The following is a 56,925-nucleotide window of genomic DNA, read 5'->3' as shown; positions in this document are numbered from 1 at the left end:
CTGGCGTAGCTGTTGACGTAGGCGGCACTGGCCGGGGTGTGATCGGTGTCGATGATCACCGTCGACACGTTCTTCACGTCGAAGCTGATCGCGTAGGCGAACAGGATCATCTGCAGCATCGGCAGCGCCAGCACCACCGCCAGGGTGCGGCGGTCGCGGCCCAGGTGGGTGAACTCCTTGGCGATCAGCGCCCGGATGCGGTGCAGCGAGGTCATCCGCGCCCCGATCCGCTGGTCGAGCGTGCCGAGCCCCCGCGACCACCGGTTTCGACAGGCTCAACCGGCGAATCCGCCCCCCGACCCAACTCGGCCAAGAACGCGAACGCCGTCTCCATGTCGACCGGAGTGCGCCGCACGTCGGCCTGCAGCCCGTTTGCCTGCACGGCCGCACCGACGACATCGGGGTCGTCGGCCTTCGCCAGCACCCGAACGACATCGCCGTACAGGTGCACCGCCAGCAGCCCCGGCAACGCCTGCAGGGCAGCCAGCGCCGCCCGCGGGTCGGGCGCCCGCACCTCGAACAGCACCCCTGGCACCAGCGCCTTGATCTGGGCCGGCGTGCCGCGGTGCCGCACCCGTCCACGCTCCAGAAAGGCGACGTCGGTGCAGCGTTCCGCCTCGTCCATGTAGGGGGTGGCGACCAGCACGGTGGTGCCCTGGCGGTGCAGGCCGGCCAGAATCCGCCAGAACTCGCGCCGCGACACCGGGTCGACGCCGGTGGTGGGTTCGTCGAGCAGCAGCACGTCGGGTTCGTGCATCAACGTGGTGGCCAAAAACAGCTTCTGCTTCATGCCGCCCGAGAGCCGTCCGGCCTGCCGGTGCAGAAAGTCTGCCAGCCCCATGCCGTGCAGCAACTCGAGCATCCGCTCGCGGCGTCCGGCGGCCGGCACACCGCGCAAGGTGGCGAAGAACTCGATGTTCTCCGCAACGCTCAGGTCGGGGTAGAGGGCGAACTTCTGCGACATGTAGCCGATCCGCGGGGTCACCCGGCCGGGCTGCCGGGTGACCGAGAGGCCGTGCACCGAGGCGTCCCCGGCGCTGGGCCGCAGCACGGTGGCGAGCATCCGAATCAGCGTCGACTTGCCGGCCCCGTCGGGGCCGAGCAGGCCGAACACCGCGCCCGGTTCGATACGCACCTCGACGCCGTCGACGGCGAGCACATCACCGAAGCGGCGACTCAGCCCGACGGCCTCGATCGCGGCGGGGGCGGTCATGGCAGGGTCACGTCCACGGGCATGCCCGACTTCAGCGTGCCGGAGGTGTCGTCGATGCGCACCCGCACGGCGAACACCAGCTTGGTGCGCTGCTCGGCGGTGTCGATGTTGTTCGGGGTGAATTCGGCCTGGTCGGCCACGAAGCTGACCGTGCCGGCGAACGTGCTGGTGCTCGAATCGGTGGTCACGTTCACCTGCTGCCCGACGGCGACCTGCCCGATCCGGGTCTGCGGCACGAACACCCGCACGAACAGGTCGGCCGGGTCGGTCATGGTCAGGATGGTCCGCCCGGGCGCGGCGTTCTGGCCGGCGTTGCCGACCACGTTCACCACGGTGCCGTCGGCGGGCGCGGTCACGGTGGCGTAGGTCAATTGCACCCGCGCCAGCTTCACCGCCGCCTCCGCCTGCGCCTGCCGCGCCTTGGCGGCTTTCACGTCGGCCTTGGTGCCGTCGTCCTTGGCGTTGGTGACCGCCGCCTTGGCCGCAGTCACGCCCTGCTTGGCCTGGCTGAGCTGTAGCTTCAGCGCCGCAGTGTCAAGCTCGGCCAGCACGTCGCCCTTGACGACCTGGTCACCCTCGGCCACCGCCACCTGGGTGATCCGGCCGGCCATCGCGGGCGCGATGCTCAGCTCGGTGGTCTCGACCTGGCCGGTCAGGCTCTGCTCACTGGTCGTGCTGCGGGTGGCGCTGTACCACCACCACCAGGCCCCCAGCCCGATCACCAGCAGCCCGACCAGCACGATCACGGGCAACGGCGGACGCTTGTGCTTCATTTCTTCACCTCGTTGGTTCGGCAGGGCGAGAGCTGGACGTCGACGGGCACGCCCGGCGACAAGGCCTGGTCGAAGGTCGCCTCGACGGGCACGGCCCGGGTCAGGTGCACGTCGTCGGTGACCTGGTAGCTGGGCGGGTACTGGGCCAGTGGCAGAATGCGGCTCACTGTGCCGGACGGGTTCGTCCCCCAGGCCACCGTGGCCGGGTCGCCGACGCAGACCAGGCCGGCCTGGGCCGGCGGCAGCCACAGTGCGACGACGTGGGCCGGGCTGCTGATCGCGGCGACGGTGGCACCCGGAGCGATCACGTCGCCCACGCTCACCACGCTGGTGATCGTGCCGTCGCGCGGTGCGGTCACCAGCGCCTGGCGGCGGGCGGTGACGGCCTGATCGAGCGCGCTGCGGTCGTCGGCGGCGATGGCGGCCAGGGTGCGGGCGCGCTTGAGGTCGGCTCGGGCGTCCCGCAGCTTCTTCATACCCTTGTCGAGCTGCTTGAGTCCGTCGTTGGCCTTGGCCAGGTTGGCAGCAATGGTCGCGATCACCGTGCGCAGTTTCGGAATGCCCGCGTTGAGCTGTCGCAGCGCCGCCTTGAGCTGTTGGCGGCCCACATTCACCTGGGCGATGGCCGCGCGCACCTGCGTGCGGGCCGCGGTGAGCGTGCCGACCGCCGTGTCGAGTTGAGCCAGGGCGGCGGTCAGTTGCCGCTGCGCGGCGAGCAGCGCCTCCCGCTGCACTGCGGGTGCGTCCGGCGGCAGGGCGGCAAGCTGGGCCTCGACCTGCGCCAGTTGCTGGGCGACAGCGGCGCGTTTGGCAGTGACCTCGGCCAGGTGCTGCTCGACGCTGGCCAGCTTCTTGGGCAGCGTCTTGGCGACTCGGTTGACCTCGACGAGCTTGCCGGTGACGGTGGTCTTCGCCTTGCTGGCCGCGGCGAGCTTCTGGGCCAGCTCGTAACGGGCCTTGGTGGCCTTGGCGATGCCCTTGGTTATCTCTTTGCGCTTGTCGGCGAGGTCTGCCTCGTTGTCGTGGGTGGTCGCGATGGCCTGCTCGATCACCGCTACCTGCGCCCGCGCGACCGACCGGTCGGCCCGGGCCGCAGTGACGTCAGCAGCCAGTGCGGTGTCGTCGAACCTAACCAGCACGTCGCCGGCCTTCACCTGTTCACCGAGCCGCACCTCGACGCTGCTGACCCGCTGCGCCGAGCCGAAACCCAGCAGGGCCGGCACTCCGGAGAGGTTGGCGGCGGCGCCGGGCGTCACGACGAAGCCGGCGTTCAGGTTGACCCGCGGCACGCTCAGCGCCGGTGCCTGCACGGTGATCGTGTCGGTCTGCACCCGTCCGGTCGCGGCGATCGTGGCCGACGGCGCGGCGCAGCCCGCGGCAACCAGTCCCACAGTCAGGGCGGCTGCGACGAATGCGTACCGCAGGCGACCGTTCATCGGTCGTCGGTGAAGTCGAGGGTGCGCAGGTAGGCGTCGACCAGCCACTGCAGGCTCTCGGGCTTGGGCCGCACCGGAGGTTCGTTCGACAACAAGCCACCGAACATCACGTAGCTCATCACCCCGCCGACGAAAAGCCGGACGCTGATCTCGGGGTGGTCGAGGGTGAGCACGCCGTTGCCTGCCGCAGCGCGCAACAGGGCAGCCGTCCGGTTCAGCAGCGCTATCGGCAGCGCCTCGACCAGCATGGAACGCACCTCCGGCAGGCGCACCGCCTCGCCCACCACGAGTCGCAGTACGGCGATCATCTGCGACTGCAGCAAGGTGCCCGTGACGCTCTCGGCAAAGACCAGCAGCGCCGTGCGCAACTCAGCCCGGGTGGTCGGCGCCACCAATTCGGGCGGGTCGGGAAGGGTGCCCTCGACCTCGGCCAGAATCGCGATCAGCAGATCGATCTTGCTCGGAAAGTACGCATACAGGGTCTGCTTGCTGACGCCGGCCTCGGCGGTGATGGCGTCCATCGTGGTGCGGCTGAACCCCTGGGCAAGAAACAGCGTGCGGGCGGCATCGGTGATCTGCCGCCGCTTCGCCTTTGCCCGCGGGCTCAACTCCTCCACGACTCAAACTGTACGGTTTGGTTTGATCGCGCGCAAGGGGTCGGAGTCCGGGGCCGGCGGGCTCCCTGCCCTCCCGATCAGCGACGCCGCGCGGCTGCTCGAACCCAACGAGATCGGCTGGCGCCACATCCGGCAGGCGGCAACGCCAACCACCCCGACCCGCGGGCCCCTCGGGTTAAGGTGCGGACGTGATCAAGTACCTCGGCTCCAAACGCGCGCTGACCGGCGTGCTGGGCGCGTTGGCCGAAGGGTCGGGGGCCCGCACGGCGGTCGACCTGTTCACCGGCACCACCCGGGTCGCACAGGAATTCAAGCGCCGTGGGCTGATCGTCACCGCCGCCGATCTGGCCAGCTACAGCGAGGTGCTGGCCCGCTGCTACATCGCCACCGACGGCACCACCGTCGACCTCGACCGGTTGGACGCCCTGCTCGCCGAACTCGACGCCCTGCCCGGCGTGCGCGGCTACGTCACCGAGACCTTCTGCGAGCGGGCCCGCTACTTTCAGCCGCACAACGGCATGCGCATCGACGCCATTCGCGACCGATTGGTCGGCCTGGCCGACGACCCGCTCTACCCGGTGCTGCTGACCGCCCTGATGGAGGCCGCCGACCGGGTCGATTCGACCACTGGGCAGCACATGGCCTACCTCAAGAGCTGGGCGGCGCGTTCGTTCAAACCGCTGCACCTGCAGCGTCCTCGACTGCTGGCCGGCCCGGGTAGCGCCGTTCGCGGCGACGCGCGCGAGGTGGTGCGCGCCCTGCCGCCGTGCGACCTGATCTACCTCGACCCGCCCTACAACCAGCACCGCTATTTCGGTTATTACCACATCTGGGAGACGCTGGTGCGCTGGGACGCCCCCGAGCACTACGGGGTGGCCTGCAAGCGGGCGGATGCCCGCGAGGCCGTCAATTCCAGCCCCTTCAACTCCCGGCGGCACATCGCGTCCGCGCTGGTCGAGGTGATCGGCCAGGCGCGGGCCGAGGTGGTTGTGGTGTCGTACAACGACGAGTCGTGGATCGCCCCCGAGCAGATCGTGAGCTGGCTGCGCGATGCCGGGCACGCGTCGGTCGAGCAACTCGCCTTCGACTCCCGCCGCTACATCGGCGCCCAGATCGGCATTCACAGCCCGTCCGGCACCAAGGTGGGCACGGTGTCGCACACCCGCAACACCGAATACGTGTTCGTCGCCGGGTCGCGAGACCGGGTCGAGGGGGCTCTCGCGCAGGTGGAGCGTGCGCGGGCGAGCACCGGGAGCTCTGCCTAAGAGCTCCCGCCAGTAGGCCATGCGTCGCTCGCGACGGCGGCGCCTACTGGCGGAATCTCTCAAACCTCGGTCCACCGATCTGCCGCTTCTTGGAGCCCGCGAAGAAACGGGCGTATTGAGTTGCGGCCCCGCGGCAGTTCATTCCCGCCGCGCAGATATGAGCCTTATGGCCTGCCTCGATGACTGGCATAACGATCGTCTCGCCGCACGGGGCTGCGCGGGCGCTGCCGGCCGGGGCCATAACGCACGAATCGCCGCGCACACCCTTTCGCACAACCAGGCCGCCCTTGCGCGCACCGCCGGAGCCGGTCGCCACCCCGCCCATCGGTGAATCGAGGCCTCAGCAAGCGCTGATTGTCGCTGGCCGAGGGTGTCGGGGCCTCAGACTGTCGTCGTCACTCAGACTTAAGTGAGCCGACGTCCGGATGCTCCGCAGAAATACTCCTGTCAGCAGCAGTGTTACAACGATCAACAGTTGATCAGACCCTCGGCCCACGGCGTGGGCCGCTGCTAGATTGGCGACCATGCACACGATCGTGACTTCGCTCACCGCGCGACCCGTCCGCGCGCTGATGTGCATGTGTTGCTGTTGTCGACTCGGCTGAAGCCCCTCTCGTGCCCCCGCGCACAACCGACCAGCAACCACCCGAAACCGTGAAAGGCCAGCCATGCCGCACGATGAAATCTGGCGCCGCATTCGCACCGAAGCCACCGAATCTGCTGAGGCCGAGCCCGCCCTGGCCAGCTACCTGCACACCGTGGTGCTCGCCCACGACCGGCTCGAGGACGCGCTGAGCTACATTCTGGCGTCCAAGCTGGGCAGCCTCACGATCACTTCGCTCACGCTGCGCTCGCTGATCGACGAAGCATTCAACGGCGACCGCAGCATCGGGCTGGCCTTTCGCGAAGACCTGCGCGCCGTGCTGAGCCGCGACCCCGCCACCCGCGGCTATTCGGTGCCGCTGCTGTACTTCAAGGGCTTTCACGCCCTGCAGGCCTACCGGGTCGCGCATTACTACTGGGAGAAGGGACGCGCCCCGCTCGCCCTCTACCTGCAGAGCCAGATCTCTGAGATCTTCGCCGTCGACATTCACCCCGGTGCCCGCATCGGCAAGGGCATTCTGTTCGACCACGCCACCTCGATCGTGATCGGCGAGACCGCCGTGGTCGATGACGACTTCTCGATGCTGCACGAGGTCACGCTGGGCGGCACCGGCAAGGTCGGGGGCGACCGGCACCCCAAGATTCGCCGCGGCGTGATGATCGGCGCCGGCGCCAAGGTGCTGGGCAACATCGAGGTGGGCGAAGGTGCCAAGATCGGCGCCGGCTCGGTGGTGCTCGAAGACGTGCCGGCCTTCACCACCGTGGCAGGCGTGCCGGCTCGGCCGGTCAGCTACCCGGCGCACGTCTTTCCCGAAGAACTGCTCAACCCAGACCTCGCCCTGGACGAGTCGGCCTGAGCCCGGGTCGCGCGGCACAGCCAGGCGGGCTGGCCGAGGCGCCCGGGGCGGCATTACCGTGATCAGGCCCCGGGCCTCATCGAACACTCAGCGGTTCAGGGCCACCAGTTCACCGATGGGCAACTCCCGGCTCGCGGTGCGGGTGACCGGCAGCACGCCCGACCTGCCGGCGACCGACCAGGTGACGTCCCACTGGGCGGTGGCGGTCACGGTGTAGCTACCCTGCGGCAGCGAGGGCTTCGAATAGACGTAGCCGCAATCCGGTGAGGGGGCCCCGGCCTTCACCGCGTCGCTGTAGCGACTCATCGTGGTGCAGGTCACCGACTGGCCATCACCCATCGCGAACGTCGTCGAACGCAACCGGGCGGCCAGCCTGAAGGTCAACCCGTCGGCGCTGTCAGTGTCGGCCACGGTGCGCACGCCGTCGGTCCACAGCCAGATTGGAAAACCGACGGTGAGCATGTTCCACTCGTTGACACTCGGGTCGGGCCCGAAGGTGGGCGTAGGCACCGGCAGCCGCAACTGGGTCGCGAGCCGGACTGCGGTCGCCTGCAGGTCTGCCTCGCGGATTCTGTAGACGTCGCTGACGGCACAGTCCGTGCGACCCGACCGCTGACACGCATCGAGTAATGCACGCGCGCGATCCCAAGACATCCATGCGCCCTGGTACAACACCATGCCCTTGTGCGAGATCGTCTTCTTGCGACTGCCGCCGCGGAACACCGAGATGGCGCCTTTGACAGTGTCACCGTCATCCTCGACAGGATCCGCGTGTGCCTGGATCGGTAGACTCGGGGCAAGCAGGATCATCGCCACGCCAGCCACGATTCGCCTCAGCATTTGGCAACTTTCTGTGACTCGAAAATCGAGATTCGAAGCACGCCTTCGGAGTAGCGAAAATACGATTCTTCGCGAACCGTGACACTTCGATGGATGTTCACCCCGTCCACCGAGAATGCGACGTCCTTGGCGCGCCAGCAGACGGTCAGCGAGGTGACTGAACCCTCCTTGGTGCGAGTGGGTTTCGGCGTGATCGTCAGAATGTCGAAGGTTCCGCCGACCGCTCGCGTCTTGTTCGTCTTGAGATCTTGGAGATTCTCAACAACCGACTTGAGCGCAGAACCCTCGAGTGTGTTCAGCAACACCTCCGTCGCCTTTCGGGTACCGCCTGCTCGCTGCAATCTGACGTTCTCATCCCAGTACGTGCGGTACGTGGCCTCGGCCTGCGCGATCAACTCGTTCTGTTGCTGGGTCTTGCCGTAGTCCTCGGCACTGCACGGGTGCGGCGTCGCGTTGTACGGCGTGCAGGTCGGGCTGGGGCTCGGCGTCGGCGACGCACTCGTCGAAGCGCCTGGCCCGGCCGTCGGCGTCGTCGGCCCGCAGCCAGTGACGGCAACGGCAAGCGCGCACATTGCGGCGAGCCAACTCCACCGTGTCACCATGTTGAACCTCCTGAGCAGGTTCGGACAGTCTGGCACGAGACCGTGGGTTCGCCCCGAGGTTTCGTCCAGGCTGTGGATAACTCCAGATCCTTCAGGGCTTGACCACCCGATCGATCATCAACGCGACCCCACGGTTCGCCCCGGTGACCATCAACGTCACTTCAGGGTGCGCGGACTGCCACACTCGGAAGAGTTCATCGGCGAATCCCTGGCCGACCAGTTCGACACCGGTGAAGTCGAGCACCACCTGCTCGAATTGTTCGAGCCCGAGCGCAAACCGCTTGGCCTGCGAGCGGCTGAGAAACTCCGACCCGTGCTGCACTAATTGCACGCGCGGAATCGTCCGCACGAAGTCGCCACCCTCGGTGAACCGGACGAACACATCGACCAGGTCTCGGGAAGTGTGCAGGTCGAGCGTGAACGTCACGGTCGTGCCCACACCGGCACCTTCTCCGAGCGCAACATCGCCTTCGCTGGTATCGACAGTGAACCGGTAGCCGTTCGCGTCCAGGCTGAACAGATCAACCGCCTTCGAGGTGAAGAAGATCCCCTCGCCGGAATGACGCTGCGGCGCACTTGTCCGCCGCCCCTTGGTCAGGTCGACGACCGCATCGGCGACATCTGAGTAGCCGAACGTGTCGGCGAGGCTGCGGAAAGCCCCGATGCCGTCGTCGGCGACGCGGACTCGCACGGTCGTCCGGTTCTGAAACGCCAGGCTGACCTCCACCGCGCTGCCGTGCGAGTGGTCGATGGCGTTGTTCACCATCTCAGTGACCGCGTAGCCCAGAATGTTGCGAGCCCGCCCGGAAAGTTCACCCCCGGTGTGCCGTTCGAGTTCTGCCCGCAGCTTGTGCCACACCTGGTCTTCGGCCAGCCCCGGCAGGCTGTAACCCTTGCGCCACAACACGGGCGGTTCAGCCGATTGCCGCAGCGCCGACCACTCCTGGCGCAGCAGATCGGGACGAAATCGCCGATGCCCACCCGGCGTCAACTCCGCACTCAACGCACCCAGTTCGACCAGTTGTCGCACTCGACTGGTCGACAGGCCGAGCACTCTGCTCGCCTCGCCGATGCCGATGAGCCTCTTGTCCACAACACAAAATCTACACTTCTGTAGATTTAGCTCTCAAGAATCTACAGCCCCCTGTGAGTGGCTGCACCCGCGAGCGGCGAGGATTTTCGAGGTGGCTGTCGGGCCACCCGCCCGCGCTGACGGGTGCGGTCAACCCGCACACCCGATGCGAGCCGCCTTGGGGAGTCGAACCCCAGACCTATTCATTACGAGTGAATCGCTCTGCCAACTGAGCTAAGGCGGCCTGCCGAGTGCCCCCGGCGACGACCAACTATAGGTCAGCGGCACCGCGGCACGCGAAACGAGAGCGATGAGCCGCAGCTTGTGCGCCCCACCGCGAGCCGCCCGCTACTGGCACTTGACCCCGTCACTGGGCACGGTGCCCTTGGTCAGATAGGCGATCACCAGCCGGTCGACGCACTCCGACTTGCCGCCGAAGGTGCCATGCCCCTCGCCCTCGTAGGTGACCAGCACCCCCGACTCGAGTTGCTCGGCCATGGTGACGGCCTGCTGGTAGGGGGTGGCCGGGTCGCCCGTCGCACCGACCACGACGATCGGGGCCGCACCCGAGCCGGTGGGCTTGAACTGGATCGTGCTGCGCACCGGCCACAGCGGGCAGGTGTAGCCCGGGCCGAAGTACTTGCCGAAGATCGGCGCCTTCTGCTGGTCGGTCGTCCATCGTTGCTCCGCCTCGACCACGCCCTTGTCGTACCCGTCGGCGCAGCCGATGGCCGGGAACGAGTAGAACATCGAGCCGAACGTACCGTCGTCGTTGCGGTCGTTGAGCTGATCGGAGGCTTTCAGCAGCGCGGCACCGTCGCCGGCCAAAGCCGCCTTCAGGTCGGCGGCCAGTACCTTCCAGGCCGGGATGCCGCCGTACAGGTACGACGCCACGCCGGTGGCCGCCAGCGTCTGGGTGAGCGGACGATCACCCACCTGCAGCGGGGTCGCGTCGAGGGTGTCGAACAGATCGGTGATGGTCTGCAGCACCGCGTCCTTCGACGACCCCAGGCTGCAGTTCTGCCGGGCGCACCAGGCCGCGAAGTTGCCCAGCGCCAGGTCGAAACCCATGGCCTGAATCACGGTGTCGTCGTCGGTGATGTCGACGGCGGCGTCGAGCACCAGCCGTCCGACCCGTTGTGGGAACAGGTCGGCGTAATAGGCGCCGACCTGGGTGCCGTAGGAGTACCCGAGATAGTTCAGCTTCTGGTCACCGACCAGTTCGCGCAGCAGATCGAGATCGCGCACCGTGTCGACGGTCGAGATGTGTTGCAGCAACTCACCGCTGTGCTGCCAGCACGACTGCGCGAATTGCCAGGTGCCCACGATCAGCGCCGCTGTCTCGGCCGCGTCGTCGGGGGACGAGTCGAGCTCGGTGAACGCCTGCGTCTGCTCGTCGTCGAAACACTGCACCGGTGTCGAGGCGTTGGTACCGCGCGGATCCCAGCCCACGATGTCGTACTGCTCCAGGCCGGCCGAGGCGAAGTAGGTGACCAGGTTGCGGCCGGACGCCCCCGGGCCGCCCGGGTTGACGAAGAGCGTGCCCAGCTTGGGCGATTTGGTGGCCGGCTTCTTGGCCAAGGCCAAGGTGATCGCCTGGTCACCCGGGTTGGCGTAGTCGAGCGGCACCAGAATCTCGGCGCACTTGTAGACCTGACCGCAGGTGCTCCAGCCCAGCTTTTGCTCGCGATAGCCCGCGAGCCCTTCGCCCGGCGGCGCAGTCTCGAAACCCTTGGGTTTGGCGTTCGAATCGGACCGACGGGGCCGGTCGACCTCAAGACCCTGCACCAGCGACACCTCGATCACCGCACCCGTCGGAGCCGGGGCGGCCGATGGCGTCGACGAACCCGGAGCGGACGGGCTGGGCACTTGGCCCGGCGTGCAGGCGCTCAGCAGCAGCAACGCGACGAAGCCGACAGCCCAGCGAAGAGAAATACGCACGCGTTCAATCTAGTGCCGGGCCACCAAGCCCCACCCCGGGGTCGCTCACGCCCCCGGGTCGAGCAGGCGGTCCTTCTCGCGGCTCTTGCGAAAACTGCGGTCGAGGCTGAAGCCGCCGCCACCGATGCACAGCAGCACCAGGCCGACGGCGGCCAAAACCAGTTCGAGCTCGCCGATGAAGCCGGAGCGGCCCGCCACGAACGGGCTCCAGGCGCCCCACTGCACGAACGCCAGGGCGCCCCCGGTGATCAGCAGCACACCCAACCCGGCCACCCGGGTGAGCAGTCCGAACACCAGCGCGACGGCGATGGCCAGCGATGCGAACCCGGTGACCATCGCCATGATTCGCGGTTCGGGAATCACCGTGCCGGCGAACAACGCCTCGGCCGCCGGCAGGTTGGTGACGATCTCGAGGCCGCGAACGGCCATGATGGCCGCCACCACGAGCCGCAGCACGAACAGCGCGAAGGCACCCAGAAAGCCGTCGGTGGTGCGCCGGGCGACCACCACGGGTTCGGGCGCGGCGGACGTGCGGACGTCCGGTTGCGCCAGCGCCTGCGCCCGGGCCTCGCGGCGGGCGGCCCGTTCGGCGTCCAGCTTCTGCTGCTCGGCCGACAACGTCTCGGCAGGCGCGACGACGGCGGAATCGCGGAAGATGGACGCGCTGGGCACGGCGCTGTGCTGCTGCGTGGGCGGGTCGGCCTCGTCGGCCGACGGCACGAACCCCTCGACGATCGACTGCACCCGGGTGGCCTCGGCCTCCGTGAGCGCGGCGAAGCTCGGCGGCTCGGGCAGCCTCGGCTCGCGGCCCTCGATTGCGGATTCGGGCGCGAACTGCGTGGTCTGCTCGTCTTCAACGGTGTGAGTCATGATTCTCCTCCGCACAACAGTGACTTCCATCGTGCCCTCGGCGGAGGGCCCCGGCGCCCACCGACACACACGCGGCGCGGATTAGAGGCTCGATCCGTTCACAGCGAGACGGCGATGCCGATCATCAGCGACTCCATGGCCAACAGCGGCGCGACGTTGCCCTCCAGCGCGGTGCGGCACTCCAGAATCGCGTCGATCCGGCGCAGGGTGCGCTCGGGCGAGTCGCGCCGGGCCATCGCCTCGATCTCGGGACGCAGCTCGGCGTTGATCAGCTCAGCCGTGGCGCCCGACTGCACGCAGAGCACGTCGCGAAAGTACGTCGTGAGTTCGGTGAGCACCCGGTCGAGCGCGTCGCGCTGCAGTCGTTTGGCCCGCGCCTTCTGCTGCTCGTCGAGCTCGCGCAGCGCCGCCTGGGCGTTGCGCGGCCGGGCACCTTTGGCGCCGAAGCCGAGCGCCTGCGACAGCTCCGCCTTCTCGCGGGCGTCGAGTTCGGTTGTGCTGCCGGACGCCTCTTCACCGGCCGCCTCGACCAGGTTGGCGGCGGCGGTGAGACAGTCGGGCAGGCTGATCAGCCGGCTGGGCAGTTTGAGCAATTCGACGCGGCGAATGCGGGCCGGCTCGTGCCGGGCCAGCATGCGGGCACGGCCGATATGGCCTTGGGCCACCCTGGCCGCGTACGCCGCCAGCTCGGACGGCACGCCGTCGCGCCGCACCAGCAGCTCGGCCACCGCGGCCGTGCTGGGCGTCGCCAGGTGCACACCCCGGCAGCGGGAACGGATGGTGACCACCACGTCGTCGGGCGTCGGGGCGCACAACAGCCACACCGTGCGAGCGGCCGGCTCTTCGATGCTCTTCAGCAGTGCGTCGGCGCCGCGCTCGGTGACCCGGTCGGCGTCTTCGACGACCAGCACCTGATAGCGGCCGGTGGTGGGCGACATGGCCGCCCGGCGCACCAGGTCGCGCACCTCGTCGACGCCGATCGACAACTGTTCGGTGCGCACCAGGGTGACGTCAGGATGAGCCCCCGACAAGGCGGTTCGGCAGACCGGGCAGACCCCGCAGCCCCCCTCGGGACACTGCAGCGCGGCCGCGAACGAGCGGGCCGCGTTGGAACGCCCCGAACCCGGCGGGCCGGTGATCAGCCAGGCGTGCGACATGGCGTGCGACCCGCCGGCCACGGCCCGGCGCAGCACGTCGACCACCCGCTGTTGCCCCACCAGGTCGGCCCACACGCTCACGGGTCGATCCTGCCAGCTTGCTGTGACAGCTCCCGCACCCGGCCGCGCACCTGCTGGGCGATCCAGCCCCGCGGTTCGCGGGCCGGCAGCACCAGGTAGCGCGACGGGTCTGCCGCCGCCAGCTCAAGAAAGAACTGCCGGGCCCGCTGGTGAAAATCGGCACCAGCCTGTTCGAGCCGGTCGGGTTCGGCGATGGTACCCACGGCACGCTCGGGCTCCAGGTCGAGCAGCACGGTGAGGTCGGGCACCAGGCCGTCGGTGGCCCAGCCGGCGATGCCGGCCACTTCGGTGAGGTCGAGCACCCGTCCGGCGCCCTGGTAGGCGAGCATCGAATCGACGTAGCGGTCGCAGATCACCAACTCGCCGCGGGCCAGCGCCGGCCGTACCACCTGGAACAGGTGATGAGCCTTGTCAGCGGCGTACAACAGGGCCTCGGCACGCGGGTCGAGCTCGCCGGTGGCCGGGTCGAGCACGATCCGCCGAATCAGTTGCCCGGCCGCGGTGTCGCCCGGTTCGAAGGTAACCCGCGCCGCCAGGCCCTGCGCCCTCGCCCAGTCGGCCAGCAGCCGGGTCTGGGTCGATTTGCCGACGCCGTCGCCACCCTCGAATACGACGAACAGCCCGCTCACGGTTGCCCCTGCGGCGCCTGGGCCGAGTGCGGTACCCGCGGCCGGATGATCCGGCCACGCAGCCCGTCCCAGTGGCCCGGCCATTCACGCACGAAGGTCTCGCGCGCATAGTCGACCGACAGCATGGTGCGCTCATAGGCTCGGCCCGCCTCGAAAACCTCCGCGGTGCTCAGGTTGTGCAGGTCACGGCTCAACGCGGCCGAGTCGGGACGCAGCGTCGACTCGAGCGCCTGCGCCACCGGTTCGAGGTGTCTGCGCAACTGCTTGGCGGGCTTGCCGAAGACGTCCCGCGCCAGCGTGCTGAGCGCGACGGCCCGGTTCGCCACCTGCAGGGCCCGGGCCCAGCGCGCGTCCGACGAGTAGGGCTCGAGGGTGCGGCACTGATCGAACAGGGTCTGCATCACCGCCTCGAGTTCTTGGGCCAGCACCGGTCCGGTGACGCGTCCAGCGACCGTGAGCGGCGGCGCGCTGCTGGCTTGGGCCAGCACGTCGAGCAGGCGCAGCCAGCGCTCGGTGTGCTGCAGCGGCCGGGCCGACTCGGCCGCGATGGCCGCCAGTTGTTCGGTGGCCTGCGCCCAGTTGGGTTCGAGCAGCCCCTCCAGGCCGGACAACTCCACCCGCAGTGCCAGCACCCCCTCGCGCAACGCGGCGTCGTCGCCCAACCCCGTGCGCGCGTACAGGTCGGCCAGCAACAGACGCCGCCAGCGCGACTCGAACTGGGCGGCGACGAAGTCTTCGATCGAGGCCCGGGCCGACAGTGCGCTGCGCCGGTGCCCATGGCCGGCGAGGCCGAGCCGGGTGGCCAAGGTGGCGAACTCATCCACCGCTGCCGCATCGCCGGCGGTAAACGCAGCGGCGATCGCCTGCGCCTGACCGGGGTTCGGGGTGAGCACGCGCACGGTGACGTCGCGGTACGAGACCACCTGACCGGAGTGGTTCGAGACCCGGTGCCGCTGGTCGGTCAGGTCACCGATCGGTGCGTCGTCGGCCGCCAGCAGCGAGAAGCTCCGGCTCAAGGTCTCGACCCGCAGCTTGGGCCCCAGAATGCCGCCCCGGCGAAACGGCACCAGCACGTCTGCCAGTTCGGGCGGTAGGTCGTCCTCGGCCTGGGGCGACACCGTTTCCGCGGCCAGCGGCGGCGACCAGCGCGGTGCGCGCAGCACCCACGTGCCGGTCTCGACCACCCGCGACAACTCGACGCCCCAGTCGAGCAACCGGTGATCGGCGGTGTCGATGACGGTGGCTGACGACTCCACCGGCGGGCGGGCCACCAGGCGGTGGAATCCGGTGGCCGGGCCGGTCAGGTTGGCGACCGCTGCCGTCGGGGGCAGGTCGAATCGCAGCACCTCACCGGGTTCGGCCACCGTCATCACGCCCGTTTGGCCGGCGCTCGCTTGGCGCTGCTGCTGCGTGCGGACTTGCTCGCGCTGGACGTGCGCCGTGTGGCGCGCTTCGGCGCCGGGCCCTTGGCCCGCTTCTCGGCGAGCAGTTCGGCCGCCCGCTCGGCGGTCATCGCCTCGACCGAATCGCTGCGGCGCAAGGTGGCGTTGACCTCGCCGTCGGTGACGTAGGCACCGAACCGTCCGTCCTTGATCACCATCGGCTTGCCGGTGGCCGGATCGTTGCCGAGTTCTTTCAGCGGGCCGGCCGCGGCCCGGGCGCCGCCGCGGGTCTTTGGCTGGGCGTAGATCGCCTCGGCCTCAGCCAGGGTGATGCTGAAGATCTGCTCCTCGGCGGTCAGCGACCGCGAATCGGTGCCCTTCTTCAGGTACGGGCCGTACCGGCCGTTCTGGGCGGTGATCTCGACGCCGTCGGCGGCGGTGCCCACCACCCGGGGCAGGCTCAGCAGGGTGAGCGCGTCGGCCAGGGTCACCGTGTCGAGGCTCATCGACGCGAACAGCGAGCCGGTGCGCGGCTTGGCACCCTTGGCCGCGTCGGCGGGCAGCACCTCGGTGACGTAAGGCCCGTAGCGTCCGTTCTTGGCCACCACCGGCAGCCCGGTCTCGGGGGCTGTGCCCAGTTCACGCTCTTCACCCAACGGCTGCTGCAGCAACTCGTTGGCAACCTCTGCGGTCAGTTCGTCGGGCGCGAGATCGTCGGGCACGTTCGCCCGGCGGCCCTCGGCGTCTTCGACGTAGGTGCCGTAGCGCCCCACCCGCACGGCGACGCCCGAATCGCCCAGCGGATGGGTCGACAGCTCGCGGGCGTCGATCTCGCCCAGCTCGTTGACCAGCGCGTGCAGGCCCTGGTGCGTCGAACCGTCCGGGCCGAAGTAGAAGTCGCTGAGCACCTGCAGCCGGGCGGCCTGGCCGTTGGCGATGTCGTCGAGGGTGTCTTCGAGGGCGGCGGTGAAGGTGTAGTCGACCAACTTGGGGAAGTGCTCTTCGAGCAGCCGGGTGACGGCGAACGCCAGCCAGGTGGGCACCAGCGCCGAACCCTTCTTGAACACATAATCACGGCTGGTGATGGTGCGAATGATCGAGGCGTAGGTCGAGGGCCGTCCGATCTCGAGCTCTTCGAGCTTGGCCACCAGCGACGGCTCGGTGTACCGGGCCGGCGGACGGGTGTCGTGCACCACCGCCTTCACCTCGTCGGCACGCAGCGGGGCGCCGGCCACCAGTTGCGGCAGCCGAGCCTGGGCGTCGTCGGAGGTCTCGTCGTCGTCGACGCCCACCACGTAGGCCTTGAGAAAGCCGGGGAAGGTGATGGTGCGGCCCGAGGCGCTGAACGTGCAGCGTCCGGTCTCGACCAGCTCACCGGTGGTGGCGTCGCTGATCGCCATGCGCTGCGGCAGGGTGGCGCCGATGCGCACGGTGACCGTCTCGCCGACGGCGTCCTTCATCTGCGAGGCCAGGGTGCGCTTCCAGATCAGCTCGTAGAGCCGCAGCCCGTCACCACCCAACCCGGTTTCGGCCGGGGTGGCGAAATGCTCGCCGGCGGGGCGAATCGCCTCGTGCGCCTCTTGGGCGTTCTTCACCTTCGAGGTGTAGAGGCGCGGCGCCTCGGGCAGGTACTGGCCGCCGAACAACTGCTTCACCTGGGCCCGGGCGGCGCTGATGGCCGTGGCCGACAGGGTGACCGAGTCGGTGCGCATGTAGGTGATGAAACCGCGCTCATACAGGTCTTGCGCCACCCGCATGGTGCGTTCGGCGGTGAAGCCGAGCTTGCGGCCGGCGTCCTGCTGCAGCGTGGTGGTGCGAAACGGAGCGTACGGACGGCGGGTGTACGGCTTGGCCTCGACCGAGGCCACCGCGTAACTGGCGGCTTCGAGGGCGGTTGCCAGGCTCTGCGCCTGCTCGGCCGACAGGTGCAGCAGCGACTTGCCGGTGAGTCGTCCCTGGGCGTCGAAATCGCGGCCGGTGGCGACCCGCAGGTCGCTGACCTGGTGCAGCGTGGCGGCGAAGGTGGGCGGCTCGACCGCTTCGCCGGCGTTCAGCACGGCCTCGATGCCGGCGAAGCTGGCGGCGCGAAAGGCCATCCGCTCCCGCTCGCGGTCGACCACCAGCCGGGTGGCCACCGACTGCACCCGGCCCGCCGACAGCTTGGGCATGACTTTCTTCCACAGCACCGGGCTGACCTCGTAGCCGTAGAGCCGGTCGAGAATCCGCCGGGTCTCTTGCGCGTCGACCAGGTCGGTGTCGAGCTCGCGCGGGTTGGCCACCGCCTCGGCGATCGCCTGCGGGGTGATCTCGTGAAACACCATGCGGCGCACCGGCACCTTGGGCTTCAGTTGCTGCAGCAAATGCCAGGCGATCGCCTCGCCTTCGCGGTCTTCGTCGGTGGCGAGCAGCAGTTCGTCGACCGAGGCCAGTTTCGCCTTGAGCTCGCGAATGGTGGCCTTCTTGTCGGGCTGCACCACATAGAGCGGCTCGAAGTTGTTGTCGACGTTGACCCCGGTGCGGGCCCACTTCTCACCCTTGTACTTGGCCGGCACCTCGGACGCGCCCGTGGGCAGGTCGGCGACGTGACCGCGGCTCGACTCGACGACGTAACCAGAGCCGAGAAAACTTGCGATCTTGGTCGCCTTGGCCGGTGACTCGACGATCACCAGCGCCTTGAAGCCTGCTGTTGCCACGTGGATCCTCTGCTGCGGGGTCTGGGGCCGGAGGGCCTCAGGTGGGAATGGTAGCCACAAAGAACGACGGCTCGGCCACACCGGAGCAAATCACAGCGGACCTGCTGCGGTCACATAGCCGTCAGAAATCAGTGAGCGCAGCCGCGGCAGCAGGTCAGCGGTGAGACCTGCGGCGTCCACCTCGAGCAGGTCGGCAACGGCGTCGATCAGCACCCCGAGCGGCAGTTCGCCGTCACAGGCACCGACCACCGCGGCGAGCGCGGTGTCCACCTCGGCGGCGCGTCCGAAACCCGCGGCACGGCGCAGCACCACGTGTTCGGGGTCGGCCGCGCCGGGTCGTCCGATGGTCTCTTGGGTGAGGTCGGGCGTGACGGTGAAGGTGGCGGCGAGCAGGTCGTGCCGCGGCGCTCGCGCGGTGCGGGCGGCCTGCGGAAACTCGGCGAAGGCGGCGCCGACGCCGCTGTGGGTGCGGTGTGGCCAGTCATCGAAGCGCAACACCGGGTCGGCGGCATCGTTGCGGTACAGGGTGAGCCAGCCCAGGCCGACCCCGACGATGCCCAGGCTGTCGAAGTAGTCGACCCATTCGGCGTAGCGCCGACGGTATTCGGGGGTGCCGGTCAGGGCGGCATCGGCCAGCCACAGCTCGATGTACTCATAGGGGTCGAGTTGTTCGCGCTGCAAGACCAGGGCGTCGCAGCCGGTCGGCGCGATCCACTCCGCGAGCCGCTCCTGCCAGGGCTGGTCGGCGGCGATCGCCCAGTTGCCGAGCACCTGCAGCGCCCCGCCGGGGTTGAGCCGGGCCGGAGCGCCGGTGACGACTGCGCGCACCAGGGTGTCGGCGCTGAACGTGCCCTCGCGATAGACCAGCCGGGAGGCCGTCGGCGGCGACATCACGTAGGGCGGGTTGCTCACGATCAGGTCGAAACTGTCGCCCGCCACCGGTTGGTACAGCGATCCCTGGCGCACGTCGACGTCGATGCCGCTGAGCGCTGCGCTGAACCGGGTCATGGCGCAGGCCCGGGGGTTGAGGTCGGTGGCGACCACGGCGTCGGCGTGGGTGGACAGGTGCACCGACTGCACGCCCCCGCCGCAGCCCAGGTCGAGGGCCCGGCCGACCCGCCCCGGCATGGTGAGCTGCGCCAGTGTCACCGAGGCCGGTGACAGCCCGAGCACGAAGTCGTCGCGCACCTCGCCGAGACGTCCGTCGAGGTTCGGTGTGCGATCGGAGGCGAGCCAGGCATCGTGCTCGCCGGTGTCGTCGCTGAACGCGTAGGGCCGAATCTCGATCGCGGCGCGCACCGTGCCGGGGTCGGCGCCGGCCTCCAGCAGGGGGTGCAGCGGCTCAAGGTCGCCGAGGGCGGCCTCAAGCGCCGGCCTGGGCACGCTCTGCTGCAAGGCGAAGACCCGGATCACCGTGGCCTGCGGGTCGTCGGCACCGGCCAGCGCCCGATCGCCCGGAATGGTGGCGTTGCGGGCCAGTCCGTCCAGCCCGGCCGGGCCGAGCCGTTCGGCCACCGGGTCGAAGCGATAGCCGGCGTCGTCGAGCCGGCGGGCGAGGGCACGGGCGTTTGCGAGGTCGAGCACGGCACTACGCTTCCACGAATGAGTCGTTCTCTGCTGCTGCGGCGGGTTCGGCGGGTCGATCTGGACGGCTCCGGCGGCACCGCGCCACCGGTCGACCTGCTGATCATCGACGGGGCGATCACCGAGATCGGGCCGGAGCTGAGCCGGCCGTCCGGCGTCGACGAGGTGGACGGCGAGGCGCGCTGGGCCGTTCCGGGGCTGTGGGACGCCCATGTGCACGTCGCGCAGTGGGTGCGCACCGAGCGGATGCTGCCGCTGGGCACGGCGCGCCGGGCCGAGGACGTGCTGGCGGCCGTGGCCGGCGCGGTGGGTAAACAGCCGTCCGGGCGCACCCTGCTCGGCTTCGGCTACCGGCCCGCCGGCTGGCCCCGGGCTACGACGGTGGCCGAGCTGGACGCGGTGAGCCGGGGCCGTCCGGTAGTGCTGGTGTCGGGCGACGCCCACACCGGCTGGGTCAACTCCGCCGCCTTCGACCTGCTGGCCGCGCCGCGGCGAACCGGCCCGGTCAGCGAGAACGAGTGGTTCGACCTGTTGCGCCGGCTGGACGAGCTGCCGGGTGCGGCGCCCGAGCCGTCCGATTTCGTGGCACCGCTGGCCCGGCTGGCCGCCCTGGGGGTCACCGGGCTGGTCGATTTCGAGTTCGAGAACTCGTTCGTGGACTGGCCGCAGCGGTTCGCGGCCGGGGCCGACTCGGTGCGGGTGCGTGCCTCGACCTACCCGCATCAGCTCGACCAGGTGATCGAACGGGGCCTGCGCACCGGCGATGCGCTGGACGGCTGCGCCGGGATGGTGACCATGGGCCCGTTGAAGATCATCTCCGACGGCTCGCTGGGCAGCCGCACAGCATGGACCACCGAACCGTACGCCGATCGTCCGGCCGGCCCCGAACCGTGCTGCGGCCAGGCCAACTACTCCCCCGGCGAACTGCGCGAGCTGCTGCAGCGGGCCACCGGCGCCGGGCTGCAAGTGGCGCTGCACGCCATCGGCGACCGGGCCAACACGGTGGCGATCGACGCGTTCGAGGCGACCGGGGCGTGCGGATCGATCGAGCACGCTCAACTGATCGCCGCGCACGACGTCCGGCGGCTCGGCCGGCTGGGGCTGCGGGCGAGCGTGCAGCCGGCACACCTGATCGACGACCGCGACCTCACCGACCGGTTGTGGGGTGAGCGTGCCGCGAGCGCCTTTCCGCTGCGCACCATGGTGGCGGAGGGCGTCGACGTACGGTTCGGTTCGGACGCGCCGGTCGCCGCCCTCGACCCCTGGCTGGCCATCGCGACGGCCGTCCATCGCAGCGGCGACGAGCGGCCGGGGTGGCACCCCGAGCAATCGCTGAACCCTCGCGAGGCGCTAGCTGCCTCGGTGGACTCCCGGCGGCTGGTGCCCGGCTCGGTGGGCGACGTGGTACTGCTCGACCGTGACCCACTGGCCGAAGGCGACAACCCGGCCGACACCGCCGCGGCACTGCGCACGATGCGGGCGGCCCTCACCGTCTGCGCCGGCCGGATCACTCATCACGGCTGATCCGGCGACGGTGGACACGTGACCGGCAGCGGAGCCTTCGCTGCCCGCACCTCGCGCTTGTGCCGGCCGATCGTGGCACTCTGAGTGGCATGACCGTGCCCGCCTGGATCACGAACGCGCCGCAGGTGCGTCACGTGCACCAGCGCCCGGCGCGCCCCGGCCTCACCGCCGAATTGCCCCGGTGGGTGTCGTCGGCGGCCGGGCGGGCTCTGGCCGGCCAGGGCATCACCGCACTGTGGCAGCACCAGCGAGTCGCCGCCGACGCGGCCTTCGCGGGTCGTCACGTCGCGATCAGCACCTCGACCGCGTCCGGCAAGTCGCTGGCCTATCTGCTGCCGGTGTACGCCGCTACGGCCGAGGGGGTGATCGGGCACGACGCCGCCGTGCACCGATGGGCCCAGCCGGCCCGGGCACACACCGCCTTGTACCTGGCGCCCACGAAGGCGCTGGCCCACGATCAGGCCCGGCGTGCCCGCGAATTCGGCGGGTCGGCCTGGCGCCTCACCACGCTCGACGGCGATTCCACGACCGAGGAGCGTCGCTTCGCTCGTGACTTCGCCACCTTCGTGCTGACCAACCCCGACATGCTGCATCGGTCGCTGCTGCCCAACCATGACCGTTGGCAGGGGTTGCTGCGCTCGCTGCGCTACGTGGTGATCGACGAGGCGCACCGCTACCGCGGGGTGTTCGGCGCGCACGTCGCTTCGGTGCTGCGCCGGTTGCGCCGGTTGTGCCGCCACTACGGCGCCGACCCGGTCTTCATCAGCGCCTCGGGCACGATCGCCGAGCCCGCACAGCACCTGCGCCGGCTGACCGGGGTGAGCGAGGCCGTCGCCGTCGAGAAAGACACGTGCACGCGCCCGGCCCTCGACTTCGTGGTGTGGCAGGGCGATGCCGACCCGCACCGCGAGGCCGCCTCGATGCTGACCCGGCTGGTCGACAATGGCTACCAGGTGCTCGCGTTCACCACCTCGCGCATTCAGGCCGAACTCGTGGCCGACCAGGCCCGGCGAGGCAGCATGGACCCCGACGGCATCGCCTCGTATCGCGCCGGCTATCTGGCCAGCGACCGCCGCGAGCTCGAGGCGGCATTGTCGAGCGGACGGCTGCGCGGCGTCTCTTGTACCAACGCCCTCGAACTGGGCGTCGACATCACCGGCATGGACGCGGTGCTGACGATCGGCTTTCCGGGGTCGCTGGCCGCCCTGTGGCAGCAGGCGGGCCGGGCCGGGCGTGATGGCCGCGACGCCTTCGCCATGCTGATCGCACGCCCCGACCCACTGGACAGTTGGCTGTGCGACCACCCCGAGGCGCTGTTCGACGCACCGGTCGAGGCCACTGTGCTGCACCCCGAGCAGCCAGCCGTACTTTCGGTGCATCTCGCAGCCGCCGCCCAGGAACTCGCGGTGAGCGCCGACGACGAGCGCTTCTTCGGCCCCACCATGCCGCAGCTGCTCGAATGGCTGGCCGCCCGCGGTGTGCTGCGTCGGCGCGGGGCGGCCTGGTACTGGACCTCGCAGCGCCGTGCGGTCGATGGCATCGACCTGCGCTCGATCGGCGGCGGCGGGGTCGAGATCGTGCAGACCAGCACCGGGCGGGTGATCGGCCAGGTGGATGCCGCTGCCGCCGACCGTACTGTGCACGAGGGAGCGGTGTACCTGCATCAGGGCGAGCAGTGGCTGGTTGAACAGTACGACCGAGAGGCTGGCCTGGCATTGTGCCGGCAGCAGCGGGCCGAGTGGTTCACCCAGGCGCAGGGCACCACCCAGGTTCGCATCATCGGCACCGACCGACAACGGGCTCTGGGCGCCGCCACGCTCTTCAACGGCATCGTCGAACTGACCTCGCAGGTGACCGGCTACCTGCGTCGCGACAGCGTCACCGGTGCGGTGTGGGATTCCACCCCGCTCGATCTGCCCAGCCGCACCTATCGCACCCGAGCCACCTGGTGGACCCTTCCCGTCCCTGCCCGCGGGAGCGCCGGCCCGGCCGTGGCCGTCCGAGACCTGGCGGCCGGCCTGCACGCCGCCGAGCACGCCGCGATCGGCCTGCTGCCCGGCTTCGCACCCTGTGACAAGGGCGACGTCGGCGGGCTGTCTACCGTGCAGCACCCCGACACCGCCGCCCCGACTGTGTTCGTGCACGACGGGCTGCCCGGCGGTTCGGGCTTCGCCGACGAGGGGTTTCGGGTCGCCGAGCGCTGGCTGGCCGCAACCCTGGACCTGCTTCAGGCCTGCCCCTGCGATCACGGCTGCCCCCGCTGCGTCGTCTCGCCGGCCTGCGGCTCGGGCAACCATCCGCTCGACCGGCCGGCCGCCATCGCCGTGTTGCGGGCGCTGGTGGCCGAGACGCTGCCGGGTGGTCACGGCACCCCCGTGACGCTGCCGGCGTAGGCCACCGCGCTCACCTGCTGCGGCAGGCCCGGCAACCGCCAGCCCACCGCCCGGCGAACAGTCACCTCGACCACGAAGTCGATCAGGTCGCCGGCGACCTCGCACTCGGCCACCTCCACGTCGTTCAGCGCGGCGATGCGACGGGTCTCGGCACAGGCGTCCGCGCCTCTGGCCTGCGCCTGTGCGCCCGAAAGTGCCACCAGATCGGCGGCGGCACGCACCGAGCGGGCGGTAGCTGCGTAGGTCAGGCCGAGCAGCCCGGCTGCAGCAACGGTCACCAACCCCATCACCGTGGCTACTACGAGCACCGTGGCCACCCCACGCTCGGTGCGCGCCATCTCAGCTCCCCTCGCGCGCAACCACGGCACGAGCGCTGAGCTGCATGGACGGAATCCATGCCCCCCACGGCTGCGCGCGCAACTCGGCGACCACGACCACGTCGACACCGTCGAGACGGACCCGAACCCGGGAGCCGGCGGGCGCGTTGGCTTCGGCCCGGGCAGCAGCGGCGGTGTCGTCGCGGGCACGCTGCCGAGCCACCTCACCGGCGACGGCCTGCAACTGGCCGAACTGCACCACGATGGCCAGCAGGTAGCACAACCCCAGCGCTACCACGGCCGACAACATCACACCGAACGCCACTTCGACGCTCGCCATGCCCCGTTCGGTTCGCACCCTGCCCTCCTCTCGGCTTCCGGGTCGGGCGGCCCCGGAAGGGGCCACCCGCACCGTCACTTCTTGATGAAGCTCTGAATCCAGTCGATGATCTGGTTCGCGAGCGTGTTGATGTGCTCGCTGAATGCGCCGTTGGTCAGCACACCGATCACGACTGCCAGCACGGCCACCACCGCGATCGTGCCGAGGGCGTATTCGGCCGTTGTCATACCCCGCTCACTGCGCGGCAGCGCCACCACTTGGTTCGACATTGCTTTCTCCTTTCGCCCCGACCGCCGGGGTCACCCTCAGCTTGGGCAGTTACTCCGGCAAGCGCTCACGATTGCCCCCACCCTGTGCACAGCCGCGCCCAACCGCCGAAACCTGTGGACAAGCCAGTTCCCCCACCCGCCCCGACTCTCTCCCGCTCTCTCTCCCCCCCCCCGGGCACCCCGGCACGCCAGCACGCCACGCCTCCGTGCTTGAGCGTCCTTTCCGGGGTTTGAACCACTGAAACGACGCTCAAGCACGGAAACCTGGGCGGGCCGGCGGGCCGGCGGGTGGGCGGGTGGGTGGGTGACGGGCGGTCACGACAGCAGTTGCAGGGCGGCGCCGCCGACGATCGGCACCACCCCGGTGAGCAGAAAGGCCGGCAGAAAGCAGACCATCAGCGGCACCACGCTGTTCACCCCCGCACGCCTGGCCCGGGCCTGCGCCGCGGCGTGCAGCGTCCGTTGTGCCTCGCGTGCGTGCTGCCGCAGCAGCGGAGCGAGCGCCAACCCGTTACCTGCCGCGTGACCCAGTTCGCGAGCCAGCGTTTCGAATGCGGGGTGCACACGGCCCAGTTCTCGCCACGCGTCCGGCTCGGGCGTTCCCAGCCGCACGGCCGCATCGAGGCGTAACAGCACCTGCCCCATGCTTCCGGCCAAGCCTTCGGCCAACGCCGCCACCGCGTTACGCAAGGGCAGACCGGCCTCCAGGCACACCGCCAGCAACGTGCAAACGGTCGGCAGCGCCGCCTGCAGTTCGAGTTCACCGCGCCGCACGGCACCAGGTCGGTAGCGGCCCAGGGCAACGAAGACCACCACCCCGACCAGACCGGCCAGCGGCGCAGCCAGGGCAGACCCGGCGCCCGAACCGATCACGAAGCAGCCGGCGATCACCGCCACCGCAGCTCGAACGATCGCGCTGGGCGCCCCGTCGACCGCCGCGAACGCTGCGCGCCAGCCCGGCGCCCGACCGGCCGACGCGGGGGCGCCCGACCCGCTCAGCACCTGGGGCCGACAACGAAACGGCCCGACGATCAGGCACACCGCGAGGGCCGCGCTCAGCGCGGCCAGCAGCACCAACTGCCCTGCCCCCAAGGCGGCCGTGTTCATCGCAACCGCCCGGCGCGCTCGGCGAGCTTCTCGCTCCAGACCACGCCGGCAACCGCCAGCCCGACCCCGGCCGTCAAGCACCACAGTCCCGGGTCGGACGAGAGCAGAAAGGCGACCGGGTCGCCGCCCACCGCATAGCCCAAAACGATGCCGACCAGGGGCAGAAACCCGAGCAGGCGTCCGGTCAATCGGGCCGCGGCCAGTTCGGTGGCCACGCTGCGTCCGAGTTCGCGTTCGGCTGCCAGTTGAGCGCTCAGCTCGTCCAGAAATGAGGTCATCGATGCCCCGGTGCGTTGCGCCGTCCGCCAGGCAGCGGCCAGCCCGCGCAGGCCCTCGTAGCCCGGCCGGTCGGCACCGCGGCGCAGCGCGTCGGTGACGTCGCCACCGATGGCGAAGTGAGCGGCGGGCTCGCCGAAACAGGGCGCGGCCCGCGCCACCACCTGCAGGGCCCGCCCCGGCGCGTGCCCCGCCCGCAGCAACGCAGCCAGTTCGCTCGCACCCTGGGCCACCTCGTCGCGCGCCCGAGCCTGCCGCCGTCCACGGCGGGCATTCGCCAGGGTCCACACCGCCGCGGACAAGCACGCTCCGGCCAGTGTCGCCAGCACCGCCGCACGCACCGACCCGATCACCCAGCCTGCGCCGGCCAGTGTCGCCACACCCACCACCAGCACCGGCACCAGTCGTGGCGCCGGGTCGACCCGACGCTGCTTCGTCCGTGCACGCACCCGCCGCCAGGGATGAGCCGACCCCCACGCCAGCACCGCCGCAACCAACAGCAGGCCGCTCAGCAGGCCCATCGCAGCACCTTCGCAAGGTCGGCTGCGCCAGGGTGCGCGACCGGCTCGCCCCCCGGTGGGAACGTCCAGGCCGGCACTGGACGGCACAACCCCGAGGATTCGTGCCACTGCAGCAAATACACCTGCTGCACCCAGCGGAGCCCATCGGGCAACCGGCCGATGTGCAACAGCACGTCGAGTGCGGCCGCGGCTTGGGCGTGCAGCGCGGCGCGTGGCACCCCGCCCAGGGCGGCGAGCGCTTCGAGCCGAGCTGGCACATCGTCGGCCGAATTGGCATGCACAGTGCCACAACCCCCGTCGTGACCGGTGTTCAGCGCGGCCAGCAGATCAGCCAGTTCGGCCCCGCGCACCTCGCCCACCACCAGCCGGTCGGGCCTCATCCGCAGAGCCTGCCGCACCAGCGTCGACAGGTCGACGGCTCCGGCGCCCTCGGCATTGGCCGGACGCGCCTCGAGCCGCAGCACGTGCGGATGGTCGGGTGCCAGTTCCCGCGAGTCCTCGACCACCACGATGCGTTGAGTCGGCGGCACCCGGCCCAGCAGCGTTGCCAGCAGCGTGGTCTTACCCGAACCGGTACCGCCTGAGATCAGAAACGCCGCGCGGGCGGCAACCAGCGCGTCGAGCAACTGCGCCGCGTGCTGGTGCATGGTGCCGTTGCCCACCCAGTCGGCCAGCGTGAGACTCGTGCGCGCGGGAACCCGCAAAGACAAGCAAGTTCCAACATCGGTCAGCACCCCCAATAGGGCGTGCACCCGGGTCCCATCAGGCAGCCGGGCGTCGACGAAGGGGGTGCCCTCGTCGAGCCGACGACCCACCACTGCAGCCAAGCGCACCGCCAGCCGGCGCACGTCGTCGTCGCAATCGAACGGGCTCTCGACGCACTCCAGCCCTGCGCCCCGGTCGACGTAGACGTGCCGATGGCCGTTGACCAGCACATCGGTCACGCCGCGCAGGGCCAGCAGCGGTTGCAGTGGTCCGGCGCCGGCACTCTCGCGCCGTAACTCCTCGACGGTCTCGCGCACCGTGCCCTCCGAGACCAGCAAGCCGAGACCACGCAGGGCATCGGCCACCGAGCCGGGTGTGAGCTCTGCCCCCGTCCGGCCAAGCACCGAACGCACGTCGTCGAGCCGGGTGTCGGTCATGCGACCAGCAACCGCTCGCACAACGCCCCCAAGCCGCCCCGCCGGCGGACCAGCGGTGGCCGCTCCCCCCGCTCGGCGGCTGCGGCGAGCCGCGGCTCGTGACGCAGCCGGCCGGCCACGGGCAGGCCCAGCACGTCTTCGGCCACCTGTTCAGGCATGCTGGCGGGTGGCAACTGCCGCAGCACCAGCTCGGCAGCAGCGGGCTCGAAGGCTCGCAGCGCCTGGCCCGCAGCAGCCAGCCCCCGCACACTGCCGCCGACCACCACCAGCGAGCGGGAGGCCAGCCGCACCGCCTCACGGACAGCTGCCCCCACCGCACGTCCGGGGTCGATCACCACGTGGTCGAAGCTGCGCTGCAACGAGCCGAGCACCGCGCTCAGCGGCTCACGAGCGAGATCGAAGTCGGGCCCGCGAGCCATCGACACCACCGCGACCCCGTCGATCACGGGCAGAAACTCACGCAGATCGCCCAGCACTCCCTCGGCAGCCACAAAGCGGGGCCAACGCCAGCCAGTGACCTGCTCGGCGCCGAGCAGCAGATCGATGCCGCCGCCCAGCCGGTCGGCGTCCACCAGTGCTGCGGACGAACCCGCCCGTGCCGCGCTCCACGCCAGCGCGGCGGCCAGCGTGGATGCCCCCACACCCCCCGACCCGCCCAGCACCACCGTGATCCGTCCCGCGCCCTCTGCCCGCGAGCCGGCCAGCACCGACGACAACCACGCCCGCCCTTCGGGCAGCACGATCACCTCCGCACCCAGCGGCATCGACCACAACGCGGCGCCGGCGACATCGCGGCCCACCAAGAACACCCGGTCTCGACGCGGCAGCCCCAACCCGGCCACGACAGCGGCAACGTCCACGCCCACGAAGACCGTCGCCGCCGCAACCCACCGGCCGGCCAGCTCGCCGGGCTCGCACAGCACGGCTGGCTGCCCCAGTGCCACCGATGCGGTTGCCACCAGATCACGTACCTCGTCGTCATTCGACACCACTAGAACTTCGCTCACGCCGTCAGTTTGAACACCTACCCCGCCCCGGTGTTCAAACTGATGGACGTGAACTCCTTCTTCGCCATCCGGCCATCTGCGACCCCAACCCGCCGTCGGCCCGTACGATGCGGTGATGAGCGCGACAGGCCTGCAGAACACCCTCGACTGGCTGGTCGAGGGTTCGGAGGGCCCGAACCTGGTGATCGGACGCTCCGCGTCCGCTTTCGCCGCTGCCCTACGGGCCAGCCGGGGGCTGACCGTGATCGATCGGGACCGCGAGGCTGTTTCGGCGCTGCTGCGGCAAGCACCCTCCGCGGTGCCGCTGGTGGCAGCGGCCGAGGCGTTGCCGCTGGCACCGTGCTCCTTCGGCCGGGTGCTGCTGGCCCAGAGTTTTCACCGGTACGCGCCCGGGCTGGCGCTGTCGGAGTTCGCCCGCGTGCTCCGCCCCGGCGGACGGCTCGGCATCAGCTACACGGTGCGCGACGACTCCGTGCCATGGGTGAAACGGCTGGTCGCGCTGGTGCGTGACGTCGATCCGACGGCGATGAGCGGCGACTACGGCACCGACTCCCTCCAGGCCCTGACCGACAGCGCATACTTTCCGACGATCGAGACCCGTGCCTTTCGCCGTTGGGTGCCGATCGATCTGCCCGGCCTGCTGGCCATGGTCGAGCGCACACCGGTGGCCCAGCGGCTGGACGACGACGGACGGCACTCGCTGCTCGCCGACGTCGCGGCGTTGTACGACAACGCCGCGCGCGCGCCGGAGCCGCTGCTGTTGCCGTACCGGGTGCAGTGCTGGCGGGCCGAGGTCGACCACACCGAGCTCACCGCTCCGCTCGACCTGCCTGATGACGGCCTGCAGATTCTGCTGTGAGGAATCCGCTCCCGCGCCCGCCGAGGCGCGAACACCGCGACCCGCGCGGGCGGTTCGCACCTGTCGCGAGCCTGCCCGGCGCAGATCCACCTTCCCGGGAGCCAGACAGCCCGCGCCCCTGCCACTAGGCTGGCGGCACAGCGGCGAAAGGGCAGCTCCACCATGGCGAACCAGTCAGAGATCGCGGACGCGATCAAGGCCATTCAGGCTGATGTCACCACCATCGTCCGCGGCGAGATCGAACTCGCCAAGGCCGAATTGGTGCCTCAGGCGAAGTCTGCGGGCATCGGGGCGGGCTTGCTGGGTGCTGCCGGCTATCTCGCCGTCAACGGGCTCGGCCTGGTGTTCCTGGGGCTCTCGGCCCTGGTGGCGCACTGGTTCGCCACCGGACTGGGCTGGGCGCCGTTCCTGGCCGCCGGCCTGGGCCTGGTGATCGTAGCGGTGGGGCTGTTCGTGATCGCCGGCGTGCTGGCGCTGATCGCCAAGAACAAGCTGGCCGCAGCCAAAGGCCCCCAGGCCACCGTCAAGCAGGCTCAGGATTCGATGCAGGCGGTGAAGAGCGCCGTCGAGCGCGGGCTGGTCGAGGCTGAGGCTGAGGCACAGGCCCGCAAGACGGCCCGGCAGAGCGCCCCGAGCATCACCTCCGGCAATCAAGGACCGACGTTCGCGCGCCCCGGCGCCTAACCGCTGCGGCCGGGTCAGCCACGCCGCCGACCGCGCACGAAGCGCTCCGGAATCTCGGCCACCCGCGCCTGGTCCCACGCAACGGTCCAGCCCGCCAGGTCGAACAGCCCGTCGAGCAGGTAGGCGGTGAATCCCCAGACGAACAGTTCACCCACCACGAATCCGGGGCCGTCGAAGCCGGCCGGGTGGGTCCAGGTGACCCGGTTGGCCGGGTCGAGCAGCACGTCGAGGGCGATGCTGTGCACCGCGGCGATCTCAACCGTGTCGACCGGCGCTAGCGGACGCGGCTGCGGCCACCGGGCCACCACGGCTGTGACCGCGAAGTCGCTGCTCCGCACATAGGTGGGCGGCAGCACGCCCAACACCTCGACCTCACCGGGCTCAATGCCGACCTCTTCGTGAGCCTCACGCAAGGCACCCGCAACCGGCGAAGGGTCCGACGGCTCCAGCGAGCCACCGGGGAAGGCCACCTGGCCGGCGTGGCTGCGCAGCCGGGCATCTTTCTCGACCAGCACCACGTGCAGCCCCGCGGAGTGCTCGGCAAGGGCGATCAGCACCGCCGCCGGACGCCCCCCGCTCGCGGCCCGGGCCGCCACCTTTGCCGACGCCTCGGGCCCGGCCAGCAGGGTGCGCAGCAGGTTCGCCTCGGCCGGCGTCACAGCTTCACGCCGAGCTCGTCGCGGGTGAGTTGGACGAGCTCGTCATAGGAGTGCAGCCCCCCGACGAAGGTTCGCACCAGGCGTCCGTCGGCGGCGACGAACAGCGTGATCGGAATGGCCGGCAGGTTGAGCCGGGTGCCCAGGTTGCGGTCCGGGTCAGCGAGCTGCGGGTACTTCCAGCGCACCAGCGACGCGAACTCGACCGCCAGGTCGGGCCGCGGGTCGCCGTAGTTCAGCCCGAGCAGCAACACCTTGCCCTTGCCGGCCTGCGCGAACTGCCGAAAGTACGGCGACTCGGCGCGACAGGGTGGGCACCACTGCGCCCACAGGTTGATCACCATCGGCTTTCCCCGCAAGCCCGCCAGCCGCACCGTCGAATCGCCGCCCAGGCAGTCCACGGTGAGGTCGGGCAGCCCGTCGGCGCGCGCCGGCACGTCGGAGTCAGACTTCGGGCAGTCCGCTATGCCCGCGGCCTTCCGGGCCGCCAGCACCTCAGCCTCGGTGGCCGGCGTATAGGAGGGGTCGGTGGGCTCATCGTCCAGCCGGGTGATCGTGCACCCGGTCACCAGCAACCCCAGAGCGGCGAGCAAAACTCCTAGTCGGGCTGGCAACCCTCGCCTCTTCGCCCCCTGGGTCGTCATCCCCTCGGCTCCCGCACCAGTTTCGCGGCCGCCGTCGCCTCGGTCGGACCCAACCCGTAGCTCGGGCAGAGCTTCGCCACTGGGCACGCCCCGCAGGCCGGGCGCCGCGCGTGGCAGCGGCGCCGACCGTGCCAGATCACGTGGTGCGACAGTTGCGTCCAATCCCGGCGCGGGAACAACGCTCCCACCTCGGCCTCGACCACCTCGGGCTTGGCCGAGGTAGACCAGCCGAAGCGCGCCGACAGCCGCATGAAGTGGGTGTCGGTGGTGATGCCCGGCACCCCGAAGGCGTTGCCCAGCACCACGTTCGCGGTCTTGCGCCCCACGCCGGGCAGCGTGACCAACTCCTCCAGCGTGCCCGGCACCGCAGCGTCGAAGCGTTCCACCAGTGCCGCCCCCAGCCTGATCAGGGCATCGCTCTTGGCCCTGAAGAAGCCGGTGGGGTGAATCAATTGCTCCAGCACCTCGCGGTCGGCCGCCGCGTAGTCGGCTGCGCCCGGGTAGCGGGCGAACAGTGCCGGGGTGACCAGGTTCACCCGGCGATCGGTCGACTGCGCGCTCAGAATGGTCGCCACCAGCAACTCCAGCGGGGTGCTGAAGTCGAGCTCGCACCGCGCGTCGGGGTAGGCGTCCGCCAGGGCACGGTCGATCGCCCGGGCACGCCGGACCAGCGCCGTGCCAGTCTGCATCAGAACGCCGCGGCGCTGGCCTCGACGACCAGTTCGAGTTCGACCGGAGCATCGAGCGGCAGCACCGTTACGCCAACCGCCGAGCGTACGTGCACGCCCAGGGGGCCGAAGATCTGGCCGTACAGCTCGCTGGCCCCGTTGGCCACCTGCGGCTGCCCGGTAAACGACGGGTCGGACGCCACGAACACCACCACCCGCACGATGCGCCCAATGTTGTCGACCCCGCCCACCTGGGCCGCAGCGGCGGCCAACGCGTTCAGCGCCGCCACCCGGGCTGCTTCGACGGCCTGCTCCAGGCTTACCTGCGCACCCACCTTCCCGGTGGCCACCAGTGCGCCGGCGACGGTCGGCAGTTGGCCCGAGGTGAACACCTGGCCCGCCGATGTCACCGCCGGCACGTAGGCGGCCAGCGGCTTGGCCACCGCCGGCAGCGTCAGGCCGAGCTCTGCCAGCCGCCGCGACGGTGAACTGCCCTGGAGTTCCTCGTTCACGAGTCCTCCAGCGGCCGCTTCAGGTAGGCGACCAGGTTCTGTGGATTGGGCCCGGGAACCACCTGCACCAGCTCCCACCCGTCGACTCCCCACTGGTCGAGAATCTGCTTGGTCGCGTGCACCAGCACCGGCACGGTCACGTACTCCCATTTGGTCATGGGCCAACCCTAATGGCCGCGACCGACAGCGGCCCCCCACGTACGCTGGCACCATGCCGTCCCGCTGCCCGCTGCACATCGTGACCGGCAAGGGCGGGGTAGGCAAGACCACCATCGCCCTGGCACTGGCCCTGCGGCTGGCCCGCCAGGGCGCCTGCGTGGTGGTCGCCGAGGTTGAGGGCCGCGCCGGGCTCACTCTGGCCACCGGACGGCCGGTCGCCCACGAACCCGGCCCCTTGCTGCCCACCCGCACCGGTCGCGTCGAGGGCGTGCAGATCGACGCCCGGGCCTCGCTGTCGGGTTACCTGCAGCGCCACTACCGCCTCGGCTTCGCCGCCGATCTGCTGCGGCTCGACCCGCTGGTCGACTTCGCCACCCGCATCGCACCCGGGCTGCGCGACATTCTGCTGATCGGCCAGGTGACCCACCTGACCGAGACCCACCCCGGCATCGACGCCCTGGTGCTGGACGCTCCCCCGGCAGGCCGCGTTGGCTCGTTCCTGGGCGCCGGGGCCGGCCTGGCCGACCTCACCGACGGCAGCCCGATCGCCGAGCAGGCCGCCTCGGTGATGGACGACCTGCGCGACCCGACCTGCCGCACCCAGGTGGTCACCGTGCTCGACGAGCTGCCGGTGACCGAGACCATCGAAACCGTGGCGGCGCTGCGCGATCTGGGCCTGCGGGTGGACGGCCTGATCGCCAACCGCTGCATAGCCACACCTGAGGTGCCCAATCCCCTGCCCGCCGCGCCCGCCGGTATCGCCGACGCCGACTGGGCGGTCATGACCGCTGCGCTGGTCGCCGAAGCCGACCGCGCTCGGGGGCAGGACGCCTGGCAGGCGCTGCTCGGGCAGCGCACCGGGCTGGCGGTGGCCCGCGTGCCCGACACCGACCCGTCGGGGCATGGGCTGAGCCTGCTCGCCGACGCGCTGGAGGGGCTGTGACCACCCTGGCCCCCGACCACCTGCTCACCGACCCGGCATTGCGGGTGCTGTTGTGCGTGGGCACCGGCGGCGTCGGCAAGACCACCCTGTCGGCGGCCCTGGCCGTGCGCGCGGCCCGGCTCGGGCGCCGGGTCGTGGTGGTCACCATCGACCCGGCCCGACGACTGGCCCAGGCCATGGGGCTGCGCGGGCTGGCCCACGAGCCCACTGCCGTCCCATTGGAGGGCGCCCAGGGCACCCTGGCGGCGATGATGCTCGACGCGCGGCACGCCTTCGATCAGGCCCTGGCCGCAGGGTGCACCCGCGACGAGGCCGACCGGATTCGCGCCAACCCCTTCTACAAGTCCCTGTCCGAGGCGTTCTCGGGCACCCAGGAGTACGTGGCCATGGAGAAGATCGGCGAGCTGTCCCGCCAGGCCGACACCACCGGAGCCTGGGACCTGATCGTGGTCGACACCCCGCCCAGTGCCTCGGCCCTCGACTTTCTGGACGGCCCCAGCCGGCTCGAGGCGTTGGCGCACAATCCGCTGTTGCGCGTGGTGCTGGGGCTGCCGCGGGGGCCGCTCGGCTTTCTGGACGCGGGCGCCGCGCTCGCCACCCGGGCACTGGACGCGATTCTGGGGGGACGGCTGTTCGGAGACCTGCGCACCTTTCTGCGGGTCTTCGAACGGGTCGTGCTCACCTTCGAGTCGCACGCCGCCGGCACTCGGGCTCTGCTGGCCTCCGACCGGGCGGGTTTCGTGGTTGTGGCTGGACCGCGTCCGGGCCCCGTGGCCGAGGCCGCGGCCCTGGTGCGCCGGCTGCAGCACGATCGGCTGCCGCTGCGCGGGGTGCTGGTCAATCAGGTGACGCCGCTGGTGTCGCTGCCGGCAGACGTGCTCGCCTCGGCCGAATCGAGGGCCGATCAGTCACAGTTGTCGGTGCTGACTCAGCACCGGCGAGCGATGCAGCGGCACGCCGCAGAGCTTCGCGCGATCGAGCCGCTGGCCCCACTCGGCGTTCCAATAGGCCGGGTGAGCCTGCACCCCGGCGGGGTCAACGACCTACGGTCAGTGGGCGATCTGGTTGCCGGCCTGCACCAGCAGCCGGTGCCATGAGGTGATCTCGGCGTGCTGACGCAGCAGACGGCGGCGTTCACGTTCGGTCATACCGCCCCACACGCCCCACTCGATGCGGTTGTCGAGCGCCTCGGCGAGGCATTCAGCCCTGACCTGACAACCGCCGCAGATCGTGCGGGCACGCTTCTGTTCGGCGCCGTCGGGGAACAGGTCGTCCTGCAGGCCGCGGCACTTGGCCATCATCGGCCAGCTATCCGTCTCCATGACTGACACGGCACATCACCTAACTTCGAGGGAGATCAACCAAAGCGAATTATCTACTACTCAGTGTAGTGGATGCTTCCTCGGGTGCAAAAGTGCGGGCGAGCGCACCTCGGGCAAAATCCCGGTGAACCTTCAGCAACACGGCGTCGAACCGTTGAATCTCTCGCCGGCCGACCTCTGGACTGAACTTTCGGGTTGGGCGCACGGTCGATACGGGCCCACCTTGGGTGGTCACGTAGTCTGGTGGCCATGCGTTTGGGGAAGAGGCTCTATTCGCTGGTCATGTTCTTGGTGGTCAGCGTGCTCGGCGGCTTGTTGATAGCGGGTCTCGTCGTCCCCGTCGCAGGCATGACGGCCGAGGTGGGCAAGACCACCGCCACAGCCATGGACGCGCTGCCTGCCGAACTGGTCGAACAGCCTCTCGCGCAGAAGTCGAAGGTGCTGCTGGCCGACGGCTCGACGCTGGTCAACTTCTACGACGAGAACCGCCAGTACGTCACGCTCGACAAGATCGCCCCGGTGATGCGGCAGGCGCAGATCGCCATCGAGGATCACCGCTTCTACGAACACGGCGCGATGGACCTGCAGGGCACGCTGCGCGCACTGGTCAGCACCGTGCGCGGCAACACCCAGGGCGCCTCGACGCTCACCCAGCAGTACGTGAAGATGACCCTGATCAGCGCCGCCCAGGCCAAGGGCGACAGCGAGGGCGTGCAGAAGGCGCAAGAGAACACGCTCTCACGCAAGATCCAGGAGTTGCGCTACGCCATCGCCCTGGAGAAGCAGCTCACCAAGGACGAGATTCTTGAGCGCTACCTCAACATCGCCTACTACGGCGACGGGGCCTACGGCGTCGAGGCGGCCGCCCTCAACTACTTCGGCGTGCACGCCAGCAAGCTGAACCTGCAGCAGGCCGCGATGCTGGCCGGCATGGTGCGCAACCCGGTGGGCACCAACCCCCGCACCCCCGGCCTCGAACTCGTCGCGAAACAGCGCCGCAACGACGTGCTCGACCGCATGGCGTCCACCGAAGTGAACGTGATCACCCCACAGCAGGCTGCCGCAGCCAAGGCCACCCCGCTCGGGCTGGTGAAGGCCAAGTCGAAGCTGCACGGCTGCGCAAATAGCGAGTTTCCGTTCATCTGCGATTACGTGAAGCGCACCCTGCTGGCCTCGTCAAACCTCGGCGCCACCACCGAAGACCGCGCGAACGCCCTCTACCGCGGCGGCCTCACGATTCGTACCATCATCGAACCCAAGGTGCAGCGCAAGACCGAAAAGGCGATCAGCAACTACCTCGACCCGCGCGACCCGGTCGACGCGGTGATGGTGATGATCCAGCCCGGCACCGGCCTGATCGTCGCGATGGCGCAGAACCGCAACTCGATGGGCACCAAGAAGAGCCAGACCTACTGGAACTACGCGGTGGGCAAGAGCATGGGCGGCGGTAACGGCTATCAGGGCGGGTCCACGTTCAAGTTGTTCGTCGCGGCCGCCGCGCTCAAGAACGGCTTGGGCGCCTACGGCACCGTCAGGGTCAAATCGCCGATGAACATTCGGGGCATGCGCTTCCAATCGTGCCAAGGGCCCTTCACCTTCACCCGAACGCATAATGTGTTCGGCGAAAGCGGCACCTTCAACCTGTTCTCCGGAACGGCGGAATCGGTCAACGGCTACTTCACCGCTTTGGAGTCAGCCGCCAACCTCTGTGACGCCACGAAGATCGCCGATGCGCTCGGCCTGGAGGTGTCGTCCGATACCAAGGGCGACGCCCTGACCAAGACCTACAGCAACTACCCCTCATTCACCCTGGGCGCTGTCGAGGTCTCGCCGCTGTCGCTGGTCAACGCCTACGCGACCATCGCGGCGCGCGGAATTCGATGCGAGCCGGTCATCGTCGAATCGATCAAGACCGCCGAAGGCGGGTCTATCGAGGCGCCGAGTGCCAACTGTCGCCGGGTGCTCGACGAGGGCATCGCCGACGCCCTGAGCAAGATATTCCAAGGGCCGTTCCGCTCCGGAACCGCCGTTGCCGGCCGAGTGCCCGGCTACACCCTTGCTGGCAAGACCGGCACCGTGCCCGACAACAGGGCCGCCTGGCTGGTCGGGTTCACCCGTAACCTGGCCGGCGGCGCGATGATCAGCTATTCCAGCGATCCCCGCTTCGTCAAGTTCTGGAAAGGCCGCAGCCAGTACCTCAAAGGCGCGTACATGAAGCACTCGCACGTGGTCCTCAACGGCTTCGGTGGGCCAACAGCCGGCCAGCACATCTTCAAGCCCGCCATGACCGCCGCGCTCAAGGAATTCCCCAAGACACCCGGTTTCGTCGACCCGCCCTACGGCATCCTGGCCGGCAAGAAGGTCGACGTGCCGTCCTGCTCGGGGGCGACGGTGGCCACCTGCCGCATCCTGCTGAACAGGGCCGGCTTCAACTCCTACACCGACACGATCGCCAGCAATACGCCGAAGGGCACCTATTTGGGCCTCAACCCGTCGGGGGTCGCTGTGCGTGGCACCAGCATTCGGATTCTGATCTCGGCCGGCCCGGTCACGAAGAAGACCGAGAAGAAGGACGACGAGAAGAAGGACGACGAGAAGCCCACCCCGAAGCCGACGAAAACGCGGTAGAACTACATCGTGATCGGAGCCCTACTGGGCCGCGTAGCGGCCGTCGGTGCAGCCTGCGTGGCCTACGGCTTCTATGAGGCCAGGCATTTCGTGGTGCGGCGACAAAACGTGCCGATTCTACCGCCGGGCTCGACACCGTTGCGGCTGCTGCACGTCTCGGACATTCACCTGATGGCCCGTCAGCGCTATAAGACCGAGTTCATCAGCGCGCTGGCCGGGCTCGAGCCCGACGTGGTGGTGACCACCGGAGACAACTGGTGCGAGCCGGACGCCCTCGAACCGCTGACTCGCGCCTGGGGGCGACTGCGGGATGTTCCCGGCGTATTCGTCTTCGGGTCGAACGACTACGAGGCACCCACGTTCCGCCCGCCGATGGCCTATCTGATTCGCTCCACCGAGGGCCGAAGCGACCAGCGCCGATCGCTGCCCGTCGAGGAGTTGCGCAACGCCTACGCCGAGCGGGGCTGGGTCGATGTCAACACCGCCCGCACGCTGATCACAGTGCGGGGCGTCACCTTCGAGTTTCGCGGCACCGACGACGCGCACCTGGGGCGCGACGACTACGCCCTGGTGGCCGGACCACCCTCGTCGGAGGCCGCCGTGTCGATCGGTGTGACCCACGCCCCCTACCTGCGCGTGCTCGACGCCATGACCACCGACGGCGTCGACCTGATCCTGGCCGGCCACACCCACGGCGGCCAGGTCTGCGTGCCGTACTACGGTGCGCTGGTCACCAACTGCGACCTCGACACGATTCGCGCCAAGGGGCTGTCTCGGCACACCGTCGAAGATCGGACGTCCTGGCTGCACGTCTCGGCCGGCATGGGGTCATCGCCGTTCGCCACCTACCGGTTCGCCTGCCCCCCCGAGGTGACGGTGCTGACCCTGACCGGGGCGAACCCGAATGGCTCGTAGCCGCCGACTCGTATAGACTGCACGTCGGCCCACTGGGCCATCGGGGTGTGGCGCAGCTTGGTAGCGCGCATCGTTCGGGACGATGAGGTCGCAGGTTCAAATCCTGTCACCCCGACCAGCGGAAAGCCGCTTTGGCTAGGGATTACGATCCCAGTCGGAGCGGCTTTCGGCGTCTTGCATCCTAACCGCATCCTAAGGACAGCCAACTCGAGCGGGCTTCTGCGGGCTTCTGCGCACACTGTCACCCCGAGAAGGGGTACCCGATCCAGAAGCAGTAGATCGCGGGCGTCACCCAAACGAACAAGGACTTGGCGTGCCAGTGAACTGAAGACTGAAGCCGGCTTTCCTCCGTCCGGGTTCCCCGCCTTCGATGCTCAGCGATCTCAGGTCACACCCGCACGAGCATGCGTGAGTCGGATGGAACGGCTGCTCTTCTGGCGCGACGACGACGGACACGTGACCGGGCCTCCGGCATGTCGGCCTGACCTGCACCGCACTGGCTGGCCCAGCCATCCGTGAACTCCAGGCGGCGGCGGGCCACACAACACCGGCCGGCTGTGGCCGCTGCCAAGAAGTCGCGTCCGACCCCGCAAACCGGCTCCTTGGGCTCACCCAAATGTGATACTCCGCTGAGCGCAAATGCGATACTCCGCTATCCGCAACCGTGATATCGCTTTGGGTGGGGATTGCCTGGCCGATGCCGGCGTGTTGCGGGGTGAGCCGGCCGTGTATGGCCCGGTCGCGCCCGACCCGACGATCTCACGGTTGATCAGCCTGCTCGCCGCCGATGCCCCGAACGTGTTGACAGCGATCAACACGGCCCGTGCGCGGGCCTGGCGGCTGGCTGGTGAGCACTCCCCGGCCCATCGGGCCAGCGTGGCCGATCCGCTCACGATCGATGTTGACGCGACGCTGGTGACAGCGCATTCCGACAAGGAGACCCCAGCGGAGTAAACCTAGAGTCACCCAACTGGCGATGACATCACCCGCGACGTCCGCCGCCGTCCTCACAGCCACGACGCGCCCGCCGGAGAATGCCGGCGATTGGCTGCCGATCGCCGTCAGGGACGGATGCCGGCCAATACGGCCATGGACACCAACTGGGCCCGGTCTCGGGCCCCGACCTTCATCATGGCGCGGTTGGCGTGAGTCTTGACCGTGAAGGGTGAGACAAAAAGGTCAGCGGCGATCTGGGCGTTGTCGAGTCCACCGACAATCGCCTGGACGATCTCCAGTTCCCGCGGTGTGAGTGCACTGAACAAGGCGGCAGCTTTCGGATCCGCGGGCGCTCCCCTGTCGTCGGCGACATGGTCGAACAACGCATCCACCGCGGTTGCCGACATCGCCCGCCCGCCCTCGGCCACCCGCAGGATGCCCCTGGTCAACTCGGCCGGGCTCGCGCCCTTACTGAAGAAGCCGTCGGCACCGGCCCGCACGGCAGCCAGCACATTCTCGTCCTGGTCGAAGGTGGTCAGCACCAGGATCCGCAGTTGTTCTGGGCTATAGGCGAGGCGAATCCGGCGAGTCGCCTCCACTCCGTCGATGCCGGGCATTCTGATGTCCATCAGTACGACATCGACCTGAAGATCACCAAGCAGTTTCAGTGCCGCGAACGCATCACCGGTCTCTCCGGCCACCTCCAGGTCAGGGTGCGCGTCGACGATCGTCCGCAGACCGGTGCGAATCATCTCTTGGTCGTCGACCAACAGAACCCGGATCATCGTCCACCCTCCCCGACCACCGGCAGCCAGGCCAGCACGGTGTACACCGTTTCGTCCACGCGCACCTCGAGCCAGCCCCCAGCGGAGGCGGCCCGCTCCTGCATGCCTACCACTCCGTGGCCGCCACCGGCGGTCTCGAGGGCGTCGGCGCGGCGCAGGTTGGCCACTTCGATCGACACCTGCTCATCCGTAACGTCGACCCGCAGCGAGACCGGACCGGCACCGTGCTTGTGTGCGTTGGTGAGCGACTCCTGGGTGATTCGGTAGGCCGCGGCGCTGACCGTCGGCACCAAAGGACGCTGCAAACCCGTCAACCGCGCGTCGACGTCAAGACCGGCCGCCTCCACCGAGTTCACCAGGTCCGGGATCTGGCTGTGATCTGGGGTGGGTGCCACACTGGCCGAATCCCCCGCCACCCGCAGCACCCGCAAGATCTCCTGAGTCTCACGCAACACCGACTGCACCGCGACCCGCGCCGCAGCCAGATCGGCTGCCGCAGCTTCGGCGCCGGGCGGAAGATGCACCTCGGCACTACCCAGGTGCATGCTCAGCACGGCGATCTTGTGGCCCACGCTGTCGTGCAGATCCCGGGCGATCCGTACCCGCTCTTCAGCCACGCTGCGGTCGACAGCGACCTGTCTGGCGGCGATCGCGTCATGGGTGCGCTGCTCCAGTTCGGCAAGGTATTGCCGCTGCCCCCGAATCGCGCTCCCCGTCGCTGCGCATGCCAAGACCGCCGCGGCAGCGATCGACGCCTGCGGATTGTCGTTCACCGACAACGTTCCCGCGTACCATCCCACGGCCAGCAGACTCGCCAGCCCGGCCAGCAACCCGCTCACCAGGCCCGGCAAGCCGCGCAAGGTCAGCAGCAGCACCGCGAAACAGGCCATCGACCAGTTGTGAATGGGCGGCCACCCCACCGCTGCGGCCACCAGCGGCGAAGCGGCCACCAAGGCCAGCCCCAGGTACGGCTGGATCCGGTAGCCCACCACCACTGCGGCCGCGATCACTGCCGCGGCCAGCAGACCGCCTGGGCTTTGCTCGACGATGGCGTTCGCCAACTCCACCGCTGTGGCCAGCCCAATGACCACGAGCATCGCGATCTCGAGCACGCGAGACCCCCGCACCCACAGGGGCGCCCGCGCAGTCCACGCGGTGCTCGGAGCCGTCGTCACTCACTCATGCTCGCATCGAGGAGCACCGCGCACATACTCCGCACGCAGTACGAGAGGTTCATCCAGACGGACGATTCGCACACCGTTGCCGACAGCAAGGATTGAAGCATCACCCCAACCGGGGCCCGCTACAGGAGGAGAACGACCATGACCGCCAGCACAACCGACTTCGTCGCCTACGAGTACCTGACCATCCAACCCAGCCGCGAGCTTGAGCCCCTCTACAAGGACACCTACCGCAACTTCGGCTGGATCGTCGAGGGCTACGGCACCACAATTCCGAATTTGAGCACCGTGTCACTCAAGCTCAAACGCGACCGCCGCATCGCCAACCGCGCCTCGGTGATGGAGTTGCAGCGCGAGGCCGAGCACGCCCTGGCCGCCATCGCCGGACTGGAGCGTTCCAAAGACACCGCTGCGACACTCGCTGCCCTCGGATTCGGCATCATCGGCAGTGGCTTCCTCGCCGGGTCGATCTTCGCGATCACCGCCAACCTGTGGGCTCTCGGCATTCCGCTCGGTGTCATCGGGCTGGCCGGCTGGGCCGCCGGATACTTCGCTCACGGCAAGGTCAGGGCCAACAAGACCGCCCACGTCACCCCGCTGATCGACCGCGAGTACGACACCGTCTACCGGGCCGGCGAACAGGCCGGACGACTTCTCGCAGCCTGACTCGGCTGACCCCGAACAGACTCACCCATGACCACCGTGCCCGCCACCGGCGAGCCCACCTGGTACCCCGGCCATCCGGGGTACCAGGGCTACGTCGGCTACGAATATCTCACCGTGACCGCTGATCACGACCTCGAATCGCTCTACAAAGACACTTACCGCAGCTTCGGCTGGCTGGTCGAACGGCGTACCACCAGCATCCGCAAGGTCGGATCGGTAGCGATCGGGCTCAAGCGCGACCGCAACCTGCGCAACCGCCCGTTGCTCACCGCACTACAACGCACCGCCGAGAAGGCTCTGGCCACGATCAGCCACCTCGAGAAGTCGCGAACCACCGCCGCCACAGCCACCGCCCTGGCCTTCGGCGTCGCCGGATCGGCTCTTCTCGCCGGGTCTGTCTTCGCGATCGGAGCCGGCCTCTGGGCTTTTTCCATTCCCGTGGGCGCCGCCGGCCTGATCTGCTGGCTGGCGATCCGGCTCGCCCACCGGTGTGTCGAAGCCCGCAGGGTCGCCCGCACCGCGCCGATGATCGACCAGCAGTACGCGATCGTCCGCGAAGCCAGCGAGCAAGCCGCCCGGCTACGCCGATAGAGCGGTTCACACCACCGACGCCGCAGGCATCTGGCTGAGAGACTTGCGGTGTTCGTTCCGCTCCCCGACGCGATGAGGCCCTCCCATGCCGCAGCCCACTCACCCCGACGCCCCGCCGTCCCGCCGCACAGCCACCTGGCGCAGCGCGCTGGCCGCGGTGCTGATCGTGCTGGCCGGCCTGCTCACCCCGGTGGCCATGATCAGCACCTCGGCAAAGCCGACGCTCACCGACACCGACGTCTTCGTCGCCAGCTTTGCGCCGGTGATCGACGAGCCGGCGGTGCAGGCCTACCTCACTGATCAGGTCTCGACCCTGATCGAGCAGCAACTCGGCATCGAGCAACTGGTCGGCACCGTGGTGTCGGGGTTGCAGTCGGCAGTCGGCGACCGGCCCCGGTTGTCGGCCGCCGTGGGCCTGCTTGAGGGTCCGGCCATCGAAGGCCTGCGCGGCACGATCAACCGGGTGACCGGCGAGGTGATCGCCGCCGACTCGTTCGCCGGCACCTGGGAACAGACCCTGCGAATCAGCCACACCCAGCTCGTCGGCGCCCTGAACGGCGACCCGGCGACCACTGCGGCCATCACCGGCCAGGGCCTGGGCATTCGGCTGGCGCCGATCATCGAACGGGTGAAAGCCGGCCTGATCGACCGCGGCATCGCGATCGCCTCGCGCATTCCCGCCGTCGACCGGACGATCGTGATCGTGCCCAGCACCCAACTCACCGACCTGCAGCGCTACTACCTGCTCGCCATGGCACTGGCTCCGTGGCTGCCCTGGCTGGTCGTCGCGCTGGCCGTCGGTGGCGTGCTGGTGGCCAACAGCCGTAGTGGTGCCACAGTGGGAGCCGCCCTGGCGGTCGCGCTGGGGGCCGGCACCGTGCTGGGCGCGCTCTCGGCGGCCCGATCGCTGGTGCCGACGCTGGTGCCCGCCTCGGTGATGCCGAGGGACGTCGTGGAGTTGCTCGTCACCCCCCTCACCAGTGTGCTGAGCGACGTCGCACTCACCCTGCTGACCCTGGGCCTGACCGTGGCCCTTCTGGCGTGGTACCGCGGCAGGTCACGAACTGCCACCCGGGTGCGAATCGCCCTGACGCGTGCCGGCACGGCTCTGCGCCGCAGCCGTGACCGCCTGGGCCTCGACCCCGGGCGCTTCGGCGGCTGGCTCTACACCGCGCGGGGCTGGGTGCGTGCCGTGGCGGCGCTGCTGGCAGCCGCCCATCTGTGGGCGAACCGTCCCCTGCAGCCCAGCACGATCATCGGCACGGTGGCCGGGCTGGCGGCGGTGCTAGCGATCCTGAGCGTGCTCTGGCGCACCGATCCGATGCCCGCGAAATCGGCCGGCGGCCCCAGCCAACCGCAGGTGGACCAGCAGTCCGGCTCGTAGACTGGGAGCAATCGAGGCAGGAGGTCACCATGGCACGAGTTGCGTCAAAGCCGAGCGACGAGGGTCGCGGCAAGCGCCGGGTACTGGTCGCGGTCGCGACCGCCGATCTGGCTCTGCGGGCCTGGGCGCTGGCTGACCTGGCCGCCCGACCGCAGCAGAAGGTCCGTGGGCCCAAGGCAGGCTGGGCGCTCGCCCTCTCAGTGGTGAACTCGGTCGGGCTGCTGCCGGCGGCCTACCTGCTGTGGGGACGACAGACCGACGCCGACCTGCGCTGACCCGTCGGCGGCGATCACGGCGCAGCCGGCCGGGTCGAGCCGGACTGCCAGTTCGGCGCCGTCGTGCTTCTGAGCCGTGCGCACCGTGGCGAGTTGCCCGTCGGGCAGCCGGACGTCGATCAGCACCTCACCGCGCTGGTAGCGCTGCCCGACCACGGGCACCGCGACGCCCGCGGCGTCCACGACCAGCCCGGCAGGACCGATGCCGACCAGCTCACCAGCATCGGCACCCACCAGGCCCAGCCCGGTGGCCGCCGCGGCTTCCAGGAACGGTTCGTAGCCCAAGAAACCGGCAACCGCCCGCGAGGCCGGACGCCGCCACAGCGTGTCTGGAGCGTCGAGTTGCAGCATGCGGCCCTCGGCCATCACCCCCACCCGGTCGGCCAACGCGAACGCCTCGTCCTGGTCGTGGGTGACGTAGAGCGCCGTCGTGCCGGTCGTCCGCAGCACCTCGCCCAGCACCCCGACCAGGTGCTCGCGCAGGTTGCGGTCGAGCGCCGACAACGGCTCATCGAGCAGCAGCAGCCGCGGCCGCGGTGCCAGCGACCGGGCCAGCGCCACCCGCTGCGCCTGCCCACCCGACAGCTCGCTCACCTTGCGGTTGGCGTAGCCGGGCAGGCCCACGAGGCTCAGCAACTCTTCGACGCGGGGACGCCGGGCCGGCTTCGGTTCGCGATACAGCCCGTAGGCGATGTTGCCGGCCACACTCAGGTGGCTGAACAACTGCCCGTCTTGGAACATCAGGCCGAAACCGCGCTGGTGCACCGGTACGGCCGAAAGGTCTCGATCGTCCCATGCCACCCGGCCAGCAGCCAGCGGCTCCAGCCCGGCGATGCCGCGCAGCAAAGACGACTTGCCCGACCCGGACGCCCCCAGCAGCGCCACGATCTCGCCACTGTGGAGGGCCAGGTCGACGCCGTCGACCGCCACCAGGTCGCCGTAGCGCACCACCGCACCGGCGACGTCCAATCCGCTCACAATTCCGCCTCCCTGGGCCTGACCAGTTCTGCTGCCGCCATCACCGCGGTGGTCAGCACCGCCAGCACCGCCGCCGCCGCCAGCGCCATGCCGAAGTTATCGGCACCGGGGCGTCCGATCAGCCGAAAGATGACCACCGGTAGCGTCGGGTGGTCGGGCCGGGAGAGAAATGACGTGGCCCCGAACTCGCCCAGTGAGGTGGCGAAGGCGAAACCGGCGGCCAGCCCCAGCCCACGCAGCGCGAGCACCCCGTCGATGCTGGCCAGCACCCGCCCGGGGCCCGCGCCGAGCATCGCCGCCGCCTCGCGCTGGCGTGGTTCGATCGCCCGCAGCACCGGCAACAATGTGCGCACCACCAGGGGCAACGCCACGATGGCCTGCGCGATCGGAATCAGCACCGGTGAACTGCGCAGGTCGAACGGCGGCCGGTTCAGGGTGATCAGAAACCCGAAGCCGACGGTCACCGCCGACACTCCCAGCGGGAGCATGAACAGCGCGTCGAGCATTGTCACCCCAGCGGCCAGTCCGCGGTGCCGGGGACGCCTCGATGCAATCAGGCTGACCAGCACGCCCAGGCTCAGCGCCAGCGCGGACGCCTGCACGGCGATCGCCAGCGAATTGGCGACCGCCGTCCACACCGGCACGCTCAGGCTGCCGCCGCCAGTGGTCGCCAGCAGCGCGTAGTTGCGCCAGCCCCAGCCCTCGGCGGTGACGAACGAGCGCACCACCACGTGCAGCAGCGGGGTCAGCAGCAGCCCCGCCACCACGACCGCAGTGACGATCGTGGGCACCAGGTCACGGGCCAGCCGCCACTGCTGCTCGGCGCCGGCGTCCCCGCGCAGTGTGAGCGCGTGCTCCGAGCGGCGCCGGGCGCGTCCGGCAGCCAGCAGCGACCCGGCCACCACGACCAGTTGCACGACCGACAGCGCCGCCGCGGCCGGCAGGTCGAGCAATTGGGTGGTCTGGTACCAGATCTCGGTCTCGATGGTGCTGAAACTGACCCCGCCCATCACCATCACGATGCCGAACGCGGTGGCGCAGAACAAGAACACCAGCGACGCCCCCGACACGATCGCCGGCGCCAGGGCCGGCAGCGTGACGGTGCAGAACACCCGCACCGGGGACGCCCCCAGCACCAGCGCCACCTCGGCGGCGCGCGGGTCGAGCCGGGCCCACAGCGCACCGACGGTGCGCACGATCACCGAGTAGTTGAAGAACACCAGCGCCACCACGATGGCCGCGAAGGTCTCGTCGAGGCCCAGCCATCCGAGCGGGCCGGTGCTGGCGAACAGTGACCGGAACGCCACCCCGACCACCACGGTGGGCAGCACGAACGGCACCGACACCAGCGCCCGCACGAACTCCCGACCGGGGAAGCGGCAGCGGTAGAGCAGGTAGGCACCCGGGACGCCCAGCAGCACGGCCGCCGCCGTCCCGGCGATCGCCTGACCCAGCGTCTGGCCGATGATCCGCCAGGTGCGGGGGGTCGACAGCACGCCGCGTACGCCCTCCAGGCTGAGACCGCCGTCGGTGACGAACCCCTTGGCCACCAGGGCGGCAACCGGCCAGGCGAAGAAGACCGCCAGGAAGCCGACCGGGACCAGCACCGCCAGCGTCCAAACAGTGACGGCCAGCGGGGTCGGCCTGACGCCCCCACCGCCGGCTGAGCGGGTCGAGACCCGTCGTCGGGGCGTACGGGTGGGCATCGCTCAGCCGATCACCGTAGCGGTCCAGTCGCGAATCCAGGTGTCGCGGTTGGCCGAGATCACGTCCGCGGGCACCGTGAAGGGGGTGCTCGACAGGGGGGCGAACTGCTTCCAGTCCTCGGGCAATTCCACCGAGGTGTCAGCCGGGTACATGTACATCTGGCCAGGAATGTCGGCCTGCACCTGCTTGCTCAACATGAAGTCGACGAACGCGCGCGCACCCACCTCGTTGCGCGCCCCCGCGATCACGCCCGCGTACTCCACCTGGCGAAAACAAGTCTGCAACAACGCCACGGTGTTCGACTGCTTGCCACCCTTGGGCACCTCGAAGGCCGGCGACGTGCTGTACGAAACCACCAGCGGCTTCGAACCCTTACCCGACGACCCGGAGAACTCGGTGGAGTACGCCTCGGTCCAACCCTTCACCACGGTGACCCGGTTGGCCTTCAGCGCCGTCCAGTAGTCGAGGTAACCGCTCTCGCCCTTGGCCGCGACGGTCGCGGCCAGCCAGGCCAGGCCGGGCGACGACGAGGCCGGGTTCTGCACCACGAACAGGTCCTGGTAGTCGGGCTTGGCCAGGTCGTCGAGGGTGACCGGCAGCGCCAGATCGTTGGCCGCGAACCACCGGCGGTCGGCGTTCACGCAGACGTCGCCGAAGTCGACGGCGGTGAGCGCGCCGGCCTCGTCCGCCTGCAGCTGCGCCACGGAGGCCGGCAGCCCGGCCGGCGTGTACGGGCTGAGCACCCCTGCGGCGATCGCCCGGCCGGCGAAGGTGTTGTCGATGCCGAAGACGACGTCGCCCAACGGCGAGTCCTTGGTCAGGATCAACTGGTTGACCAGCGCACCCCCGTCACCGGGGGCCACATAGGTGACGGTGTAGCCGGTCTGTTGGGCGAATTGCTGCTTGAGTTCGTCGCTGATCGCGAACGAGTCGTGGGTGACCACGGTCAGTTGCTTCGGCTCGGTGAGCGCCGATGGCGACCCGGACGCGCTCACCGAGCCGGACCCGGCCGGGGCGCCTGCACAACCGGCCAGCACCGCCAGCACCGTGCTGGCCGTGAGGGCCTTGACGATCGACATCTGCGTTCCTCCTCATCGGAGGGCTCACCCGTGGTGAGGAGATTTCCCGACTCCCTACGCCGGTGCTAACCGGATCAGGTTCGAGGGTCTGCGGCTGCCCGCACTCTCAGCGCCCGGCGGCGCTCCCCTGTCGTCGGCCCACTCTACCCCCGCGAACGCTTAAGTAAGGTTGAGCCCGCGCATCTCGAAGGGAGCGACGGTGGACGACCAGGCTGTGCCCGTGTCAGGGGTGGGGCTGACTTTGGTGATCGCGCTGGCAGCGGCCTGGGCGATCAGCGTGTTGGCCCGCTGGCTGCTTCGCGGACGGGCCCGGCTGGCACCGTCGGCGTCCATCGTGATCTGCCTGCTGGGCATGGCCCTTGGCCTGATCCTGACCGGCTGGCTGACGCCGGAACAGTCGCTGTTGGGCGTCGTCCCGATCGCGTTGTCGTTGGGCCTGTCGGTGGCCGGAATCACCGCCTACGCCGCCGTGGCGGCCCACTTCCAGCAGCCTCGGCGAACCACCCTGCCCGAGCTGATCACGGCCGGAGAATCGGCCCGGGTCGAGTTCAAGTCGACCGCCCGGATCAACCTGCACACCGGGCAGAAGGACGACCGCATGGAGCAGGTGATCGCCAAGACCGCCTGCGCCTTTCTCAACGCCGACGGCGGCACCCTGGTGATCGGGGTCGACGACGCCGGGCGCCCGCTCGGCCTGGAGGCCGACCTCGCCACGCTGAAGAGCCCCGACGCCGACCGTTTCGAGCTGTGGCTCACCGACCTGCTCACCACCACGCTCGGGCAGAATGCTTCGGCCCTGGTGAGTGTCGACTTCGCCACCCTGCCCAGCGAGGCCGGTGACCGGCTGGCCTGCCGGGTGAGCTGCCAGCCGTCGCCGCGTCCGGTGTATCTGCGGGCGAACAAGGGCGCCGCGCCCGAGCTGTGGGTGCGCAACGGCAACTCCACCCGCAGGCTGGGCGTCGACGAGGCCGCGGAGTACGTGATGCACCGCTGGCCGCTGAACCTGGGCTCGTCGATCGCGGCGCAGTTCAAGGCTGCCGTGCGGTTCTCGGAGCAGCGCTGATTGTCGCTGGCCGAGCGTGTCGAGACCTCGACTAGAGCACTCTCGCCCGGGGTCAGCGCCCGGTGCCGGCGTAGACCACCGCTTCGCCGCTCACCGAGTCGAGGCCGAAGGCCGTGTGGGCGGCCCGGACGGCGGCGTTCACGTCGTCGATGCCCACCACGACCGAGATCCGGATCTCTGAGGTGCTGATCATCTGAATGTTGATGCCCGCCTCGGCCAGTGCCTTGAAGAAGGTGGCCGAGACCCCGGGGTGCGAGCGCATGCCCACGCCGATCACCGACACCTTGCCGATCGTGTCGTCGTACAGAATCTCGGCGAAGCCGATGCTCTCGCGGGCACCGTGCAGGGCGTCCAGCGCCTTGACCTTGTCGCCGCCGGGCAGGGTGAAGGTGATCGCGGTGTTGTCGTTGGCGATCGACTGGTTCTGCACGATCATGTCGATGTTCACCCCGGCTTCGGCCACGGCGCTGAACACCGCGGCGGCGGCACCCACCCGATCGGGCACGCCGACCACGGTGATCTTCGATTCGCTGCGGTCGTGCGCAACGCCGGTGATCAACGGCTGTTCCATGCCGCCCTCCTTGATTTCGATGTCTTTGACCCAGGTGCCCGACTTGGTCGAGAACGACGACCGCACATGCACCGGTACGTTCTCGCGGCGGGCGTACTCGACACAGCGCAGGTGCAGGATCTTGGCCCCCTGCGCCGCCATCTCGAGCATCTCTTCATAGCTGATCTCGGGAATGCGGGTCGCGCCCGGCACGATCCGCGGGTCGGCGGTGAACACCCCGTCGACGTCGGAGTAGATCTCGCAGTAGTCGGCGCTCAGCGCCGCGGCCAGCGCCACCGCCGTGGTGTCGGACGCCCCGCGGCCCAGCGTGGTGATGTCCTTGGAGGTCTGAGAGACCCCCTGGAACCCGGCCACGATCACGATGTCGCCGTCGTCGAGCGCCGTCTTGATCCGGCCCGGGGTGATGTCGATGATCCGGGCGTCGCCGTGGGTGCCGGTGGTGATCACACCGGCCTGCGAGCCGGTGAACGAGCGGGCTTCGAAGCCCAGGTCGTTGATCGCCATGGCCAGCAGCGCGGCGCTCATCCGCTCGCCGGCGGTCAGCAGCATGTCGAGTTCGCGCGGACGCGGCTGCGGCGACACCTCGAGCGCCAGATCCATCAACTCATCGGTGGTGTCGCCCATCGCCGAGATCACCACGACCACCTCGGCGCCGCGCGCCTTGGTGTCGACAATCCTTTGCGCAACCCGCTTGATGCTGGCCGCGTCGGCCACCGACGATCCGCCGAACTTCTGGACGACCCGCAAGGTCTTTCCTCTCGCCTGTGTTCAACCTTGACTACTTTGCCAGAACCGGCGCCGCGGACGCTCGGTGGTCGCCCAGCGGGCGGACGAATCCGCCCGACCAGTAGGTTGAACGCCATGACCACACCGATTCGCTGGGGGATCGCCGGCCCCGGTCGCATGGCGGCCGCCATCGTCCCCGAGTTTCACACCGCACCGAATGCCGAGCTGGTGGCGGTGGGTTCACGATCAGCCGAGCGGGCCGAGTCGTTCGCCACCGAGCACGGCATCGCACGCTGGCACGCCTCGTACGAATCGCTGGTCGCCGACCCGGCGATCGACGCCGTCTACATCGCCACGCCGCACCCGCAGCACACCGACATCGCGCTGGCCGCCATCGCCGCCGGGAAGGCGATCCTGGTCGAGAAGGCGTTCACCGCGACGGTGGCCGACACCGAGCGGATCGTGGCCGCAGCCCGGGCCGCGGGGGTCTTCGCCATGGAGGCCATGTGGACCCGGTTCAACCCCGCCATCGCACACCTGCGCGATGTGATCGCCAAGGGTGAGATCGGCGAACTGCGCGGCTGCCAGGGCGACCTCACCGCCTTTCGCGAGTTCGACGCCACGGATCGTCTGTTCGACCCGGCCAAGGGCGGCGGCGCCGTGCTCGATCTGGGGGTCTACGTGATCTCGTTCGCGCAGCACTTTCTCGGCACCCCCCAGACCGTGCGGGCAGTGGGCGGACGCTACCCCAGCGGCGTCGAGGGCGAGTTCTCGGTGCTGCTCGGCTACCACGACGGCCGCTCAGCCACCCTGGCCGGCGCCTTCACCGCCTACGGACCGGGGCGGATGATGCTGACCGGCACCAAGGGCTGGGTCGACGTGCACCCACGGTTCCACCGGGCGGCCTCGGTGACGATCTGGCGGGGCAAGACCCCAGAGACCCTGGAATTCGATTCCGATTACCGCTACGAGATCGAGCACGTCGGGCAATGCCTGGCCGCCGGACTCACCGAAAGCCCGGTCATGCCGCTGGACGACTCGATCGCGGTTCAGCAGATCATGGCCGAGGTGCTCGGCCAACTCTGAGGCCCAGGAGCAACGACCCCGACGACCCGCTTCACGCTGCGCTGAGCTCAGACCAACCCGTGACGCTGCCGTGCCGTGCTGGTCACCGTGGTGAGAAAGTCGCCCGCGCCGGCTGGGGCTCCACCCCCGAGCCATTCCGACGGCACGTCGGCGACCGCCAGGTCGATGCCGGTGTCTGCCAGCACCAGCGGCAGCGTGTGCATGACCGTCGAGGGGTAGCTGACCATCAGCCGGCTCACCGGGCCTCGCCGCACCGCGAGCTCGAGCGGCAGATCGGGTCGCACGATGGCCAGCCCGGTGGCCGACGCGATGGAGGCCAGCTTCGCGTCGTTCTCACGACGGTGGGCGAAGTAGCGGCCGGCGCCGAACCGTTGGCTCACCGCCCGCACCCCGGCCAGGTAGTGATCGGCGTCCACCACTCCGCTCTCGACCAGCGAGGTGCCGACCACATCGACGGTGTCGGTCACCGCCGGCGGGCCGAACCGGCTGCGGGTCCAGGCGAAGGTGTTGGCGCTTTGTCGGGTGCCCTCGGGTGCCTGCACCGGCATCGCGGTGAACACCTCGACCCCTCGAGCGTCGCGCACCGACGGGGTGAAGAATGCCCGCGCATGGTCTGACAACAAATCGACCACCACGTCACGCCCCGCTGCGGCCAGATGCCAGCGAGCCAACCGGTCGCCGCGGGTCAATTGCGCGATGAACGAGATGGTCGCCGTGCCGTCGTCGACCACCGCCACCTCACGCACGTCGGCCAGCGGCAACACCGCCTGCACGAACCGCGAGAACGGGTCGCCGACCACCAGCCGATGAGCCTTGGCCAGCCGCGGGAACAGTTCCCAGGCCACGGCAACCATCGCGGCGGCCGACCGTCTCGGCTCGTACCAGCTCACGGCCAGCCCGGCTTCACGAGCAAGGTCGGCCATCGACTCAAGCTGCAGCCTGGTGGTCGCTTCGCGGGGCGGCAACACCGCTAGCCGGGTCTGCTTCAACGCGTCGTGGTGGTGGGCCCACTCGATCACATTGAGCAATTGTGCCGGGCTTTCGACCAGCGCCAGGGTGTCGCGTCGCTGCTTGCGCTTCTTGGCCACGGTGACCTCAGGCCACCTGATCGGCAGCCTCGGCGATCACGCCGGCCACCCGGCGCAGCTTGCGCAGCGCGGCGCGTTCCCCCGGGTAGATGTGCTTGACCCCGTCGCCCAGGGCCTCTTCGATCACCCGGACGTCGCGCACCAGCCGGCTGAGCCCCGCCGGCTCGAGCGAGGCAGCCTGATCAGAACCCCACATCGTGCGGTCGAGGGTGATGTGCCGTTCGATGAAGCAGGCGCCCAACGCGGCGGCGGCGACCGTTGTCTGCAGGCCGCGCTCGTGGCCGGAGTAGCCGATCGGCACATTGGGGTAGGCGGCCATCAGGGTGTTGATCATGCGCAGGTTCACCTCGTCGTTGGCCGCCGGGTAGGTCGATGTGGCGTGCACCAGAATCACGTTGCTGCTGCCCAGCACCTCGACCGCGTGCCTGATCTGGGCCGGGGTCGACATGCCGGTGGAAAGAATGGCGGTTCTTCCCGAGGCCCGCACCGCCCGCAGCAATTCGTCATCGGTGAGGCAGGCCGAGGCGATCTTGTGCGCGGGCACGTCGAAGTCGTTGAGAAATTCCACGCTCTCGACATCCCAGGGTGAGGCGAACCACGCAATGCCCTGCTCGGCGCAGTAGGCGTCGATCGCGCGGTACTCGTCGGCGCCGAACTCGATGCGGTGCCGGTAGTCGATATAGGTCATCCGGCCCCAGGGCGTGTCACGCTCGACGTCCCACTGGTCGCGGGGGGTGCACACCGTTGGGGTGCGCTTCTGAAATTTGACCGCGTCGGCGCCCGCGGCCACCGCGACGTCGATCAACTGCAGGCAGGTGTCGACGCTGCCGTTGTGGTTGAGACCGATCTCTGCCGTCACATAGACGGGGCGGCCAGGGCCGACCGGGCGATCTCCGATCAGCCGCTCACGAGTGGTGTTGATCATGGTGCGATTTCCTTTCCGAGAATCCACGAGGCGATTTCACGCACGGCTCCGTACCCACCCGGCACGGAGGTGACGAGCCGCGCGGCATCGCGCACGGCCGGGTGTGCCGAGGCGACCGCGACCGGCCACCCCACGACCTCGAAGCAACCGAGATCGTTGACGTCGTTGCCCGCGTAGAGCACGCGGGCGGGGTCGATGGCTTCGCTGCCGCACCAGTCGCGCAACACGACGCCCTTATCGGCCACCCCGTGGATGACCGGTACGCCGAGCTTGTCTGCCCGGGTCTTCACCACGGGGTTGACCTCACTGGAGAGAATCAAGACCCGTAGACCGGCGCGGCGCAGGGCGGCGATGCCCAGGCCGTCACCGCGGTGCACCCGCACCTGCTCGGTGCCGTCGCCAGCCAGCAGGGCCGAATCGTCGGTCTGGGTGCCGTCGAAGTCGAGCACCACGGCATCGATGTCGTCGCGGCCCGGAACGTTCGCCGGCGCATCGAACAGCGGTGCCAACGCCCGGGCCCGCTCCACGTCGCTCGGTTCGTCGATCTCGAGCACCCGTCCGGGGTCGGTCTCGATCAGTTCGGTGCGGCCGAAGAAGCGGTGCCGGTGCCTCCAGAACCCGGAGGCAGTCATCGCGTACACGGCGCCGGTCTCGAGAAATTCCTGCTCGCGGTCTTGCCGCCGGGGACGAAAGGCCTTGTCGTGGTTCACTCCGACCGCATCGGCCGAGTCGCGACGCCACACGAAACCGTGTGTGGGTGCCGCCGTGAACGCAGAATCGGCCCCGGCGAAGACAGCGTCGACGCAGGCCCCGACCTCAGCGGGAGTGATGAACGGGCTGGTGCACTGCAGCATCACCAGCACCTCGACAGCCTCGTCGGACTCGTTCTCGAACGCCTCCCAGGCATGCAGCAGCGCCGACTCGCTGGACGCTTCGTCGCCCGCCAGCGCGGCGGGCCGCCGGATCACCACGGCCCCGGACTGCAAGGCCAGCGCGGCGATGCGGTCGTCATCGGTCGAAACCACGATCGCATCGACTCGTTCGGACTCCTGCGCGGCCCGGATCGCCCGCACCAGCAACGGCACCCCGCCCACCCGAGCGAGGTTCTTGCCCGGCACTCCCTTGGAGCCGCCGCGGGCCGGGATCACCGCCAGCACCGTCACAGCCGGGCCAATCGCCGCAGTGCGGGAGCGACCGTTTCGACGCCCTGACGATAGGCCGTCCGAGCCGCTCGCGAAACCAGCGAGCGCACGGCTCCGTGCAGGGCGAGCAGCGCGGCGTCGTCAGCCTCCAAGGCATGCCCATGGCCGTCGAGGTCGTAGCGGCCGAGCAACTGCGGCAGCATGCCCGAGGCGTTCTCCATGGTGTAGAAGGGCCGCAGCGGGGGCCGCGCCTGCTCAGCGACCCGGGCGGCGACAGCGGCCCTGGCCCGCTCGACGGCCGTGCTCGGGCCCAGTCCGCGTGAACTGGCCCAGACCGGGTCGGCCACCGGCAGCGCGCCGTTGTCGAGTTCGGTGAACCCAGCCAGGCAGCCCGACCCGATGAAGTAGTGGTTACCGAGGCGTTCCTTCAGCCCGAAATCGGTCAGGATCGCGGTCGGAATGCCCCGGTGCATCGCCTCGACCGCCGCCGTGGACGACACCGTGACCAACAGGTCGGTGCGTTCGAGCACCTCGCCCATGTTGCCGTGAACGATCGTCAGGTTCGGCGGCCGTTCGACCCCGAGCCGGGCAGCCAACTGCTGATACGGGTAGCGCTCCACGTGGGTCGTTCGTTCGCCGAGCATTCCGCGCACCTTCAGCAACACCTCCCGCTCGGGGTAGAGCCGGGCGTGCCTGACCAGCCGGCGCAACACCAACTCCCGGTCGGCCCGCGCACCGGGCACTCCGGGCTGGGCGGCGAAGGTGACGGTGAACGGCCCGTCGTGCCCGCGCACCGAACCGGGATCGCCCAGAAACGGCAACACGGTTTCGAGCACCACCGCGGGGTCGGCACCCGCGCCGGCAAGCATCCGCCTGAACGCGTCCGCGTCGGCCGGACTGTTGGCCAAAATGACGTCCGAACCGGAACGCAGCAGCAGCCCTTCAGCGTGCTTCTCGTACACCACGCCCACGTAGCCGCTGACCACCAGGGGACGCCGCGCCGGCTGCTGCCAGCGCCTGGCCAGACCGTGCAGCACCGCCTGGACGGCACCGCCCGGCAGCGCCAGCACGATCACGTCCACCTGGCTCAGCTCGGGCAACTCGACGAAGTCGGGCACCCCGTCCACCAGGTCGGGTTGCGCCGCGACGCCGGTATCGGCCAGTTGCCGGTGCGACGGCACCCGGCTCGAGTTCAGCAGCAGACCGCGGTGGGCTCCGGTCGGGAACAACTGGAGCGCGGTGAGAAAGCCCCACTTCCAGCGGCTGTCGGTGTCGGCCAGCACCAGCACCCGGGGCCGGGCACCGGCCGTCCATGGACTAGCGGTCATGCCTCGACGCTAGGCAGCCGGCCCGACGCCCTGACCAACTGCGAACGGCGCCTCGGTGAACAACGACGAAAGTCCAACCCCCGCCGATGGCGACCCCGGTGCGGAGTTCACCGACTCGTCACACGGCTGTTTTCTGTTCGTCACGCGCTGCGGCCAGCATCAAAGCCAGTGCCGGGCTGTGGGGGCAGCGTGGCCCAGAACGGGCGACGGAGCGGGCCACGTGAGGAGTCGCGGTTGTGAAGTTGTCGGTGATCATCCCCTGCTACAACGTGGCTGGCCGGCTTCCGACGCTGGTGCGCAGCCTGCACGGCAACCTGCGCGGTGACTTCGAGTTCGTGTTCGTCGAGGACGGCTCCACCGATCGCACCGCCGCGGTGCTCGACAAGCTCACCGTCGACCTGCCGGGCGCCCGGGTGCTGCGGCACGAGGCCAACCGGGGGCTGAGCGCGGCACGCAACACCGGGCTGGCGCGGGCCGGTGGCACCTACCTGGCCTGGCTCGACGCCGACGACTGGATCGGCCCGGGCTACCTCGACCAACTGGTGCGGGTGATCGAACGGCTGGGCTGCGAGTTCGTGCGCACCGATCACGTTCGGGTCACCGGACGGCGGCGCACGGTCGTCCGCTCGCCCGAGACCCGGCGCAATCTGGTGATTCCGCCCCGTTCGGCGATCGCTCCCCCGTTTCGCTCCACCTCGGTCGACTACCCCATGGCGTGGGCCGGAGTGCACCACCGAAAGCTCGCCGAGCGGGGACTGCTGACCTTCGACGAGAACCTGCGCACCTGCGCCGACCGGCACTGGGTGTGGCGGTTGCACCGTGCGGCCGAGAGCTTCGCCACGGTCGGGTTGCTGGGGGTGTTCCACCGGCACGGCGAGCCCGACTCGCTCAGCCAACTCGACGACGACCGGCA

Annotated in this window: 55 protein-coding genes, 2 tRNA genes, 1 pseudogene and 1 riboswitch (2 of these 59 cut by a window edge); of the genes and pseudogenes, 19 read left to right on the top strand and 39 right to left on the bottom strand. The window is 69.6% G+C overall.

The window, feature by feature from the left end; all coding sequences use genetic code 11:
• The 5 genes in view from QM721_RS03155 to QM721_RS03135 are tightly spaced (each overlapping or abutting the next) and all read right to left on the bottom strand, a layout consistent with a single transcriptional unit that may run on beyond the window.
• On the bottom strand, positions 1–215 hold the 5' end (the start) of the coding sequence (locus tag QM721_RS03155) for an ABC transporter permease (RefSeq protein ID WP_415118898.1). The gene continues 925 nt to the left of window position 1, outside the view; only the first 215 of its 1,140 coding nucleotides appear in the window; its start codon is at positions 213–215; its stop codon lies off the left edge, out of view.
• A complete protein-coding gene (locus tag QM721_RS03150) occupies positions 212–1,213 on the bottom strand; it encodes an ABC transporter ATP-binding protein (RefSeq protein WP_415118896.1) in 1,002 nt (333 codons plus the stop codon). The genes QM721_RS03155 and QM721_RS03150 overlap by 4 nt, the downstream gene beginning before the upstream one ends.
• Positions 1,210–1,986, bottom strand: a complete 777-nt coding sequence (locus QM721_RS03145) for an HlyD family secretion protein (protein WP_415118894.1) — start codon at positions 1,984–1,986, stop codon at positions 1,210–1,212. Before QM721_RS03145 ends, QM721_RS03150 begins: the two co-directional genes overlap by 4 nt.
• Entirely contained in the window at positions 1,983–3,422 is a 1,440-nt protein-coding gene (locus tag QM721_RS03140) for a hypothetical protein (protein ID WP_415118892.1), read from the bottom strand. Before QM721_RS03140 ends, QM721_RS03145 begins: the two co-directional genes overlap by 4 nt.
• Complete coding sequence (locus QM721_RS03135) at positions 3,419–4,039, bottom strand: TetR/AcrR family transcriptional regulator (RefSeq protein ID WP_415118890.1); 621 nt, start codon at positions 4,037–4,039, stop codon at positions 3,419–3,421. The genes QM721_RS03140 and QM721_RS03135 overlap by 4 nt, the downstream gene beginning before the upstream one ends.
• A 188-nt stretch (positions 4,040–4,227) precedes the next feature.
• On the opposite strand from QM721_RS03135, the gene QM721_RS03130 reads away from it, so the two are divergent.
• Both QM721_RS03130 and cysE read left to right on the top strand, forming a co-directional pair.
• Entirely contained in the window at positions 4,228–5,304 is a 1,077-nt protein-coding gene (locus tag QM721_RS03130) for a DNA adenine methylase (protein WP_415118888.1), read from the top strand.
• 668 nt (positions 5,305–5,972) lie between these two features.
• Positions 5,973–6,764 carry a serine O-acetyltransferase gene (gene cysE, locus QM721_RS03125; RefSeq protein WP_415118886.1) on the top strand — a complete coding sequence of 264 codons (792 nt, stop codon included), beginning with the start codon at positions 5,973–5,975 and terminating at the stop codon, positions 6,762–6,764.
• Between the two features lie 87 nt (positions 6,765–6,851).
• Here the strand turns inward: cysE and QM721_RS03120 are convergent, their stop codons facing one another.
• The 11 genes from QM721_RS03120 to QM721_RS03070 all read right to left on the bottom strand — a co-directional run bounded on the left by QM721_RS03120 (position 6,852) and on the right by QM721_RS03070 (position 19,615).
• Positions 6,852–7,604, bottom strand: coding sequence for a hypothetical protein (locus tag QM721_RS03120; RefSeq protein ID WP_415118884.1), 753 nt, complete (start codon positions 7,602–7,604; stop codon positions 6,852–6,854).
• Positions 7,598–8,206 (bottom strand): hypothetical protein, encoded by a 609-nt coding sequence (locus tag QM721_RS03115; protein ID WP_415118882.1) that lies wholly within the window; start codon positions 8,204–8,206, stop codon positions 7,598–7,600. Before QM721_RS03115 ends, QM721_RS03120 begins: the two co-directional genes overlap by 7 nt.
• A gap of 91 nt (positions 8,207–8,297) precedes the next feature.
• Positions 8,298–9,299 carry an STAS-like domain-containing protein gene (locus QM721_RS03110; RefSeq protein ID WP_415118880.1) on the bottom strand — a complete coding sequence of 334 codons (1,002 nt, stop codon included), beginning with the start codon at positions 9,297–9,299 and terminating at the stop codon, positions 8,298–8,300.
• A 150-nt stretch (positions 9,300–9,449) separates the two neighbouring features.
• Positions 9,450–9,522, bottom strand: a tRNA-Thr gene (locus tag QM721_RS03105).
• Positions 9,523–9,626: 104 nt separating this feature from the next.
• Positions 9,627–11,219 carry an alpha/beta fold hydrolase gene (locus QM721_RS03100; RefSeq protein ID WP_415118878.1) on the bottom strand — a complete coding sequence of 531 codons (1,593 nt, stop codon included), beginning with the start codon at positions 11,217–11,219 and terminating at the stop codon, positions 9,627–9,629.
• Between the two features lie 45 nt (positions 11,220–11,264).
• On the bottom strand, positions 11,265–12,089 hold the full coding sequence (locus QM721_RS03095) for a DoxX family protein (protein ID WP_415118876.1): 825 nt from the start codon (positions 12,087–12,089) through the stop codon (positions 11,265–11,267).
• Between the two features lie 98 nt (positions 12,090–12,187).
• The gene (locus tag QM721_RS03090) at positions 12,188–13,327 is read right to left on the bottom strand and encodes a DNA polymerase III subunit delta' (RefSeq protein WP_415118874.1); all 1,140 of its coding nucleotides are present in this window, start codon (positions 13,325–13,327) and stop codon (positions 12,188–12,190) included.
• Complete coding sequence (gene tmk / locus QM721_RS03085; RefSeq protein WP_415118872.1) at positions 13,324–13,956, bottom strand: dTMP kinase; 633 nt, start codon at positions 13,954–13,956, stop codon at positions 13,324–13,326. The genes QM721_RS03090 and tmk overlap by 4 nt, the downstream gene beginning before the upstream one ends.
• The gene (locus QM721_RS03080) at positions 13,953–15,326 is read right to left on the bottom strand and encodes a hypothetical protein (protein ID WP_415118870.1); all 1,374 of its coding nucleotides are present in this window, start codon (positions 15,324–15,326) and stop codon (positions 13,953–13,955) included. The genes tmk and QM721_RS03080 overlap by 4 nt, the downstream gene beginning before the upstream one ends.
• Positions 15,326–18,031 carry a type I DNA topoisomerase gene (gene topA / locus QM721_RS03075; RefSeq protein ID WP_415118868.1) on the bottom strand — a complete coding sequence of 902 codons (2,706 nt, stop codon included), beginning with the start codon at positions 18,029–18,031 and terminating at the stop codon, positions 15,326–15,328. The genes QM721_RS03080 and topA overlap by 1 nt, the downstream gene beginning before the upstream one ends.
• 90 nt (positions 18,032–18,121) lie before the next feature.
• Positions 18,122–19,615 carry a methyltransferase gene (locus QM721_RS03070; protein ID WP_415118866.1) on the bottom strand — a complete coding sequence of 498 codons (1,494 nt, stop codon included), beginning with the start codon at positions 19,613–19,615 and terminating at the stop codon, positions 18,122–18,124.
• Between the two features lie 18 nt (positions 19,616–19,633).
• On the opposite strand from QM721_RS03070, the gene QM721_RS03065 reads away from it, so the two are divergent.
• Together QM721_RS03065 and QM721_RS03060 are read left to right on the top strand one after the other, a co-directional pair.
• Entirely contained in the window at positions 19,634–21,139 is a 1,506-nt protein-coding gene (locus QM721_RS03065; protein WP_415118864.1) for an amidohydrolase, read from the top strand.
• An 89-nt stretch (positions 21,140–21,228) separates the two neighbouring features.
• Positions 21,229–23,532 (top strand): DEAD/DEAH box helicase, encoded by a 2,304-nt coding sequence (locus tag QM721_RS03060; protein ID WP_415118862.1) that lies wholly within the window; start codon positions 21,229–21,231, stop codon positions 23,530–23,532.
• Here QM721_RS03060 and QM721_RS03055 read toward each other — a convergent pair.
• From QM721_RS03055 to ssd, 7 genes are all read right to left on the bottom strand, one after another.
• The gene (locus QM721_RS03055; RefSeq protein WP_415118860.1) at positions 23,502–23,870 is read right to left on the bottom strand and encodes an Rv3654c family TadE-like protein; all 369 of its coding nucleotides are present in this window, start codon (positions 23,868–23,870) and stop codon (positions 23,502–23,504) included. The two genes, QM721_RS03060 and QM721_RS03055, sit on opposite strands and share 31 nt — an antisense overlap.
• Before the next feature lies 1 nt (position 23,871).
• Entirely contained in the window at positions 23,872–24,207 is a 336-nt protein-coding gene (locus QM721_RS03050; protein WP_415118858.1) for a hypothetical protein, read from the bottom strand.
• A gap of 56 nt (positions 24,208–24,263) precedes the next feature.
• A complete protein-coding gene (locus QM721_RS03045) occupies positions 24,264–24,458 on the bottom strand; it encodes a DUF4244 domain-containing protein (protein ID WP_415118856.1) in 195 nt (64 codons plus the stop codon).
• Between the two features lie 315 nt (positions 24,459–24,773).
• Positions 24,774–25,565, bottom strand: a complete 792-nt coding sequence (locus QM721_RS03040; protein ID WP_415118854.1) for a type II secretion system F family protein — start codon at positions 25,563–25,565, stop codon at positions 24,774–24,776.
• A complete protein-coding gene (locus QM721_RS03035) occupies positions 25,562–26,362 on the bottom strand; it encodes a type II secretion system F family protein (protein WP_415118852.1) in 801 nt (266 codons plus the stop codon). The genes QM721_RS03040 and QM721_RS03035 overlap by 4 nt, the downstream gene beginning before the upstream one ends.
• Positions 26,350–27,504: a TadA family conjugal transfer-associated ATPase gene (locus QM721_RS03030; RefSeq protein ID WP_415118850.1), complete on the bottom strand. Its 1,155-nt coding sequence runs from the start codon at positions 27,502–27,504 to the stop codon at positions 26,350–26,352. Before QM721_RS03030 ends, QM721_RS03035 begins: the two co-directional genes overlap by 13 nt.
• Positions 27,501–28,511, bottom strand: coding sequence for a septum site-determining protein Ssd (gene ssd, locus QM721_RS03025; RefSeq protein WP_415118848.1), 1,011 nt, complete (start codon positions 28,509–28,511; stop codon positions 27,501–27,503). Before ssd ends, QM721_RS03030 begins: the two co-directional genes overlap by 4 nt.
• A gap of 115 nt (positions 28,512–28,626) precedes the next feature.
• Here ssd and QM721_RS03020 point away from each other — a divergent pair, with 115 nt between their 5' ends.
• Together QM721_RS03020 and QM721_RS03015 are read left to right on the top strand one after the other, a co-directional pair.
• Positions 28,627–29,370, top strand: coding sequence for a methyltransferase domain-containing protein (locus tag QM721_RS03020; RefSeq protein WP_415118845.1), 744 nt, complete (start codon positions 28,627–28,629; stop codon positions 29,368–29,370).
• Positions 29,371–29,532: 162 nt separating this feature from the next.
• On the top strand, positions 29,533–30,054 hold the full coding sequence (locus QM721_RS03015) for a phage holin family protein (protein WP_415118843.1): 522 nt from the start codon (positions 29,533–29,535) through the stop codon (positions 30,052–30,054).
• 14 nt (positions 30,055–30,068) lie between these two features.
• Here the strand turns inward: QM721_RS03015 and QM721_RS03010 are convergent, their stop codons facing one another.
• The 5 genes from QM721_RS03010 to QM721_RS02990 all read right to left on the bottom strand — a co-directional run bounded on the left by QM721_RS03010 (position 30,069) and on the right by QM721_RS02990 (position 32,692).
• Positions 30,069–30,713 (bottom strand): NUDIX hydrolase, encoded by a 645-nt coding sequence (locus QM721_RS03010; RefSeq protein ID WP_415118841.1) that lies wholly within the window; start codon positions 30,711–30,713, stop codon positions 30,069–30,071.
• Entirely contained in the window at positions 30,710–31,279 is a 570-nt protein-coding gene (locus QM721_RS03005) for a TlpA family protein disulfide reductase (RefSeq protein WP_415118839.1), read from the bottom strand. The genes QM721_RS03010 and QM721_RS03005 overlap by 4 nt, the downstream gene beginning before the upstream one ends.
• Positions 31,280–31,350: 71 nt before the next feature.
• On the bottom strand, positions 31,351–32,043 hold the full coding sequence (gene nth, locus QM721_RS03000; RefSeq protein WP_415118837.1) for an endonuclease III: 693 nt from the start codon (positions 32,041–32,043) through the stop codon (positions 31,351–31,353).
• Positions 32,043–32,534, bottom strand: a complete 492-nt coding sequence (locus QM721_RS02995) for a RidA family protein (RefSeq protein ID WP_415118835.1) — start codon at positions 32,532–32,534, stop codon at positions 32,043–32,045. Before QM721_RS02995 ends, nth begins: the two co-directional genes overlap by 1 nt.
• Positions 32,531–32,692, bottom strand: coding sequence for a hypothetical protein (locus QM721_RS02990; RefSeq protein ID WP_415118833.1), 162 nt, complete (start codon positions 32,690–32,692; stop codon positions 32,531–32,533). The genes QM721_RS02995 and QM721_RS02990 overlap by 4 nt, the downstream gene beginning before the upstream one ends.
• Before the next feature lie 53 nt (positions 32,693–32,745).
• Between QM721_RS02990 and QM721_RS02985 the strand changes: the two genes are divergently transcribed.
• Together QM721_RS02985 and QM721_RS02980 are read left to right on the top strand one after the other, a co-directional pair.
• Positions 32,746–33,636, top strand: a complete 891-nt coding sequence (locus QM721_RS02985) for an ArsA-related P-loop ATPase (protein ID WP_415118831.1) — start codon at positions 32,746–32,748, stop codon at positions 33,634–33,636.
• Complete coding sequence (locus QM721_RS02980) at positions 33,633–34,733, top strand: ArsA family ATPase (protein ID WP_415118829.1); 1,101 nt, start codon at positions 33,633–33,635, stop codon at positions 34,731–34,733. The genes QM721_RS02985 and QM721_RS02980 overlap by 4 nt, the downstream gene beginning before the upstream one ends.
• Here QM721_RS02980 and QM721_RS02975 read toward each other — a convergent pair.
• Entirely contained in the window at positions 34,686–34,967 is a 282-nt protein-coding gene (locus tag QM721_RS02975; RefSeq protein WP_415118827.1) for a WhiB family transcriptional regulator, read from the bottom strand. The genes QM721_RS02980 and QM721_RS02975 overlap by 48 nt on opposite strands.
• A gap of 240 nt (positions 34,968–35,207) precedes the next feature.
• On the opposite strand from QM721_RS02975, the gene QM721_RS02970 reads away from it, so the two are divergent.
• From QM721_RS02970 to QM721_RS02955, 4 genes and pseudogenes are all read left to right on the top strand, one after another.
• Entirely contained in the window at positions 35,208–37,586 is a 2,379-nt protein-coding gene (locus tag QM721_RS02970) for a transglycosylase domain-containing protein (protein WP_415118825.1), read from the top strand.
• A gap of 9 nt (positions 37,587–37,595) precedes the next feature.
• Positions 37,596–38,501, top strand: coding sequence for a metallophosphoesterase (locus QM721_RS02965; protein WP_415118823.1), 906 nt, complete (start codon positions 37,596–37,598; stop codon positions 38,499–38,501).
• Between the two features lie 41 nt (positions 38,502–38,542).
• Positions 38,543–38,619 (top strand) — tRNA-Pro (locus tag QM721_RS02960).
• A gap of 551 nt (positions 38,620–39,170) precedes the next feature.
• Positions 39,171–39,449: pseudogene (locus QM721_RS02955) on the top strand (transposase); the annotation flags it as partial.
• Positions 39,450–39,562: 113 nt separating this feature from the next.
• Here QM721_RS02955 and QM721_RS02950 read toward each other — a convergent pair.
• A complete protein-coding gene (locus QM721_RS02950) occupies positions 39,563–40,222 on the bottom strand; it encodes a response regulator transcription factor (protein WP_415118821.1) in 660 nt (219 codons plus the stop codon).
• Positions 40,219–41,319 carry a sensor histidine kinase gene (locus tag QM721_RS02945; protein WP_415118819.1) on the bottom strand — a complete coding sequence of 367 codons (1,101 nt, stop codon included), beginning with the start codon at positions 41,317–41,319 and terminating at the stop codon, positions 40,219–40,221. Before QM721_RS02945 ends, QM721_RS02950 begins: the two co-directional genes overlap by 4 nt.
• Positions 41,320–41,544: 225 nt before the next feature.
• Here QM721_RS02945 and QM721_RS02940 point away from each other — a divergent pair, with 225 nt between their 5' ends.
• From QM721_RS02940 to QM721_RS02925, 4 genes are all read left to right on the top strand, one after another.
• A complete protein-coding gene (locus QM721_RS02940; RefSeq protein ID WP_415118817.1) occupies positions 41,545–42,069 on the top strand; it encodes a hypothetical protein in 525 nt (174 codons plus the stop codon).
• A gap of 27 nt (positions 42,070–42,096) precedes the next feature.
• On the top strand, positions 42,097–42,660 hold the full coding sequence (locus tag QM721_RS02935) for a hypothetical protein (protein ID WP_415118815.1): 564 nt from the start codon (positions 42,097–42,099) through the stop codon (positions 42,658–42,660).
• An 85-nt stretch (positions 42,661–42,745) separates the two neighbouring features.
• On the top strand, positions 42,746–44,044 hold the full coding sequence (locus tag QM721_RS02930; RefSeq protein ID WP_415118813.1) for a hypothetical protein: 1,299 nt from the start codon (positions 42,746–42,748) through the stop codon (positions 44,042–44,044).
• Positions 44,045–44,073: 29 nt separating this feature from the next.
• Positions 44,074–44,319: a DUF5652 family protein gene (locus QM721_RS02925; protein WP_415118811.1), complete on the top strand. Its 246-nt coding sequence runs from the start codon at positions 44,074–44,076 to the stop codon at positions 44,317–44,319.
• Here QM721_RS02925 and QM721_RS02920 read toward each other — a convergent pair.
• The 3 genes from QM721_RS02920 to QM721_RS02910 are packed head-to-tail and all read right to left on the bottom strand — an operon-like array spanning position 44,242 to position 48,083.
• The gene (locus QM721_RS02920; protein ID WP_415118809.1) at positions 44,242–45,297 is read right to left on the bottom strand and encodes an ABC transporter ATP-binding protein; all 1,056 of its coding nucleotides are present in this window, start codon (positions 45,295–45,297) and stop codon (positions 44,242–44,244) included. The genes QM721_RS02925 and QM721_RS02920 overlap by 78 nt on opposite strands.
• Complete coding sequence (locus QM721_RS02915) at positions 45,294–47,003, bottom strand: ABC transporter permease (protein WP_415118807.1); 1,710 nt, start codon at positions 47,001–47,003, stop codon at positions 45,294–45,296. Before QM721_RS02915 ends, QM721_RS02920 begins: the two co-directional genes overlap by 4 nt.
• A gap of 3 nt (positions 47,004–47,006) precedes the next feature.
• Complete coding sequence (locus QM721_RS02910) at positions 47,007–48,083, bottom strand: thiamine ABC transporter substrate-binding protein (RefSeq protein WP_415118805.1); 1,077 nt, start codon at positions 48,081–48,083, stop codon at positions 47,007–47,009.
• Between the two features lie 34 nt (positions 48,084–48,117).
• Positions 48,118–48,222: riboswitch (TPP riboswitch) on the bottom strand.
• A 60-nt stretch (positions 48,223–48,282) separates the two neighbouring features.
• Between QM721_RS02910 and QM721_RS02905 the strand changes: the two genes are divergently transcribed.
• Entirely contained in the window at positions 48,283–49,146 is an 864-nt protein-coding gene (locus QM721_RS02905; RefSeq protein WP_415118803.1) for a helix-turn-helix domain-containing protein, read from the top strand.
• Between the two features lie 52 nt (positions 49,147–49,198).
• Here QM721_RS02905 and QM721_RS02900 read toward each other — a convergent pair whose 3' ends face one another.
• Positions 49,199–50,464, bottom strand: a complete 1,266-nt coding sequence (locus QM721_RS02900; protein WP_415118801.1) for an aspartate kinase — start codon at positions 50,462–50,464, stop codon at positions 49,199–49,201.
• A gap of 114 nt (positions 50,465–50,578) precedes the next feature.
• Here QM721_RS02900 and QM721_RS02895 point away from each other — a divergent pair, with 114 nt between their 5' ends.
• A complete protein-coding gene (locus QM721_RS02895) occupies positions 50,579–51,529 on the top strand; it encodes a Gfo/Idh/MocA family protein (protein ID WP_415118799.1) in 951 nt (316 codons plus the stop codon).
• A 47-nt stretch (positions 51,530–51,576) separates the two neighbouring features.
• On the opposite strand, the gene QM721_RS02890 is transcribed toward QM721_RS02895, so the two are convergent.
• Genes QM721_RS02890 through QM721_RS02875 form a run of 4 tightly spaced genes read right to left on the bottom strand, consistent with a single transcriptional unit; the run spans position 51,577 to position 56,012 of the window.
• Positions 51,577–52,617 (bottom strand): hypothetical protein, encoded by a 1,041-nt coding sequence (locus QM721_RS02890; RefSeq protein WP_415118797.1) that lies wholly within the window; start codon positions 52,615–52,617, stop codon positions 51,577–51,579.
• Between the two features lie 7 nt (positions 52,618–52,624).
• Complete coding sequence (locus QM721_RS02885) at positions 52,625–53,542, bottom strand: N-acetylneuraminate synthase family protein (RefSeq protein WP_415118795.1); 918 nt, start codon at positions 53,540–53,542, stop codon at positions 52,625–52,627.
• Positions 53,539–54,699 carry a cytidylyltransferase domain-containing protein gene (locus QM721_RS02880; protein ID WP_415118793.1) on the bottom strand — a complete coding sequence of 387 codons (1,161 nt, stop codon included), beginning with the start codon at positions 54,697–54,699 and terminating at the stop codon, positions 53,539–53,541. The genes QM721_RS02885 and QM721_RS02880 overlap by 4 nt, the downstream gene beginning before the upstream one ends.
• 2 nt (positions 54,700–54,701) lie before the next feature.
• A complete protein-coding gene (locus QM721_RS02875) occupies positions 54,702–56,012 on the bottom strand; it encodes a DUF6716 putative glycosyltransferase (RefSeq protein WP_415118791.1) in 1,311 nt (436 codons plus the stop codon).
• Between the two features lie 236 nt (positions 56,013–56,248).
• Between QM721_RS02875 and QM721_RS02870 the strand changes: the two genes are divergently transcribed.
• Positions 56,249–56,925: the 5' portion of a glycosyltransferase family 2 protein gene (locus QM721_RS02870; RefSeq protein WP_415118789.1), read on the top strand. 298 nt of this gene lie beyond the right edge of the window; the window shows 677 of its 975 coding nt (coding positions 1–677); its start codon is at positions 56,249–56,251; the stop codon falls past the right edge of the window.

Origin of the sequence: Micropruina sp. (assembly GCF_047602085.1) — a bacterium.
GTDB lineage: Bacteria > Actinomycetota > Actinomycetes > Propionibacteriales > Propionibacteriaceae > Micropruina.
This window is presented reverse-complemented; position numbering and strand designations above follow the sequence as displayed.

Bases quoted from the DNA above. Each gene is read 5' to 3' on its own strand.
- QM721_RS03035 (WP_415118852.1), bottom strand. From the start codon at position 26,362: ATGGGCCTGCTGAGCGGCCTGCTGTTGGTTGCGGCGGTGCTGGCGTGG.
- QM721_RS02990 (WP_415118833.1), bottom strand. From the start codon at position 32,692: ATGACCAAATGGGAGTACGTGACCGTGCCGGTGCTGGTGCACGCGACC.
- QM721_RS02925 (WP_415118811.1), top strand. From the start codon at position 44,074: ATGGCACGAGTTGCGTCAAAGCCGAGCGACGAGGGTCGCGGCAAGCGC.
- QM721_RS02930 (WP_415118813.1), top strand. From the start codon at position 42,746: ATGCCGCAGCCCACTCACCCCGACGCCCCGCCGTCCCGCCGCACAGCC.
- QM721_RS03045 (WP_415118856.1), bottom strand. From the start codon at position 24,458: ATGTCGAACCAAGTGGTGGCGCTGCCGCGCAGTGAGCGGGGTATGACA.
- QM721_RS02935 (WP_415118815.1), top strand. From the start codon at position 42,097: ATGACCACCGTGCCCGCCACCGGCGAGCCCACCTGGTACCCCGGCCAT.
- nth (WP_415118837.1), bottom strand. From the start codon at position 32,043: ATGCAGACTGGCACGGCGCTGGTCCGGCGTGCCCGGGCGATCGACCGT.
- QM721_RS03080 (WP_415118870.1), bottom strand. From the start codon at position 15,326: ATGACGGTGGCCGAACCCGGTGAGGTGCTGCGATTCGACCTGCCCCCG.
- QM721_RS03095 (WP_415118876.1), bottom strand. From the start codon at position 12,089: ATGACTCACACCGTTGAAGACGAGCAGACCACGCAGTTCGCGCCCGAA.
- QM721_RS02970 (WP_415118825.1), top strand. From the start codon at position 35,208: ATGCGTTTGGGGAAGAGGCTCTATTCGCTGGTCATGTTCTTGGTGGTC.
- QM721_RS02895 (WP_415118799.1), top strand. From the start codon at position 50,579: ATGACCACACCGATTCGCTGGGGGATCGCCGGCCCCGGTCGCATGGCG.
- QM721_RS03020 (WP_415118845.1), top strand. From the start codon at position 28,627: ATGAGCGCGACAGGCCTGCAGAACACCCTCGACTGGCTGGTCGAGGGT.
- QM721_RS03140 (WP_415118892.1), bottom strand. From the start codon at position 3,422: ATGAACGGTCGCCTGCGGTACGCATTCGTCGCAGCCGCCCTGACTGTG.
- QM721_RS02940 (WP_415118817.1), top strand. From the start codon at position 41,545: ATGACCGCCAGCACAACCGACTTCGTCGCCTACGAGTACCTGACCATC.
- QM721_RS02915 (WP_415118807.1), bottom strand. From the start codon at position 47,003: ATGCCCACCCGTACGCCCCGACGACGGGTCTCGACCCGCTCAGCCGGC.
- QM721_RS03115 (WP_415118882.1), bottom strand. From the start codon at position 8,206: ATGGTGACACGGTGGAGTTGGCTCGCCGCAATGTGCGCGCTTGCCGTT.
- QM721_RS03065 (WP_415118864.1), top strand. From the start codon at position 19,634: ATGAGTCGTTCTCTGCTGCTGCGGCGGGTTCGGCGGGTCGATCTGGAC.
- QM721_RS03015 (WP_415118843.1), top strand. From the start codon at position 29,533: ATGGCGAACCAGTCAGAGATCGCGGACGCGATCAAGGCCATTCAGGCT.
- QM721_RS03040 (WP_415118854.1), bottom strand. From the start codon at position 25,565: ATGAACACGGCCGCCTTGGGGGCAGGGCAGTTGGTGCTGCTGGCCGCG.
- QM721_RS03060 (WP_415118862.1), top strand. From the start codon at position 21,229: ATGACCGTGCCCGCCTGGATCACGAACGCGCCGCAGGTGCGTCACGTG.
- QM721_RS03145 (WP_415118894.1), bottom strand. From the start codon at position 1,986: ATGAAGCACAAGCGTCCGCCGTTGCCCGTGATCGTGCTGGTCGGGCTG.
- QM721_RS02875 (WP_415118791.1), bottom strand. From the start codon at position 56,012: ATGACCGCTAGTCCATGGACGGCCGGTGCCCGGCCCCGGGTGCTGGTG.
- QM721_RS02885 (WP_415118795.1), bottom strand. From the start codon at position 53,542: ATGATCAACACCACTCGTGAGCGGCTGATCGGAGATCGCCCGGTCGGC.
- QM721_RS03030 (WP_415118850.1), bottom strand. From the start codon at position 27,504: ATGACCGACACCCGGCTCGACGACGTGCGTTCGGTGCTTGGCCGGACG.
- QM721_RS02910 (WP_415118805.1), bottom strand. From the start codon at position 48,083: ATGTCGATCGTCAAGGCCCTCACGGCCAGCACGGTGCTGGCGGTGCTG.
- QM721_RS03150 (WP_415118896.1), bottom strand. From the start codon at position 1,213: ATGACCGCCCCCGCCGCGATCGAGGCCGTCGGGCTGAGTCGCCGCTTC.
- QM721_RS03120 (WP_415118884.1), bottom strand. From the start codon at position 7,604: ATGCTGAGGCGAATCGTGGCTGGCGTGGCGATGATCCTGCTTGCCCCG.
- cysE (WP_415118886.1), top strand. From the start codon at position 5,973: ATGCCGCACGATGAAATCTGGCGCCGCATTCGCACCGAAGCCACCGAA.
- QM721_RS02985 (WP_415118831.1), top strand. From the start codon at position 32,746: ATGCCGTCCCGCTGCCCGCTGCACATCGTGACCGGCAAGGGCGGGGTA.
- QM721_RS02945 (WP_415118819.1), bottom strand. From the start codon at position 41,319: ATGCTCGTGGTCATTGGGCTGGCCACAGCGGTGGAGTTGGCGAACGCC.
- QM721_RS02950 (WP_415118821.1), bottom strand. From the start codon at position 40,222: ATGATCCGGGTTCTGTTGGTCGACGACCAAGAGATGATTCGCACCGGT.
- QM721_RS03055 (WP_415118860.1), bottom strand. From the start codon at position 23,870: ATGGCGCGCACCGAGCGTGGGGTGGCCACGGTGCTCGTAGTAGCCACG.